This is a genomic window from Cereibacter sp. Soil_C_27, from assembly GCF_057657095.1.
Genome location: NZ_JBDGJD010000007.1, coordinates 1 through 57497 on the forward strand (window position 1 = coordinate 1; position 57497 = coordinate 57497).

Annotated in this window: 49 protein-coding genes and 2 pseudogenes (1 of these 51 running past the window's edge); 23 read left to right on the forward strand and 28 right to left on the reverse strand. The window is 64.6% G+C overall.

Annotated features, from left to right (window positions below):
• From AC3A5Z_RS20790 to AC3A5Z_RS20810, 5 genes and pseudogenes are all read right to left on the reverse strand, one after another.
• The coding region (locus tag AC3A5Z_RS20790; RefSeq protein WP_487521187.1) for a cadherin-like domain-containing protein at positions 1-2057 on the reverse strand (2057 nt) is incomplete at its 3' end.
• A gap of 240 nt (positions 2058-2297) precedes the next feature.
• The gene (locus AC3A5Z_RS20795) at positions 2298-3167 is read right to left on the reverse strand and encodes an alkaline phosphatase family protein (RefSeq protein WP_487521188.1); all 870 of its coding nucleotides are present in this window, start codon (positions 3165-3167) and stop codon (positions 2298-2300) included.
• A gap of 168 nt (positions 3168-3335) precedes the next feature.
• Positions 3336-3644: pseudogene (locus AC3A5Z_RS20800) on the reverse strand (IS3 family transposase); the annotation flags it as partial.
• A gap of 75 nt (positions 3645-3719) precedes the next feature.
• A pseudogene (locus AC3A5Z_RS20805) lies at positions 3720-4921 on the reverse strand (IS256 family transposase).
• A 1347-nt stretch (positions 4922-6268) separates the two neighbouring features.
• On the reverse strand, positions 6269-7522 hold the full coding sequence (locus AC3A5Z_RS20810) for an MgtC/SapB family protein (RefSeq protein ID WP_487521189.1): 1254 nt from the start codon (positions 7520-7522) through the stop codon (positions 6269-6271).
• A gap of 209 nt (positions 7523-7731) precedes the next feature.
• On the opposite strand from AC3A5Z_RS20810, the gene AC3A5Z_RS20815 reads away from it, so the two are divergent.
• Positions 7732-8580 (forward strand): universal stress protein, encoded by an 849-nt coding sequence (locus AC3A5Z_RS20815; RefSeq protein WP_487521190.1) that lies wholly within the window; start codon positions 7732-7734, stop codon positions 8578-8580.
• A gap of 625 nt (positions 8581-9205) precedes the next feature.
• Here the strand turns inward: AC3A5Z_RS20815 and AC3A5Z_RS20820 are convergent.
• The 6 genes from AC3A5Z_RS20820 to AC3A5Z_RS20845 all read right to left on the reverse strand — a co-directional run bounded on the left by AC3A5Z_RS20820 (position 9206) and on the right by AC3A5Z_RS20845 (position 15067).
• Positions 9206-9781 (reverse strand): DUF1349 domain-containing protein, encoded by a 576-nt coding sequence (locus AC3A5Z_RS20820; RefSeq protein WP_487521191.1) that lies wholly within the window; start codon positions 9779-9781, stop codon positions 9206-9208.
• 314 nt (positions 9782-10095) lie between these two features.
• Entirely contained in the window at positions 10096-10908 is an 813-nt protein-coding gene (locus AC3A5Z_RS20825) for an SDR family oxidoreductase (protein WP_487521192.1), read from the reverse strand.
• Positions 10909-10996: 88 nt separating this feature from the next.
• Positions 10997-11404 carry a cyclophilin-like fold protein gene (locus tag AC3A5Z_RS20830; protein WP_487521193.1) on the reverse strand — a complete coding sequence of 136 codons (408 nt, stop codon included), beginning with the start codon at positions 11402-11404 and terminating at the stop codon, positions 10997-10999.
• An 18-nt stretch (positions 11405-11422) separates the two neighbouring features.
• Positions 11423-12628, reverse strand: a complete 1206-nt coding sequence (locus AC3A5Z_RS20835) for a (R)-mandelonitrile lyase (protein ID WP_487521194.1) — start codon at positions 12626-12628, stop codon at positions 11423-11425.
• Positions 12629-12741: 113 nt separating this feature from the next.
• On the reverse strand, positions 12742-13803 hold the full coding sequence (locus AC3A5Z_RS20840) for an alpha/beta hydrolase (RefSeq protein WP_487521195.1): 1062 nt from the start codon (positions 13801-13803) through the stop codon (positions 12742-12744).
• 79 nt (positions 13804-13882) lie between these two features.
• Positions 13883-15067: an MFS transporter gene (locus AC3A5Z_RS20845; RefSeq protein WP_487521196.1), complete on the reverse strand. Its 1185-nt coding sequence runs from the start codon at positions 15065-15067 to the stop codon at positions 13883-13885.
• 130 nt (positions 15068-15197) lie between these two features.
• Here AC3A5Z_RS20845 and AC3A5Z_RS20850 point away from each other — a divergent pair, with 130 nt between their 5' ends.
• The gene (locus AC3A5Z_RS20850) at positions 15198-16091 is read left to right on the forward strand and encodes a LysR family transcriptional regulator (protein WP_487521197.1); all 894 of its coding nucleotides are present in this window, start codon (positions 15198-15200) and stop codon (positions 16089-16091) included.
• On the opposite strand, the gene AC3A5Z_RS20855 is transcribed toward AC3A5Z_RS20850, so the two are convergent.
• Positions 16054-16974 carry a LysR family transcriptional regulator gene (locus AC3A5Z_RS20855; protein ID WP_487521198.1) on the reverse strand — a complete coding sequence of 307 codons (921 nt, stop codon included), beginning with the start codon at positions 16972-16974 and terminating at the stop codon, positions 16054-16056. The genes AC3A5Z_RS20850 and AC3A5Z_RS20855 overlap by 38 nt on opposite strands.
• Before the next feature lie 159 nt (positions 16975-17133).
• On the opposite strand from AC3A5Z_RS20855, the gene AC3A5Z_RS20860 reads away from it, so the two are divergent.
• On the forward strand, positions 17134-18429 hold the full coding sequence (locus tag AC3A5Z_RS20860; RefSeq protein ID WP_487521199.1) for an alkyl sulfatase dimerization domain-containing protein: 1296 nt from the start codon (positions 17134-17136) through the stop codon (positions 18427-18429).
• Between the two features lie 540 nt (positions 18430-18969).
• Entirely contained in the window at positions 18970-19356 is a 387-nt protein-coding gene (locus AC3A5Z_RS20865) for a hypothetical protein (protein ID WP_487521200.1), read from the forward strand.
• A 417-nt stretch (positions 19357-19773) separates the two neighbouring features.
• Here the strand turns inward: AC3A5Z_RS20865 and AC3A5Z_RS20870 are convergent, their stop codons facing one another.
• Both AC3A5Z_RS20870 and AC3A5Z_RS20875 read right to left on the reverse strand, forming a co-directional pair.
• Positions 19774-20373 carry a M10 family metallopeptidase C-terminal domain-containing protein gene (locus AC3A5Z_RS20870; RefSeq protein ID WP_487521201.1) on the reverse strand — a complete coding sequence of 200 codons (600 nt, stop codon included), beginning with the start codon at positions 20371-20373 and terminating at the stop codon, positions 19774-19776.
• Positions 20370-20816, reverse strand: a complete 447-nt coding sequence (locus AC3A5Z_RS20875) for a calcium-binding protein (RefSeq protein ID WP_487521202.1) — start codon at positions 20814-20816, stop codon at positions 20370-20372. The genes AC3A5Z_RS20870 and AC3A5Z_RS20875 overlap by 4 nt, the downstream gene beginning before the upstream one ends.
• 108 nt (positions 20817-20924) lie before the next feature.
• On the opposite strand from AC3A5Z_RS20875, the gene AC3A5Z_RS20880 reads away from it, so the two are divergent.
• The 8 genes from AC3A5Z_RS20880 to AC3A5Z_RS20915 all read left to right on the forward strand — a co-directional run bounded on the left by AC3A5Z_RS20880 (position 20925) and on the right by AC3A5Z_RS20915 (position 30044).
• Positions 20925-21947 (forward strand): LacI family DNA-binding transcriptional regulator, encoded by a 1023-nt coding sequence (locus AC3A5Z_RS20880; RefSeq protein WP_487521203.1) that lies wholly within the window; start codon positions 20925-20927, stop codon positions 21945-21947.
• 64 nt (positions 21948-22011) lie between these two features.
• The gene (locus AC3A5Z_RS20885; RefSeq protein WP_487521204.1) at positions 22012-22884 is read left to right on the forward strand and encodes a carbohydrate ABC transporter permease; all 873 of its coding nucleotides are present in this window, start codon (positions 22012-22014) and stop codon (positions 22882-22884) included.
• The gene (locus tag AC3A5Z_RS20890) at positions 22874-23707 is read left to right on the forward strand and encodes a carbohydrate ABC transporter permease (protein WP_487521205.1); all 834 of its coding nucleotides are present in this window, start codon (positions 22874-22876) and stop codon (positions 23705-23707) included. Before AC3A5Z_RS20885 ends, AC3A5Z_RS20890 begins: the two co-directional genes overlap by 11 nt.
• A 27-nt stretch (positions 23708-23734) precedes the next feature.
• Positions 23735-25009 carry an extracellular solute-binding protein gene (locus AC3A5Z_RS20895; RefSeq protein WP_487521206.1) on the forward strand — a complete coding sequence of 425 codons (1275 nt, stop codon included), beginning with the start codon at positions 23735-23737 and terminating at the stop codon, positions 25007-25009.
• A gap of 67 nt (positions 25010-25076) precedes the next feature.
• Positions 25077-26522, forward strand: a complete 1446-nt coding sequence (locus AC3A5Z_RS20900) for an FAD-dependent oxidoreductase (protein ID WP_487521207.1) — start codon at positions 25077-25079, stop codon at positions 26520-26522.
• Between the two features lie 56 nt (positions 26523-26578).
• Entirely contained in the window at positions 26579-27673 is a 1095-nt protein-coding gene (locus tag AC3A5Z_RS20905; RefSeq protein WP_487521208.1) for an ABC transporter ATP-binding protein, read from the forward strand.
• 15 nt (positions 27674-27688) lie between these two features.
• Complete coding sequence (locus AC3A5Z_RS20910; RefSeq protein WP_487521209.1) at positions 27689-28417, forward strand: SDR family oxidoreductase; 729 nt, start codon at positions 27689-27691, stop codon at positions 28415-28417.
• A 16-nt stretch (positions 28418-28433) separates the two neighbouring features.
• Complete coding sequence (locus AC3A5Z_RS20915) at positions 28434-30044, forward strand: FGGY-family carbohydrate kinase (RefSeq protein ID WP_487521210.1); 1611 nt, start codon at positions 28434-28436, stop codon at positions 30042-30044.
• Between the two features lie 176 nt (positions 30045-30220).
• On the opposite strand, the gene AC3A5Z_RS20920 is transcribed toward AC3A5Z_RS20915, so the two are convergent.
• The 6 genes from AC3A5Z_RS20920 to AC3A5Z_RS20945 form a co-directional block, all read right to left on the reverse strand.
• A complete protein-coding gene (locus AC3A5Z_RS20920; RefSeq protein ID WP_487521308.1) occupies positions 30221-30469 on the reverse strand; it encodes a hypothetical protein in 249 nt (82 codons plus the stop codon).
• A complete protein-coding gene (locus AC3A5Z_RS20925) occupies positions 30370-30687 on the reverse strand; it encodes a transposase (RefSeq protein ID WP_487521211.1) in 318 nt (105 codons plus the stop codon). Before AC3A5Z_RS20925 ends, AC3A5Z_RS20920 begins: the two co-directional genes overlap by 100 nt.
• A 314-nt stretch (positions 30688-31001) precedes the next feature.
• Positions 31002-32840, reverse strand: a complete 1839-nt coding sequence (locus AC3A5Z_RS20930; RefSeq protein ID WP_487521212.1) for a GtrA family protein — start codon at positions 32838-32840, stop codon at positions 31002-31004.
• 7 nt (positions 32841-32847) lie between these two features.
• Positions 32848-33576, reverse strand: coding sequence for a class I SAM-dependent methyltransferase (locus AC3A5Z_RS20935; RefSeq protein ID WP_487521213.1), 729 nt, complete (start codon positions 33574-33576; stop codon positions 32848-32850).
• Positions 33576-34526, reverse strand: coding sequence for a glycosyltransferase family 2 protein (locus AC3A5Z_RS20940; protein ID WP_487521214.1), 951 nt, complete (start codon positions 34524-34526; stop codon positions 33576-33578). Before AC3A5Z_RS20940 ends, AC3A5Z_RS20935 begins: the two co-directional genes overlap by 1 nt.
• 140 nt (positions 34527-34666) lie before the next feature.
• A complete protein-coding gene (locus tag AC3A5Z_RS20945) occupies positions 34667-36190 on the reverse strand; it encodes a hypothetical protein (protein WP_487521215.1) in 1524 nt (507 codons plus the stop codon).
• A 581-nt stretch (positions 36191-36771) separates the two neighbouring features.
• On the opposite strand from AC3A5Z_RS20945, the gene AC3A5Z_RS20950 reads away from it, so the two are divergent.
• From AC3A5Z_RS20950 to AC3A5Z_RS20970, 5 genes are all read left to right on the forward strand, one after another.
• On the forward strand, positions 36772-37782 hold the full coding sequence (locus tag AC3A5Z_RS20950; protein WP_487521216.1) for a TAXI family TRAP transporter solute-binding subunit: 1011 nt from the start codon (positions 36772-36774) through the stop codon (positions 37780-37782).
• A gap of 88 nt (positions 37783-37870) precedes the next feature.
• Complete coding sequence (locus AC3A5Z_RS20955) at positions 37871-39925, forward strand: TRAP transporter permease (RefSeq protein ID WP_487521217.1); 2055 nt, start codon at positions 37871-37873, stop codon at positions 39923-39925.
• 316 nt (positions 39926-40241) lie between these two features.
• Entirely contained in the window at positions 40242-42821 is a 2580-nt protein-coding gene (locus AC3A5Z_RS20960) for a haloacid dehalogenase-like hydrolase (RefSeq protein ID WP_487521218.1), read from the forward strand.
• Complete coding sequence (locus tag AC3A5Z_RS20965; protein ID WP_487521219.1) at positions 42818-43849, forward strand: UbiA family prenyltransferase; 1032 nt, start codon at positions 42818-42820, stop codon at positions 43847-43849. Before AC3A5Z_RS20960 ends, AC3A5Z_RS20965 begins: the two co-directional genes overlap by 4 nt.
• Positions 43850-43852: 3 nt before the next feature.
• Positions 43853-44260, forward strand: coding sequence for a GtrA family protein (locus AC3A5Z_RS20970; RefSeq protein ID WP_487521220.1), 408 nt, complete (start codon positions 43853-43855; stop codon positions 44258-44260).
• Positions 44261-44360: 100 nt separating this feature from the next.
• Here the strand turns inward: AC3A5Z_RS20970 and repC are convergent, their stop codons facing one another.
• The 3 genes from repC to repA form a co-directional block, all read right to left on the reverse strand.
• On the reverse strand, positions 44361-45506 hold the full coding sequence (gene repC, locus AC3A5Z_RS20975) for a plasmid replication protein RepC (protein WP_487521221.1): 1146 nt from the start codon (positions 45504-45506) through the stop codon (positions 44361-44363).
• A 191-nt stretch (positions 45507-45697) separates the two neighbouring features.
• Positions 45698-46642 (reverse strand): plasmid partitioning protein RepB, encoded by a 945-nt coding sequence (gene repB / locus AC3A5Z_RS20980; RefSeq protein ID WP_487521222.1) that lies wholly within the window; start codon positions 46640-46642, stop codon positions 45698-45700.
• Positions 46639-47817, reverse strand: coding sequence for a plasmid partitioning protein RepA (gene repA / locus AC3A5Z_RS20985; protein WP_487521223.1), 1179 nt, complete (start codon positions 47815-47817; stop codon positions 46639-46641). Before repA ends, repB begins: the two co-directional genes overlap by 4 nt.
• Before the next feature lie 203 nt (positions 47818-48020).
• Between repA and AC3A5Z_RS20990 the strand changes: the two genes are divergently transcribed.
• The 5 genes from AC3A5Z_RS20990 to AC3A5Z_RS21010 all read left to right on the forward strand — a co-directional run bounded on the left by AC3A5Z_RS20990 (position 48021) and on the right by AC3A5Z_RS21010 (position 51848).
• The gene (locus AC3A5Z_RS20990) at positions 48021-48254 is read left to right on the forward strand and encodes an AbrB/MazE/SpoVT family DNA-binding domain-containing protein (protein WP_487521224.1); all 234 of its coding nucleotides are present in this window, start codon (positions 48021-48023) and stop codon (positions 48252-48254) included.
• The gene (locus AC3A5Z_RS20995) at positions 48251-48643 is read left to right on the forward strand and encodes a type II toxin-antitoxin system VapC family toxin (RefSeq protein ID WP_487521225.1); all 393 of its coding nucleotides are present in this window, start codon (positions 48251-48253) and stop codon (positions 48641-48643) included. Before AC3A5Z_RS20990 ends, AC3A5Z_RS20995 begins: the two co-directional genes overlap by 4 nt.
• Before the next feature lie 186 nt (positions 48644-48829).
• Positions 48830-50326: a tripartite tricarboxylate transporter permease gene (locus tag AC3A5Z_RS21000; protein WP_487521226.1), complete on the forward strand. Its 1497-nt coding sequence runs from the start codon at positions 48830-48832 to the stop codon at positions 50324-50326.
• A 44-nt stretch (positions 50327-50370) separates the two neighbouring features.
• Positions 50371-51375 (forward strand): tripartite tricarboxylate transporter substrate binding protein, encoded by a 1005-nt coding sequence (locus AC3A5Z_RS21005; RefSeq protein ID WP_487521227.1) that lies wholly within the window; start codon positions 50371-50373, stop codon positions 51373-51375.
• Complete coding sequence (locus AC3A5Z_RS21010) at positions 51372-51848, forward strand: tripartite tricarboxylate transporter TctB family protein (RefSeq protein WP_487521228.1); 477 nt, start codon at positions 51372-51374, stop codon at positions 51846-51848. Before AC3A5Z_RS21005 ends, AC3A5Z_RS21010 begins: the two co-directional genes overlap by 4 nt.
• A 54-nt stretch (positions 51849-51902) precedes the next feature.
• Here the strand turns inward: AC3A5Z_RS21010 and AC3A5Z_RS21015 are convergent, their stop codons facing one another.
• From AC3A5Z_RS21015 to AC3A5Z_RS21025, 3 genes are read right to left on the reverse strand one after another with little or no spacing between them, the layout of a single operon-like run.
• Positions 51903-52958, reverse strand: coding sequence for a 4-oxalomesaconate tautomerase (locus AC3A5Z_RS21015; RefSeq protein ID WP_487521229.1), 1056 nt, complete (start codon positions 52956-52958; stop codon positions 51903-51905).
• Positions 52951-53622 carry a 4-carboxy-4-hydroxy-2-oxoadipate aldolase/oxaloacetate decarboxylase gene (locus tag AC3A5Z_RS21020; protein WP_487521230.1) on the reverse strand — a complete coding sequence of 224 codons (672 nt, stop codon included), beginning with the start codon at positions 53620-53622 and terminating at the stop codon, positions 52951-52953. Before AC3A5Z_RS21020 ends, AC3A5Z_RS21015 begins: the two co-directional genes overlap by 8 nt.
• A 59-nt stretch (positions 53623-53681) precedes the next feature.
• Positions 53682-54416 (reverse strand): PIG-L deacetylase family protein, encoded by a 735-nt coding sequence (locus AC3A5Z_RS21025; RefSeq protein WP_487521231.1) that lies wholly within the window; start codon positions 54414-54416, stop codon positions 53682-53684.
• Positions 54417-54682: 266 nt separating this feature from the next.
• On the opposite strand from AC3A5Z_RS21025, the gene AC3A5Z_RS21030 reads away from it, so the two are divergent.
• Positions 54683-55570 (forward strand): NAD(P)-dependent oxidoreductase, encoded by an 888-nt coding sequence (locus tag AC3A5Z_RS21030; RefSeq protein WP_487521232.1) that lies wholly within the window; start codon positions 54683-54685, stop codon positions 55568-55570.
• Between the two features lie 3 nt (positions 55571-55573).
• On the opposite strand, the gene AC3A5Z_RS21035 is transcribed toward AC3A5Z_RS21030, so the two are convergent.
• Together AC3A5Z_RS21035 and AC3A5Z_RS21040 are read right to left on the reverse strand one after the other, a co-directional pair.
• On the reverse strand, positions 55574-56734 hold the full coding sequence (locus tag AC3A5Z_RS21035) for a LysR family transcriptional regulator (RefSeq protein ID WP_487521233.1): 1161 nt from the start codon (positions 56732-56734) through the stop codon (positions 55574-55576).
• A gap of 67 nt (positions 56735-56801) precedes the next feature.
• Positions 56802-57497: the final stretch of an FAD-binding and (Fe-S)-binding domain-containing protein gene (locus AC3A5Z_RS21040; protein ID WP_487521234.1), read on the reverse strand. 2142 nt of this gene lie beyond the right edge of the window; only the last 696 of its 2838 coding nucleotides appear in the window; its start codon lies off the right edge, out of view; it ends in the stop codon at positions 56802-56804.

Below are 57497 nucleotides of genomic sequence, written 5' to 3' on the forward strand. Positions count from 1 at the left end.
TCGACGTCAGAGAAGCTGATACCGGTGATTGCCGTGGCGCTGTCCTCGGTCACGGCAAGGCTGACAGGAGCGCTGACTTCGGGCGCGTCATTCACGGCCGTAACTTCAAGCGTCACGGTGGTGCTGTCAGTCGACGCACCTCCGCTGCCGCTGTGGCCACCATCGTTGATGCTGGCGGTGAGGGTGACATCGCCGGTGGCATTCGCTGCGGTGGTGAAGCTGACGCCGCTGGCGGCAATGAAGGCGTTGATCGCCGAGAGCGTGCCGGTGAGGGTCAGGGCGCTCGCGCTGCCGCCAACGGTGACGCCGCTGCCGGTGGTTGCGGCAAGGCTGCCCGAGGGCACAGAGAGCGTGACGGTGACGGGGGAACTGCCCGCATCGACGTCAGAGAAGCTGATACCGGTGATTGCCGTGGCGCTGTCCTCGGTCACGGCAAGGCTGACAGGAGCGGTGACTTCGGGCGCGTCATTCACGGCCGTAACTTCAAGCGTCACGGTGGTGCTGTCAGTCAACGCACCTCCGCTGCCGGAGTGGCCACCATCATTAATGCTGGCGGTGAGGGTGACATCGCCGGTGGCATTCGCCGCGGTGGTGAAGCTGACGCCGCTGGCGGCAATGAAGGCGTTGATCGCCGAGAGCGTGCCGGTGAGGGTCAGGGCGCTCGCGCTGCCGCCGACGGTGACGCCGCTGCCGGTGGTTGCGGCAAGGCTGCCCGAGGGCACCGAGAGCGTGACGGTGACGGAGGAACTGCCCGCATCGACGTCAGAGAAGCTGATACCGGTGATTGCCGTGGCGCTGTCCTCGGTCACGGCAAGGCTGGCCGGAGCGGTGACTTCCGGCGCATCATTCACGGCCGTAACTTCAAGCGTCACGGTGGTGCTGTCAGTCAACGCACCTCCGCTGCCGGAGTGGCCACCATCATTAATGCTGGCGGTGAGGGTGACATCGCCGGTGGCATTCGCCGCGGTGGTGAAGCTGACGCCGCTGGCGGCAATGAAGGCGTTGATCGCGGCCACCGTGCCTGTGAGGGTCAGCGCGCTTGCGCTGCCGCCGACGGTGACGCCGCTGCCGGTGGTTGCGGCAAGGCTGCCCGAGGGGACAGAGAGCGTGACGGTGACGGGTGAGCTCCCGGCATCGACATCGGAGAAGCTGATACCCGTGATGCCCGTGGCGCTGTCCTCGGTCACGGCCAGGCTGGCCGGAGCGGTGACTTCGGGCGCGTCATTCACCGCGGTGACACCGATAGAAAAAGTCTTGTTCGTAACGCTCGCCGTGCCATCGGTCACACGGAAGACAAATGTGTCGGAACTCGTCTCACTGCCAGAGTGCATGTATTTAATGCGACCCGCGTCGATATCGGCTTGCGTGAATGTGCCGTTGACGGCGCGGGCCTCGCCAGCGTCCACCACCCCATCAGAGTCAGCATCCACGAAGAGCGTGCCATTGGCGGTGGCGGTCGTCACGGTATAGACGCGGCTGGCTGCAACTGTGTCGCTGTCGGCGGTAAAAAGCTCTGCCGCGGTGATTGTGTCGAGCCCACCCTCCGCGACGGTGGATCCGGTGTTGACCTGCACGACAGGCGGGCTGGAGCCGTCGGCAAGGGTAAAACCTACTGTCTGGCTGAGAGAGACCCCTGGCTGATACCCGAGCAGGAAGAAGCCGCCGGAAACGAACCCTCCGTTTGCGCTGCCTGAAGCGGGATCGAGCGTCATGTTGACGCCGTCCATCATGCCGCTCGTCCCGGTCTGTGAGATCGAGGTGATCGAGCCTGCAGATTCATCCGCCACGCTCTTGATGGTGTACTTCAGCGCGCCAGCCTGCTGCGTTCCGGTGAAACTGACGACGAAACCCGAAGCCGTCACGTCGACCGAGATCGTCCCGGTCAATGTTTGCGGGTAGCCTCCGCTGGTAAAAGTATAGGTGATCGGCTGAGAAACGACTTCGGCGCCAGGCGCTACAGTGAACGTGGTTGTGAGAAGATCTACATCATTCAAAGTGTCGGCGTAGTTGGAAAAATTGACTACCAGCGTTACCTGTTCACCGAGAAGAGACGCCATTTCCGAGCTCCAGAAGTTATTATTTTGGTGGGTTATGAAGCTCAGCTTTCAGCTTGGTGAGGCGGAAGTGTGGCAGGATGCGAAAAATATGCACGACGAGCGAACGCCTCGGGCTGATCCGGCGGCGTCAGTGCGTTCGGACTGTCACACCGTCGTTTGGATACCCAACCGTTTATCTGAATAATCCCATAGACAGGCGTCCCGCTCAGAGACCATGTTTTGTGGGCATGGCATTCCAGGCTATCGTGAGAAAGCCTTGCTCAGCCGCGAACGCCAGCTTGGGACGGGCGCGACCTCGGCTTGCGCTGTGTGCGCACTGATGGGTTCACCGCGATGACGGATGAGAAGTGGGACAGTGGTCGTCATCTCGTGCATCATGCCGTGCGCCCAGAGACCGTCTTCCCCCCAACAATCGCCATGATCCGCACAGATCAATATGGTGCCTTCAAGATGCTGCTCAAGCAGCCCTGCCAGGCGTTGGTCTACAAACTCCGCGCAGGCGATCTGACGGCTGCGGCACTCAGATGATCGATCGATGGTTTGGAAAGGCTTGCAAGGATTGTCTTTCGCGGACCACGAAGCGCCGTGGTGCCAGTACGGCACATGGGTCTCCCCAACATTCAGAAACGTGAATGTCGGACCCTCCGCCGCTGCCAGTTGAGCGTCCAGAAATGCTAGTTGACGGTCGAGGTTATGCGGCCCTGCATACAGGTAGTGCTCAAAGCTTTCCGTCAGATGCAGACCACCAGGGGTCATCCGATCAAACCATGGCATGGCGCCTGAGCCAATGGTGGTGTACCCGAGGTTTTTGAAGCCCTCTATTATGTCACGGCCAGAAAGTTCGTAGCCCTCAAAGCCCTTACTCGAGAATTCCTTGCCGCGCAGCCGAAACAGCTTTCCGAACTTAGGATTGAGGAAGGGCTGTGCGAGTTCCGCGATGCCCGGGGTAAAGCCGACAAACATGGCAGAATGGGAAGCGTAGGTAAAATAGCCCGGCGACCGCGCTCTGTGAAGCGGACCGATCGCCTTCATGTTCGGAAGATCGGCGTCGCGAAAACTATCGAAGCGACATGAGTCCAATGTGATGAACAAAACTCGATCGGTTGTCATGAATGGATCCAAGTAAGGCTTTGCAACGGCTTCATAATTTCCTCAGGGTTTCTCTAAGTGAGAGACAATGGCCTCGGTTTGACGTCGACCTTATTGCCTGCGGCAGTTGGTGAAGTCCAGAGCCGGGACTTGGATGTGTGAGCTGCTGCCGGCTTCGTGGACACCGGATTAGGTTTGCATAGCTCGGTCCTCAAATGCCATGGGGCTGAGATACCCCAGCTTCGAATGTCGTCGCCACGGATTGTAGAAGCGCTCGATGTAGTCGAACACGTCGGCGCGGGCGGCATCACGGCTGCGATAAACCTTGCGGGCGGTGCGCTCGGTTTTCAGCGACGAGAAGAAGCTTTCCATCGCCGACTTGTTCCATACGTTCCCGGCTCGGCTCATCGAACAGCTGATGCCGTTGTCGGCCAATAGACGCTGAAACTGCTCACTGGTATATTGCGACCCTTGGTGCGAGTGATGCAGCAGCGCGTCGGCCTCGGCCTGATGACGTCCCATCTGATGGTGTAGCTGACCGCGGGCTTCGTGCTCGGAAGCTGGTCGAGCTGGTCAGTCGCGCTGCGCGGCAGGCAGGCTGACGGTGAGATCATCGCAGACCGGAGCGACGGTTTCCGCGTCAGGTATCGGTAGCGCTGGACGGTCCATTCCTCGGTCTGCTCCATCAGGATCGCGCCGACCAGGCGACGGATCGAGGCCTCGTTTGGAAAGATCCCGACGACGTCGGTGCGCCGCTTGATTTCACCGTTGAGACGCTCGATCGGATTCGTGGAATGTAACTTGGCGCGGTGCTGGGCGGGAAAGGTCATGTAGGCCAGCACATCCTCCTCAGCCGTGTCCATGAGCGTGGCGAGTTTCGGCAGCTTGGGCCGCATCTGGTCGGCCACGAGCCGCCACTGCGCCTTGGCCGCCGCGTGATCCGGCTGGGCGAAGGCTGTGGCGATGAAGGCGGAAACCACCCTGCGGCTGTTCTTGCCGGCATGCGCCAGCGCATTGCGCTGGAAATGGACCCGGCAGCGCTGCCATGTGGTGGACAGCACCCGGGCTGTGGCAGCCTTGATGCCCTCGTGCGCGTCGCTGATCACCAGCTTCACGCCGGAGAGCCCGCGGCGCACGAGGTCGCGCAGGAACTCGGTCCAGAACGGCTCGGCTTCCGAGGCTCCAATGGCCATGCCCAGGACTTCACGTCGGCCATCCGTGTTCACGCCGACGGCGATAGTGACGGCGACGGACACGATGCGCCCGCCCTGGCGGACCTTGAGGTAGGTGGCGTCGATCCAGAGATAGGGCCATTCGCCCTCGATCGGCCGCGTTAGGAAGGCGTCGACCCGCTCGTCGATCTTTTCGCAGAGCCGGCTGACATGGCTCTTGGAGATCCCGGTCCCGCCCATGGCCTGCACGAGATCATCCATCGCGCGGGTCGAGACGCCCTGGACATAGGCTTCCTGGATCACGGCCGTCAGCGCCTTCTCGACCGAGCGCCGCGGCTCGAGGAAGGACGGGAAATAGGAGCCGGTGCGCAGCCGGGGGATACGCAGTTCCACGCTTCCGGCACGCGTCTGCCAGTCCCGGTCGCGATAGCCGTTGCGCTGTGCCAGGCGCTCGCTGCTCTTCTCGCCGTAATCAGCGCCAGTCTTGGCGCCCACCTCGAGCTCCATCAGCCGCTCGGCCGCGAAGCCGATCATCTCGCGCAGCAGGTCCGCATCAGCGCTCTTCTCCACCAGCGCACGGAGGTCCATCATGGGTTTGGTCATCGGGGGCATTCCTCGGTTCAGGTTGGCTCAGCAACCCGACCCTACCGAAAACCCGATGACCACCGCACCGCCGCCCGCCCGCTACGACGCTTAATGTGAGCGGGCGGCGGTGCTACCGGCGAGCTACACCATTCGAAGGGACGTCACCCCCTGCCCTGCATGGTCCAAGCCGTGAAGGAGCACTGCCTCAGCCCTGCAGTTTGCCAGTAATGCCTGGCCGGGTCGTGGATTACGGCATGCGATATTTGTCTAAACATGCTGACAAGGACGGACCCGCGCTCCTCTTCCCAGTCGTGGATGAGACCCGCGGCCACCGCCGTAGCTGCAGCCCGCGGCAGAGGAGCACCTCAGGCCGACGAGGAGCCGGTGCATTCGGCCGGCAGCCTCCGCAATCGGCCAATCGGCCGAAGACAGGACGGCCGCTTATAAACCTTCCAGGGCTCGATCGAGGCAGAACGGTGCCCAAAATCCGCGGATTTGTAACGGGACGTAACAGCCCAGGAAGCTCCAGGTTACAAGCAAACAATTGATATCATATGAAAAAACCGATTTGTAACGATGTAACCGGTGTAACCTCCCAGTATGTATATCTATGGATGTGCATGTGGATGGGGGGAGGGAAGGGAAATGACACAAATACACAGAATATACCTATCTATAGGTTACATTGGTTACATATCTATAAATAGCTTTAGAATCATATGGATGCATGTAACCGAGATTTTGTAACGTCGTGTAACCGGGCCAAATCGGTTACACGATCTGCTCGCCACGGTCCTTCAACATCATGCGAGGCCCTTCTCCAGCCATACACTGATCGCGCGCGGCTGCTTTCAATCCTGATCGGCGCCACATCTTTCGACCGGGCGCTCGCGATCGGGCTGTTGCAGTCCATGCCCGAGGGGCTGACGCTGGACGAAGTTGACACCATCATCCGGTTTCGGAGCGATCATATCGGGCAGGAAGCAGTGCGCGAAATCGTTGAACGCCGGGGGCTGCCCGTTGCCCTGTCCGTCTCTTCTGAGGGGCTGCCGAAGAACGGGACATAGCTTGCACTCGAAGACACCTTTGACTTGCCTCCATCAAGACATGTCTCAGATTTATCTTGACCGACGGTGAAAGGCGCTGTAATGTCATCTCATCCTCGACGAACACGAAAGAGGATGCAGACACGGCAACCGTGGATGCTAGGTGCGTTCGCCGCCGGGTAGGCGGCTTAGAAAAGACGGACTGATAGATTGAGTATGCCGCCGGACAGGCGGCGAGCGCGGGGAGGATGATCTCCTGGATCTCTCCCCGCGCTCACCCAACCTAACCACTCTCAGACCTGGACCAGCCGCGCCCAAGTTACCCAGACCAACTGTAGCCTGCCGTTGCCGCTGCGATTGCCGAGGCGCTGCCCAATCCGACCCGAAATCCAACCGCTGCACCGCCAGCCCAACTTGCCATGCAGGCCTTCGCGGCTGTGTTCACGGCCACTGCGAGCAGAATGGCATCGCTAGCAAGCGCCGATCCGGCATCCATCCGCGCCATCGAAAGTGTAATCGCGTCGACGTCGCCAATGCCTGCCATTGCCGCAACCGCAAGGACACCAGCATCTCCCCATGCCGCCTGCAGCATTTGAGCACATGCCATTATCAGGACGATGAACCCGGAGAGTCTGAGGGATGTGGCGACTACCAGAGGGTTTGCGATCGTCAAGCCGCCGCGGCGGTCGTTTGTCTTGAGCTTCGTTCTGAATATGAAAAAGGCGGCGCTGGCTGCCAAGGTTAGGGTTGCGGCACCGAGCGCCGGAGCGAGCGGCGCGAGCAGGGAGGAATTAAGGGCGGAGGCGACGATTGCGACGCGCAGTGTCATCACTGAACCGCTGATGAGAATACCCCCTGCAAGAAGGTCGACGGCGCCAGATTGCTCACGGCTTAAGCGGGCGAGTGCAAGCGTCGTTGCGGTGGAGGAAGCCAAGCCGCCGGCAACGGCAGTGAGGAGGATCCCCATCGTCCCTCCAAACATCCGAACTGCGATGTATCCCGTGAACGATATCAGTGCCATCAGGATGGCAAGAAGCCAGACTTCTCGCAGATTGACGGTTCCCCATGGATCTATGGGTCGGTTCGGCAAAAGTGGAAGCAGCAGGAAGGTCATTACAAGAAGAACCAGCCCGGCTCTAAGTTCGGACCAGGTAAGCGCTTCAAGCCAGCTATGCAATTGGGTGCGCAGTGCCAGAACCACCGTCATGGCGACGGCTGCGGCGATGGCCACGCTGACAGTCCCGACGATAGCCATGCTCCCCAGAAGAAAAGTTAGTAGCCCCGCCACAAGTGTGGTGGCGCTGAGAGTGCCCTTCGTCCGTGCCTCCAGCCAGGCGAACGCCCCGAGCGCTAGCCCGAAGCTGAGAAAAACGATGCCAACAATCGGCGGGCCCAGATCCAGGCTCAGCACGCCGGCGACCCCTCCCATTAGCCCAGAGAGTCCAAACGTGCGAAGCCCGGCTGCACGGTCGTTGTCTTCCTCATCCCGGGTTTTCCAGCCGCGCTCGATCCCCACCATCAAGCCGATAGCCAACGCCACTGCGAGCCTGAAGAAAATGTCCAAATCTTGCATGAACGGGTCTCCGGATTTTCACTATTTCCCAGTTCCACATTAGGACGGCACCGCTCAGCCACCCCTACTCATTCTAACGCGCCGCCACCGCCCCTATGGGGCATCCACAGTGAGGTTCGTATCCGGCGCCAGGGTAGTTCTCGACTCTTCGAAATTGGTGTAGGGTCGTTACAGACCGGCCAAGCATCTTCTCAAGAGAGTGTGCTGCCATGCGTTACAAATCCATTTTGACGGTAGCAACGGGTGCAGACAAGCTTGAGCCTGCGCTCACGGGGGCCTCGCGCTTGGCGTTGTCGGAGGACGCTCACCTTGAACTACTGGCAGTCGGGGTCGATTATACGTCGATGGCGTATTACGACATGGGGATCGCTGCAGCAGCCCTTCAAATGGCGCACGATCAGGCCCAAACAAAGGCTGTGCAGATCAAGGACGCTGCGCGAACGGCTCTCGAAGGTCAATCATCGGGCTTGCGGTTTTCTATCGAGCCCGTCGTTGCTCAGCTCGGCGGATTGGCAAGTTTGGTCGCAAGTCATGCGCGTTTCTCGGATTTGGTGGTGCAGGCACTGCCATATGCCCCAGGCAGGCCCGGCGAAGACGAAACTGTCGTCGAGGCCTCGCTGTTTGATGGACAGGCGCCGGTCCTTGCCCTTCCTGCCGGCGCGTCAATATCCCACGATATTGCCACACACATCGTCGTCGCTTGGAAAGAGTCCCGCGAGGCCTTGAACGCCGTGCGTCGAGCCATGCCCTTTCTGTTGAGAGCCCAGAACGTCAATATCGCGATCATTGATCCGGGCGTTGGCAGCACTGACGGAATAGAACCCGGGGCAATGCTGGCCCAGATGCTGGCCCGACATGGCATTTCCACGGATGTCACGCTGCTTGCGCGGACGCAGCCACGGACTTCCGATATCCTTGCCAATCACATCCGGGACATAGACGCCAGCCTGGTGGTCATGGGCGCCTATAGCCACTCGCGTTTGCGCCAAGCCATCTTGGGCGGCACCACGCGGAATATGCTAAAAATGGCGGAAGTCCCGGTCTTTCTAGCGCATTAATATGTGTTGAATCCAAAGTTGGCCCCTTCTGCTATTCCCTTTTCGAGTGCGGGATGCGTCGCAACACGAAATCGGATGCAGGAGATCCCGACGATGGTTAGGTCTATGGTATCGGCTACGACTATACGGTGAACCAACGCTGGTCGGTGGGTGCCGAACTGCTGCGCCACACTTGGGAAGCGTTCGACGACACCAGCACCGACGCAGATGCGGCCACGCTGCAGGCGAAGGTCGAATTTCGGTTCTGACTGCTGCCAAATCGACGATCCGGAGGGGCGCCGAGCGGCCCACGCCCCTTCTTCATGTCCAAGGCGGCACCTGCCGAAGGCGGGGCGATTTTACCGCAATACGAACGATGCGGCATCGGAGGCCCTCGCGGTCAGTTCTCTCCTGTGCGTTCGGACGCATCGCGCTCCCATTTGGCCGCAATAGGCATAGCAAGAGGTTCAGACACCGACGGCGCGTCGTGGCTGAACTCTTGGGTCCGGGCCGCTCGCGCCATTCCCTTTCGATGACTTAATCGGCTGCGCCGCGATGGACCGTGGCGTGTCTGGTGAGACAGGCGGCGGCGCTGCGTTACGGGCGCGCGTCCAAAGCAATTTCCTTCACCGCGTTGCGGGCTGCGTCAGGTCAGATCATGCAGCGCCTTGCCGAGCGGCGCCCGTATCTGAAACTCCGAGAACCGCACCTTCAGGCCATCCCCCTCGGGGCTGCAGCACATAGGGCCAACAAGATAGCTCGATGCCTGTGGGAACGGGCAAAGACGCAACAGCGGCCACCGCGCCCCGTCCTGTGACCACTGCAAACGCAGGACTCCGTTTGCGACGGTGACCCGCAGATGGAGCTTGGAAGCACGCCCATGGTGGACAGAAGTTGCCCAGTCCGATTGACCGACCGTCAACACGCTTCCGAGACAAGCCTCGCCGTCGGACAGCTCGATCCCCGCCTTGATCCACGTGGTCTCGTCCACGCGCACCATGATTCCGGCTTGGTCGTAAAGATCAGTATAGTCACCCTCGATGCACAGAGACGCCGTAAAATCCCCCTCCCTGCGAGACCCGAAGAAATGCCCGGAGTCGCGGGTGAAGGCATAATGGGTGTTCCGCCAAAAATCCGATCCCGTGTCGGTTGTCATGGCCAGAATATCGTCGGTGATCGCCCAGTTGCGCGGCTCATTCAGCCAAGTGCATGTCTCGAACAAGGATGTCTCCTGTAGGGATGCCTGTCGGGCAGTCGCGTGTCGAGCTGCCGCGCCTCATGCTGCAGCTGCTCCGCCTGACGAACCTTGCCTGCGCCATCTCGCTGCGGCAAGTCCGAGCGTCCGGTTTCAAGCCGCGTCACGGCGTTATCACTTACCTGAACGGCCGGTTTGAGCCAATTGCGGCATACGCCACCTTATCGGATGCCTAATGTGCCGACTTGGTTCGGCGGGCCTCAGCATCTAGCGCGAGCGGCCTTGGTTCTAGCTGTAGCGGTTAATAAAAAGCGCGGAGGCCGGAGCCGCCGCGCGTAGGATCACATCTGCTGAGCGGTAGGACGGAAGATGATCTCGTTCACGTCCACATCCCCGGGCTGGCTGATCGCGAAGGCCGCCATGCGCGCGAAGCTGTCGGCCGAGATGCCGACCTGCGCCACGTAATCGCTGTTTGCCGTCTTCACCGCCTCGTCGGAGATCTGCTCCAGCAGTTCGGTCCTGACCGCACCGGGGCACAGGATGGTGCTGCGAATGTTGTAAGGCTTCGCCTCTTGGCGCAGACCTTCGCAAATCGCGCGGACTGCGAACTTGGTGCCGGAATAGACCGCTGAGGCCGGGAAGACGAGGTGGCCCGCCACCGAGGACGTGGTGATGAACTGCCCCGATTTCTGCATCTTCATGTGCGGCAGCGCGGCGGCAATGCCATGCAGCACGCCCTTGATGTTGACGTCGATCATCCGGCTCCACTCTTCGACCTTCAGGCTTTCGATCGCCGAGAGCGGCATGATGCCTGCATTGTTGATCATCACGTCGATGCGGCCGAACCGGCTGACGGCGGCCTCGACCAGCGCCTGAACATCCTCCAGCTTGGTGACGTCCGTAGCCTTCGCGAGCGCCTCGCCGCCGGCTGCCGAGATGTCCGACACCACCGCGTCGAGCCGGTCCACTCGGCGAGCGCCGAGGACCACCTTGGCCCCTTGCTGTGCAAGGTGCCGGGCCGCCGCCTCACCCATGCCGCTGGAAGCGCCGGTGATGACGATGATCTTGTCCTGGATGTTGTTACTCATGATTGTCTTCCGATGTTTGGGTTTAACGGCGAGATCGAACCGCCAGTTGAGATGCGGCTGATCCACGGCGATCGGGCTCCGACGGACCCGCGCCTTGTGCCGAATGGCTTAGAAATGGGGTCAGGGCAGGCACACGTGGTGCCTGAATTAGAGATTACTCCGCCGGTTCGATCCGCACGAAAACGGGGTCGGCATTGTCGAAGATCGACACGTCGTCCAGCACTTGGCCCAGGATCACGATGCCCGGAGGGGGCACACGTCCGTCGCGGTAGTAGATGACGAAATCGCCCGTGCTCCACAGCCCCAAGGTTCCAACTGTAAAGTCGCGCTGGCGCTCGCCGGATGGCAGGCTTCGCGGCAGATCCCCGGTCTTTTCCTGTCGCAAGTGGTCGCTCATTGGCAGGTCCAGCGGCAGCATCGCCAGCAACGCCTGCGCGGCAGCGGTGTCGTTCAGCTCGGCCGTGACGGAGCCAAGCGGGCTGGTGATGCGAATGCGGTCTTGGGCCATGGCTGGTAATCCGGTGCTGAGGGTAAGGAGCAGGGTAAGCGTCGTGCCGCGCATCCTTTGCGTTCCTTTCCGTTACCGTGACCCGCAGCCTACCGAAGGCGGGATCTGATCGTCTGCAACGAGATCCATCCAGGTCGTCCCAACACCGTCCAGGCTTTCCAGGATCGCGACATGGGCCATGCCCTGATCCGACGTGGCACCGTGCCAGTGACGGACCTCGGGCGGGATCTGGACGATGTCGCCTGGCCCGGCGGTGAGGATATCTTGGCCGTCGGATTGGATCAACGCGCAGCCTTGCGTGATATAGAGCGTCTGGCCAAGAGGGTGGCTGTGCCAGGCGGTGCGGGCGCCGGGCTGGAAGGTCACAAGCGCGCCGCTGAGCCTGGCGTCGCCCGGCGCCTCGAACGATGGGCCAACGGTGACAGTGCCGGTGAAATTCTCGGCTGCCGCCTGGAAGGTCTCACCCTCGGCCGGCACGACGGTGATGGTGGCTGGCGCTTCCTGTTCGGCCTCGTCGGTTGCGATATGGCCGCGCGCCTCGAAGACCTGCCGCATTGGCGTCAGCGCCGAGAAGCTGCGAGGCCAGCCCGCGTAATAGGCCAGTTGGTGGGGGATCTCGGCGGCCTCTTCGAAGGTCAAACCGCTGTCCATCGCGCGGATCAGGTGGAAGGGCAGCTGTTCGGCCTGTCCGTTGGCAATCAATGCCGCCACCGTCACCAGCGAGCGGTCTCGGGGCGCAAGCCCCGGCCTGCGCCACAGATCGGCAAACAGCACCTCGTCCGTCGCGTCCGCAAGGCCCGGAGACACCGGACGCGCGGTTTGATCGACGCTTGCCAGACGCGCAGCCTCGGCCTCGTCGTCATAGGGCAGCAGGTCGGGATCAAGCGTCACATCTGCAGTCATCCCGCGATCGGCCAACACGGCCGCGATGCGGTCGATCGCCGACAAGGCTACGGGCCAGCCGGCATAGAAGGCCAGATGGGTAACAACTTCGGACAGCTCCTCCGGCGTCACACCGCTGTCGAGTGCCGTGCCGACATGCCGGTCCAGCTGGTCTGTCCGCCCTGTTGCGACAAGAGACGAGACGGTCAACAGCGCCCGGTCGCGCGTTGATAGGCGGTTCTGGTCAGCCCAGAGCCGATCGGACAAGACCTCTTCAGTGTAGCGGCCAAGTTGTGGGGCGATCTGTGCGACCGCGTCTGGGATGGCGGCTTCTTGCGCATGCAGGGGCAGCGCATAGAGCGTGGCAAGGGTGATGGCGTGAGGCAGACGTGTCATGTCGATGCTTCCATTGATGCAGGGCGTTCAGGCCCTGTCGGCAGTTTCAGGCCTTGCTTCCGAACCTCTTGCGGTTCGGAGCAAGGCCGACGGTTTGCCAGTGCAGTGGGGCTTTAGGTCAGATGGCTCGCGAAGAACGCTGCCAGCCGGTCGAATGGAATGACGTCGGTCTGATCATAGAGATCGACGTGATCCGCTCCGGGGATGATCATCAGTTCCTTCGGCTCGGCGGCGGCAGCATAGGCGTCCTCGCTGAAATACCGCGAGTGCGCATTCTCCCCCACGATGAGCAGCATCGGGCGAGGCGCGATCTCGGCGATATAGGTCAGGATCGGCATGTTCATGAACGACAGCGGGTTCGTGACGGTCCAGCCCGTGGTCGAGTTCACCGAGCGTTTGTGAAAGCCGCGGGGCGTCTTGTAGTAGTCGAAATACATCTGCGTGACGGGATCGTCGATGCCGTCGAGGCTATCAGGAAGGCCTCCGGCCAGCGCAGGTGTGCCCGTCTCGGCGTCCGCCCATCGCTGACGGCTCATCTGCTCCAGCCCCTTGGCGCGCTGCTCAGGAGTCATGGCGTCATAATAGCCCCGCGCCATCACCCGGGTCATGTCATACATGCTGGTCGTGGCCACGGCCTTCACACGCTTGTCGACGGCCACTGCGTTCAGGGCCATGCCAGCAAAGCCGCAGACTCCGATGATCCCGATGCGCTCACGATCGACCTTGGGGTGCAGTCCGAGATAGTCGACCGCAGCACTGAAATCCTCGGTATTGATATCGGGCGATGCCACCTGCCGGGGCGAGCCGCCGCTTTCACCTACAAAGGACGGATCAAGGGCGATGGTTGCATAGCCGCGCTCTGCCATCGTCTGGGCGTAGAGGCCTGCCGACTGCTCCTTCACCGCGCCAAAGGGTCCGGCGATGGCGAGCGCAGGCAGGCTACCGCCCGTGCGGTCCTTCGGGAGATACAGGTCGCCCGAGAGGGTGATGCCATAGCGGTTGGTGAAGCTGACCTTCTGATGGTCAACGCTGTCGCTCTGGGGAAAGGTCTTGTCCCAATCATTCGTGGCTTGTGCGGAGGCCTGCCCCGGCACCACAGATGCGGTGGTCAGTGCGGCAAGGCCGACCCCGGTCAGTTGCATGAGGGAGCGGCGATCGATTGTAGGGTTGGTCATTGTGATACCTTTCAGGGAAGTTTGGCGTGATCCCGAGACGCCCCGGGGCGGGATTGACCTTGCTCAGCGCGAAGCTTGCTCAAATGGGCTTCAGAAGGCGCCGACCGTTGCCGGTCACAGCCAGGGCAGCCACGGCCAGTGCGACACTGCCCGCGAGGGTCGCATGGATGGACAACCCGTCCAGCAACAGACCACCCAGCACCGCCCCCAGCATGATCGAGGCCTGAACTGCGGCGACCATCAGGCTGCCGGCAGCCTCGGGTGCGTCATCGACGTTGCGCGACATCCATGTCATCCAGATCACCGACATGGCCGTGTTCATCGCGCCCCAGATCGCCAGCACGATGCCAGTGCCCACCACCGAGCCGCCCAGCAGAAGCAGCATGAGCGTGCAGCCACCCATCACCAACGCGGGCAGCTTCAGGAGCGGGGCGACCTCGGGTCCGATCAGCCGGGCTGCTCCCCATGTGCCCAGAAAGCCAGCCCCACCCAGAACCAGCAGCAGGGCCGACAGGGTGGTCACGTCCGCCTGTGTTACCTGCTCCAGAAACGGGCGCAGATAGGTGAACATCGTGAAGGCCGATCCCCAGGACAGCGTGGCCGCCAGCAAGCCGCGCGCAAAATAGCGGCGGCGGAGCACCGCCAGCAGCGCGCCGAAATCTCCGCGCCGAGCCGCGGGAAGCGAGGGCAGCGATGCCGCCAGCCACATCAGGTTCAGTGCGACGATCGGCACCAGCGCCCAGAAGACCTCGCGCCATCCGAACAAGCCACCAAGATAGCTGCCGAGAGGGGCGGCGAAGGCTGCGGCGATGGCTTGACCGCCATACATCAACGCCAGCGCGCGGGGGACATCCTCCTTAGGCACCAGCCGCATGATGACGGCTGTCGCCAAAGCCCAGAAGCCGCCGATGCACAGCCCCAACAGGGCGCGGCCGATGATCAGCACCGTAAAGTTCGGCGCCAGTGCGACCAGGACGAGTGAAACCAACATCAATCCAGTGATGCCGAGCAGCACGCCCTTGCGGTTCAGCGTTCCAGCAACCGTGGTAATGAGTAGGCTGGCGACAACAGCAAACAGCCCGCTGATCGAGATCGCCTGCCCGGTCTGCCCGGTGCTGGCCCCCAGCCCCTCGGCCATAGGGGTCAGCAGGCTGACCGGCATGAACTCCGAGGCGATCAGCATGGCGACGCAGAGCGACATGGCCAGCACCGCGCCCCATGCGGCACTGCCACGGGTTCGTGCTTCTGTAAATGTCGTGTCCATGTGGGCCTCACGAGTGTTCGGGTTGGCCTCAAGTTAGATCAATGCGACCAGCGCAATTAGTGGGCTAGTTCCGCATGGACTTATCGACCTGATCGAATAGTCTGCGTGCGGACTGCCCTGAGAGGACGCGATGCGTAAACCTGACTTCAACGATCTGGTCTGGTTCCAGGCCGTGGCCGAGCTCCGGAGCTTCACCAAGGCCGCCGCAAAGATCGGCGTGGCGCAATCCACGCTTAGTCACACGATCCGGCAGCTGGAGGCGCGCATGGGCTTCCCCCTCCTGACGCGCAACACGCGCAATGTGGCCCTGACCACAGCGGGAGAGCGGCTGCTGAACACGATCGCGCCGCGACTTGCCGAGATCGAGGACGAGATCGCCGAGGTGACGGCCCTGCGCGAGACGCCCTCCGGATCGATCCGCCTCACGCTGTCGGACCATGCATTCGAAAGCGTCGTCTGGCCGAAGCTGAAGCCAGCCCTCGCCGCCTATCCTGAGATTAGTGTCGAATTCAGCCTCGACAGCAGCTTCCGCAACATCGTCGAGGACGGCTTCGATGCCGGCGTCCGGCTGGGCGAGAGCCTCGAGAAGGATATGATCGCCGTGCGGATCGGTCCTGACTGGCGGCTGGTCGCTGTTGCCTCACCGGACTACTTCGTCCGGCGTGGCCTGCCGAACCATCCACAGGAGCTTCTGAGCCACAACTGCATCAACATGCGCCACATCACCTCCGGAGGGCTCTATGCGTGGGAGTTTGAGAAGGACGGCCAGCCCCTGCGGGTGAGGGTGGAGGGCCAGCTGACCTTCAACAACTCCTACGCGATGATTGACGCCGCCGTGGCTGGCTTGGGGATCGCTTATATGCCCGATAACATCGTGCGGACACAGCTGGAGGCTGGAACCCTTGTGCTGGCGCTGGACGAATGGGCGCCCTTCTTTGAAGGCTATTACCTCTATTATCCGAGCCGACGTCAGAGCATGCCGGTGTTCAAGGTCCTGACGGACGCGCTGAGGCATAGGGAATAAGGGAGGCCGCGGATTCCAGCTCCGACACCCGCGCCAGACAGAAGTCCAGATAGGTCCGCATGATCGTCGACGGATGCCGATGACGCGGATAAACCAGATGATTGTCTTCGTCCGGCATGGGATGATCGGGCAGCAGGATCGTCAGGCGTCCCGTGCGGATGTGATCGGCCGCGATGAAGGGCGGCAGTTCCGTGATCACATCGCCCTCGACTGCCCTCCGGCACAAATGTTCGTAATCGTTCGTGGCAAGTATAGGGGCCAGATCGACCGGAGCGCCGCCCAGTGTCCAGCGCGCCGGAGCGGCCGGGTTCGCCCCCCAGATGGCGCAAGGCAGATCGCGCACGTCCTGCGGCATCTGGGGCGCGGGATACCGTTTCAGCAACCCAGGCGCGGCAACGAGCACATGCCGCCATGTAAGAAGACGACGGGCCACCATCCCCTCATGCACGACCGGTCCCACCCTCAACGCCACGTCGATCCCGTCCTCGATCAGATCGAGGCGGCGTTCTGTCGAATGGATATGAACCGTCACATTTGGATAGGCTTGCTGGAAGGCCCGCAGGATGCGCCACCACGGCTCGAACGTCTGCGGTAGCGAGAGGCGCAGCTTGCCGCGCAACTTGGCCTGATCCTCCTTGAGCGCCTGTTCGGCCTCCATCAGTGCCTCGACACCGCGCACCGCATGTTCGTAAAGACGGGTGCCGGCTTCCGTGAGCTTAGACCCGCGCGTTGTCCTTTCGAGCAGCTGCACATTCAGCACCCTTTCCAAGTCTCGTATCCGGCGGCTGAGCGTGGGGAGCGGCACGCCGAGGCGGGCCGCCGCCGCCGACAGGCTTCCGCTCTGGACGGTGAGAACGAACATCTGGAGAGCGTTGAGGTCCATGTCTCAGCCTATCATATCCGGAAGGCCGACAGCCAGATACGGGGTGAGCTATCTAATGGTGATAGCTTTCCGCAGCGCCTACACTCGATATGCCTCACCGAGCTTATCCGGGCCCGACAGCATTTCATTCGAACCTCTCTCACGACGGGAGCACTCTTCATGGCCACTGCCCTTACCTCGCCGGTTCTTGCCCATGGCTTTTCAGGGCGCGACGCGCTTCGGGCGCATTCTGCCGATTTCGAGAAGACCGTGTTCAAGGTGGCCGAGGGCGTCTACGTCGCGGTCGGCTATTCGGCCAGCAACGTCACCCTGATCCGGGCTGAGACCGGCTCGATCATCGTGGACACTTCCGCGAACCCCACCGATGCTGAAGCGATCATTGAGGCGTTTGCGGACCGGTTCGTGCGCCCCGTCTGTGCCATCGTCTACACCCACAACCATCCAGATCATTCGGGTGGGGCGACGGTCTTCGCGGGTGAGGACAATCCTGCAATCTGGAGCAACATACGGATGGTTACGGCGAAGCCGGAACTTGGGCGGGGGATGAGAGACGGGGGAGATGCCTTCGGCACGGCGCTTCCGGACGAGGACTTCATCAACGCAGGCATTCAGTTGCAATACGGGCGCGAGACGCCCCACACGCGCGAAGGCTTCCTGCCGCCGACCCGGACCTTTGAAGGCGCAGAGCAAGAGCTGACCGTCGAGGGCGTGACGCTGCACCTGCTGCATACCCCCGGCGAGTCCGAGGAGAATACCGCCGTCTGGCTGCCGGAGAAGAAGGTGCTACTGGCGGGGGACGATTTCCTGAAGTCCTTTCCTAACCTGTCCCCCATTCGCGGCGTTCGCCTACGCTCTCCCGAGGCATGGATTTCCAGTCTCGAGACGATGATCGCACTGCGTCCCGATCACCTGATCCCCGGTCACATGCAGCCGATCAACGGTCTCGAGCATGTGCGGGCGGCCCTGACTGCCTACCGCGATGCGATCCGTTACGTGACCGATGCGACGGTGTCAGGCATCAAGGCGGGCAGGACGCCGGATGAGCTGGTGCAGGAGGTGAAGCTACCGGAGGATCTGGCTGCTAACCCCTATCTTCAGGAATACTACGGCAGTGTCGCATGGGTGGTGCGCGGGATCTACGCCGACTATGTCGGCTGGTTTGACGGGAACCCGACCAACATGTTCCCGCTCTCGCCCGGAGACCGGGCAGAGCGCATGATCACGCTGAGCGGTGGAGCCGAAGCCGTTCTGAAGAAGTCCCGTGCGGCGCTTGAGACCGGTGACGTCCAATGGGCAATGGAGCTTGCGGACCATCTGATCACTGCGCATGAACACGAGGTCGAAGCCATTCAGATCAAGATTGGAGCTCTGCGCAGCCTCGCGGAACGCCAGATCAACGCGACGGCTCGGAACTACTACCTAACGGTCTCGCAATCGCTGGGTAATAGCCTCTGATTGTTCCTACCAACGATAGGTAAGGTCCGGAAAGCTCGCAGAAAAAACGCTGTAGAATTGGTCTCGCTGCACCGAGCGGCAACGTGCAGAATGGGGAAGCTGCAATGCCGCGGCTGACGGAGGCCGACCGGCGGCTTTGGGCCGGAATTTGCTGCGCGACGAAAACGTCGTACCCGAAAGCAGGTGATCTCGATGAGACGTGGCAGCACCACGCGAAGGGTCTAAAGCCGTCATTCGGCGCAGCATGGCTGGAAGGGTTTTCCAGATCAACATCTGCTTTGGCGCGGAGGGCAGCACCCGCCCTGCCGATCTGGCGCACGAGGCGGCGGCGCTGGCCGGGCTGCGCCGCTGGGCCGGCGCTATGCGTCGATGGTGGCCAGCGACGGCGCGGACGGGCTGATGGCCAATATCTCCAGCGTGCCGCATCTCTTCTGCGGCGAGGAGGATCTGCGCTATGCTTCAACGCATAGGACCATCAGCAACATGTGCATCGCTCGGCTAAGCGAGGTAGGATAGGCGCACCACCATCAAGGAGATGACATGCCTCAAGAACCGCAGCGGCAGAAGGAAGTATGGAAGCAATACTCGCGAGAGCGGCGTGAGGCACTACAGTCCGTCGAGGTCATCCAGATTTCGGTGTCCATCCCCAAGGATTCGAAAGAGAAGGTCCTGGCCCTTCTCCAGCCATACACTGATCGCGCGCGGCTGCTTTCGATCCTGATCGGTGCCACATCTTTCGACCGGGCGCTTGCGATCGGGCTGTTGCAGTCCATGCCCGATGGGCTGACGCTGGACGAAGTTGACACCATCATCCGGTTTCGGAGCGATCATATCGGGCAGGAAGCAGTGCGCGAAATCGTTGAACGCCGGGGGCTGCCCATTGCCCTGTCTGTCTCTCCTGAGGAGCTGCCGAAGAACGGGACATAGATCGCTCGAGAACACCTTTGACTTGCCTCACTCAAGACATGTCTCAGATTCATCTTGACTGACGGTGAAAGGCGCTGTAATGTCATCTCATCCTCGACGAACACGAAAGAGGATGCAGACACGGCAACCGTGGATGCTAGGTGCGTTCGCCGCCGGGTAGACGGCTTAGAAAAGACGGACTGATAGATTGAGTATGCCGCCGGACAGGCGGCGAGCGCGGGGAGGATGATCTCCTGGATCTCTCCCCGCGCTATGCTAGCTTAACCCGCTGTCCACGAAACCGGCAGCAGCTCATCTGAAAGATCTGGACCTCAGAGCCTCATCGATTCATCCTTGACCCGATCCATCAGATGCCGGGCTGAACACCCAGACTGCGGGCGACCCGGGTTGGGCCGCCGCCCACGCGCTCTTACCCGGTCAGAGGAAGAAGTCCTGCGGCGTGAAGTTGATCTGCCCTGCCACTTCGATGGTGAAGTCGGCCATCCTGTCGCCATTCAGGTCACCGGACACGATAGTGAACTTCTTCATCTGATCGAAGTGAATCTCGCCGGCCTTCCCCGAGAAATCATCGGCTCCGATGAAAGTGAACTTCTGATTGCCGCCGGCCTTCACATTGGCATCTATCGCCTTCAGGTCGATATGATCGCCCTGGCCGCGCTTGAAGTCGGAGATGACGTCGCGGGTGCTTGCAGTGTTCCCCATGTCCTTCTTGCTCGTGAAGACGAAGGTGTCGGCTCCGCCGCCACCCGAGAGCCAGTCCTTGCCTTGTCCGCCTTCGAACAGATCCTTGCCATTGACTCCCGACAGCCGGTCGTTGCCCGCCCGGCCGAACAGACTGTCGTTTCCGTTGCCGCCCGCGATGGTGTCATTGCTCTTGCCGCCATCCAGCCGGTTGCTGCCCGAGTTGCCCGTCAGCTGATTGCTCGAGTTGTTGCCAGTGCCGTTGATGCCGGAAGAGCCGGTCAGCACGAGCTTTCCGACCTCGGCGGAGATCTTGAAGGAAACGGAGGACTTCACGGTGTCGATGCCGCCATTCGCGCCTCGATCACCTTGTCGCCAGTGTCGTCAACGAGGTAGGTGACGTTTCCGCTGCCGCCCGTCATGCGGTCAGCACCGGCGCGCCCATCGAGAAGGTTATTCCCTGCATTACCGGTCAGGGCATTTGCAAGCTCATTACCCGTGGCGTTGATCGTCGAACTGCCCGTCAGAACCAGATTTTCAAGTTCCGCTCCCAAGGAATATGAGAGAGAGGTCTCAACCGTATCGGCTCCAGCACCCGCGGCCTCAATGATGCGGTCGGAGACAGAATCGATCACGTAGGTGTCGTTACCCGCATCGCCTTCCATCGTGTCTGCCGCGGCACCGCCGTTGAGGACGTTGCTCAGCATGTTTGACTGAAAGTTTCCAGTGCCGCTGATGCCGGAGTTACCCGCGCCGTCAGGAGGGGCTACCCACTCCATCATCATCGCCTAACCAATGCACAATCAGCGATACTGGCTTGACAGAGCATCGCGCATTGAGATAAACGTTTTTCGCAGTGGTTAAACGTTTATCTAGGCGGATTGGCTGTGGCAGGAGCTACGATCAAAGATGTTGCTGCACGTGCGGGGGTTTCTATCGCCACCGTGTCAAATGCGTTCAGCGGGAGAAAGCTAGTCAGCCCGGAGATAATCCTGCGGGTTGAGGAAGCGGGCCGAGCCCTCGGATATCAGAAGAACGTCGCTGCATCGCAGTTGCGGTCGGGGCGCGTCAAGGTTGTTGGGGTCCTGATTCCTAGTCTGGCGGACACGTTCTTCGCCTCCTTGGTGTCCCACCTCGAAGAACTGGCCGAGGCCAGCGGCTATCAGGTGCTTGTCGCCACCTCACGCGACGACCCACATCACGAAAAGGCTCAGCTCGACGCGCTTCTTGGGTGGAAGCCGTCAGGGCTGATCGCGGTGCCCTGCACCAACATAATTCCCGAGGGCTTGCGACGCGAGATCGCCACCCTGCCGATGGTCCTCATCGACCGGATCGGCGAGGACGACCTTCCGGTGGATATGGTAGTCGTGGATAATTACGCTGCCGGTCGGGATGCCGCGGAGCATGTGCTCGATCTCGGCCATACTGATGTGCTGATCGCGTCCTCGGTCGCGGCCTTGCGCCCGATTGCCGACCGGATCCGCGGCATTACGGATGCCTGCATGGCCCGTACGGGACGCGCACCCCGCGTCGTCGATCTCGGGACCGATATCGAGGCGGGGGCCGCAAGGCTGGAGCATTGGCTTGCAGGTCATCCGTCGCCCACGGCGGTGATCGCCATGACTAACGTCACCACGCTCGCCACTTTGACGGCCTTCGCTCAGGCCAAGGTCGATGTGCCGGGCGCCGTCTCGCTGGTGGGGTTTGACGATTATAGTTGGATGACCGCACGCCGCACACCGCTTTCGGCGGTGCGCCAGCCGATCCCCGGCATCGCCCAAGCCGCCTGGAACTGCCTCGAGAAGCGGATCGGCGGGTCGAGGGAGGAACCGTCGCGAATCGTGCTGGAGGCGCCGTTGCAGCGCAGGGACTCAGTAGGCGCACCGGCACCGGGCGCGTCCGCGCCTTAGAGGCCCGCTCTATTGCGGGCGAAGAAGAGTGGAGGCCGGCGTCGCCGGTTCGGGGAGAGAGATCGTGAGGAAGACCACGTTTCTGGGGGTCGTGCCCCTGTTGGCGCCGGTGCAGCTTCTGCTGCTTTGCGTCGTAATTCTGCCGTCGATCTATGTCGTCTGGCTGAGTTTCCACACGTCCAGCTTCGGTCAGGCCCCGGAGTTCACCGGTTGGTCGAACTACATGCAAGTCCTGTCTGACCCGGCCTTTCGCAGTGCGATGTGGAACACGGTGCTCATTGTCGTGATTGCGGTGCATCTGGAGATGCTCGTCGCGCTGGGGATGGCGCTGCTCTTCAACAGCGGCCTGAGATTCCGGCGGTTCTTGCTGGTGGCGGTGCTGGCGCCCTATGCGGTGTCGGAGGTTGTCGCCGTCGCCATGTGGCGCTTCCTGTTCGACCTCGATGTTGGACCCCTTACTCAACTGTTCCAAGCGCTGCATCTGCCGATCCTCGAATGGTCATATGAGCCCGCCCACGCGACCGTCATGATAATTCTACTGACAATCTGGATGCATCTGCCGTTCAGCTTCGTGATCCTCTATGCTGCCCGACTAGCCCTACCGCAGGATCTCTACGAGGCGGCCCGCATCGACGGCGCCACGAAGATGCAGTGCTTCTGGCGGGTGACGCTACCGCTCATCGGGCCGGCCCTCGTCGTGGCGCTGCTGTTTCGTTACATCTTCGCCTTCCGGATGTTCTCGGAGGTCTGGCTTCTAACCGGCGGCGGGCCGGCCCGCACCACCGAGGTGGTGGCCGTTTATCTCTATCAGGAAGCCTTCAGCTACAACGCCTTCGGTCCCGCCTCCGCCACGGCGCTGCTCATGGTGTTCGCCTCCCTGGTCTTGGCTTCCGGTTACATCTTGTTACTGCGTCGGCAGGTGAAAAATGCGCGCTGAAAAACTCCTCGTCAACGCCGGCAAGACGCTCGCGGTGGTCGCAATCCTGTTCTGGTCGCTGTTCCCGATCGTCTTCATTGTCCTCTCCTCGGTGAAACCGGGGCAGGACATCTTTGCGGTGCCGCCGCAATGGCTGTTCGAGCCGACCCTGCAGCATTACGCGACCCTTTGGTCCGAGTGGCGCGTGTTCTTCCGCGGGCTGTGGAACTCGACCATCGTCACGATTGGCGCCACCACGCTAGCGGTCGCATCCTCAACCTGCGCAGGCTATGCTTTCTCGCGTCACACTGCCCGCTGGCTGGATCTTTCAGTGGTCGGCCTGATCGCGGTGCGGCTGATTCCGCCGATAGTAGTGACGCTGCCACTGTTCCCCATCGTGAACCGCCTCAGTTTGGCAGACACGCATCTGGTGCTCATTGTGCTTTACGCGACTTTCTTCGTCTCGCTCGGCACGGTGCTGATGCGCACCTTTATCGACCAGATCCCCCGCGATTTGGACGAGGCCGCGGCAATAGATGGGGCAGGTCGGCTGACGATCCTGTGGCGCGTGATCGTCCCACTGGCGGCGCCGGGCATCCTCGCTGTTGCGGTCTTCGTGATCGTTTTCGCCTGGAACGAGTTCCTATTCGCTTTCATCTTCACCGGCACCAATGCCAAGACCGCGCCGCTGGTCATCTCGGAAATGATAGGCTCGATCGACGGAGTGGACTGGGGCGTGCTGTTCGCCGCCTCGACAGTCCAGCTGGCTCCAGTCCTGGCCTTCGTGATCCTCATGAACCGCTACCTTGTCGCAGGCCTGACAGCCGGCGCGACGAAGGGATGACACACCTGTTTTTTGGGAGGAGAAACCATGACAGACCTGACGAAACCCACCCGCCGCGGCTTCCTGGCCAGCACCGCTGGCACGCTGGCGCTGATGCGCGCGCCAGCCGCCTTCGCCGCCAGCAAGACGCTGAATATCCTCAGCCATCGCGTGCACCAGACGGTCCTTGGCGAGACCGAGGGTGATCTGATGGCTCCGTGGAAGACGGCCAATGACGCTGAACTGGCCTTCACTACCTTCGACTCGAACCCGCTGATGGACCGGCTGTTCCGCGAGGCGAGCCTGCCGGAGACTGAGTTCAGCGTCGGCTACTTGGTTGACAACCGGCCGACGTCGGAGATCGCCCAGCTGTTCGAACCACTCGACGCCTGGCTGGAAAAGGATGCGATTGCGGACTTCTCCGATATCGCGCCTGGGCTGGTAAAGGGCATGAGCGTCGATGGCAAGCTGATCGGCATTCCGGTCCGCACGGCAACCCAGGCGCTGTTCTACAACGAGGACCTGCTGCAACAGGCCGGTTTCAGCGCTCCGCCCGCCACGCTGGAGGAACTGGTCGCGCAGGCACAGAAGGTGTCCGACGACAAGATCGCGACCGGCATGATCCTCGCGTCTGATCTGGCGGTCTTCCCGGTGATGTTTGCCCGCGCCTATGGCGGCGATTTCCTAACCGGGGATTTCGCTTTGCTGCCCGATCCCGCGGCAATGGAACAGGCGCTGACGGTTCTGGCGGGGATGTTCGCCGACGGTGCGCTGCCGCGCAGCTACGCCACGACGAAAAACGACGATCAGGTCACCTGGATGCAGCAGGGGCGGGCGGCCTTCACCGTCCTGCCCTTTGCCCGCGCTGCTCAATTGAACAATCCCGAGCAGTCGAAATTCTCCGGCAAGATCAAGGCTGTCGGTTTCCCCGTCGCTCAGGCGCTGCAGGGCAAGACTCCGATGGCCGCCGTGGTCGAGGCTTGGGCGCTGGTGATCCCGGCCAACGCCAAGGACAAGGATCTTGCCTGGAGCTACATCAAGCAGGTCTCTTCGCCGGAGACGACGCTGGGCATGGCGCTGAACGGTAATGGACCCGCGCGGGTCTCGACCTTCTCGGACCCCAGCCTGATCGAGAAGAACCCCTTCGCCGCCGTGGAGGCCGAAGCGCTCGCCAACGCCCGCGGTGCCTTCCCGCCCTTCCCAGAGGCGGCCCGCGCCCAGGCCCTGTTCCTCGAAGAGGTGCAGCTTGCCGTCATGGGCCGCAAGACCCCCGCCGAGGCCGTTGCCGCCATCACTGAACGCGTGACACCGCTCCTGCCCTGACCATTCGGCGGGGGCGTCGCAGCCCCCGCTCCCTTCTCTTCCATCTTCTTTCAGGACCTGCATAACTATGGCACAGATCGCCACCATCTACGAACCCGCCCGCGACATCCCTGTCAGTGCGGAGTATGACGTGCTCGTTGTCGGCGGCGGACCCGCCGGATTGATTTCGGCCCTCGCTGCTGCCGAAGGCGGCCTTCGCGTCGGCGTTCTGGAGAGCCGCAGCTTTGTCGGCGGCAACATGACCATCGGTCTGCCCGTGCTCGGCTTCCTCGGCCAGAAGGGCAACCAGATCATTGAAGGTCTGCCGCAGAAGTTCATCGATCGGCTCAAGGCCCGCAACGCCGCCTCGGAACACCGGGCCTGCCCGCTCCATATGGGGATCACGCTGGTCGAACCCGAGGCGGTGAAGACAGTCGGTCTCGAGATGCTGACCGAGGCCGGGGTCGACGTCGTGTTCTATACCTTCGTCGCTGGCGCGGTGATGAACGATGATGGCACTGCCATTCGCGGCGTCGTCACCGAGAGCAAGAGCGGCCGCAGCGCCGTGCTGGCCAAGGTGGTGATCGACTGCACCGGCGACGCCGATGTCGCGCACCGGGCTGGTGTCGAGACCGAGAAGGGCGACGCGCATGGCGGGATGCAGCCTCCGACATTGATGTTCTGCCTGTCGGACGTCGACACCGACAAGCTGCGCATGGCAATCGCCAATTCGCCCAAGGAGGCGCGCACCTACCTGACCGATTTCATCCCGGCAGAGTATTTCGGCCAGAACCAGCAGTTCATCGTGGTCGGCCTGCGCGAATTGATGGCCAAGGCGCGGGAAGAGCGTGATCTGGACATTCCGAACCAGCGCACGATCATCATCACCGGCCTGAAGAAAGGTGAGGCCTGGATCAACATGACCCGCGTCACCGGCACGGATGGAACGGACGCCCGCTCGCTCTCGACCGGCGAGATCGTGGCCCGCGGGCAGATCGACGACATTGTGGAATACCTGGTGAACTACGTTCCGGGTTTCGAGAATGCCCATTTTTCCAAAACGGCGCCCTTCCTCGGCATCCGCGAGACCCGGCGTATCGTCGGTCGCTACATGATGAACGAACAGGATGTGCTCGGTTGCCGTCATTTCGAGGATTCCATCGCCGTGGCCTCCTATCCGATCGACATCCACCGTCCGGGAGACGAAGGCTGCACGCTGATCTGGTGCGGCGATTGTTACGACATCCCCTATCGGTCGCTACTGCCAAAGGTGGTCGAGAACCTGATCGTCGCCGGTCGGGCCATCTCCGCCACGCATGAGGCGATGGGGGCAATCCGCGTCATGGCGACTTGCATGGCGATGGGCGAGGCCGCCGGGCGCGCTGCGGCGCTCGCGGTGAAGCAGGACATCAAGCCCCACGAAGTGGATATCCACGCCCTGCGCCGGGAGCTTCTGCTGAAAGGCGCGTATTTGCGCGGCATGATGGGCGAGAAGCTAACTCCTGAGACCGAGCCAGTCGCGATCTCCGCATGACCCACGGGGGTTCCTGGTTCGGGAGCCCCCTCATCTGCCAGCAAACGGAGGACATAATGGCCGATCTGCGGCTTTCTGGTGTAAAGAAGGATTACGGCGGCCATCCCGTCATCAAGGGCGTCGATCTGGAGATCCGCCACGGCGAGTTCATCGTCTTCGTCGGGCCGTCCGGCTGCGGCAAGTCAACTTTGCTGCGGATGATCGCGGGGCTGGAAGAAATTTCCGACGGCACGCTGGAGATCGGTGGCCAGCGCGCCAATGACATCTCGCCCCGCGACCGGGGCATCGCGATGGTCTTCCAGTCCTATGCACTTTACCCGCATCTGACCGTGGGGGAAAATATGGGCTTCGGGCTGTCTTTGCGAAAGACGCCGAAGGCCGAGGCAGCATCGCGCGTGGCTCGCGCGGCGGAAGTCCTGCAGATCACTCATTTGCTGGATCGGAAGCCCAGTCATCTCTCGGGTGGTCAGCGCCAGCGGGTCGCCATCGGGCGGGCCATCGTGCGCGATCCATCGGTCTTCCTGTTTGACGAACCGCTGTCGAACCTCGACGCATCGTTGCGCATGGACATGCGGATGGAGATCTCCAAGCTTCACCGCGATCTCGGGGCCACGATGATCTACGTCACGCATGACCAAGTCGAGGCGATGACGCTGGCTGACAGGATCGTGGTGCTGAACGGCGGTGTCGTCCAGCAGGTCGGTCGTCCGATCGATCTATACCGAAACCCCTGCAACGCCTTCGTCGCGGGGTTCATCGGCAGCCCCCGCATGAACTTCCTGCCTGTCACCGTTGATCGGGTGGAGCGTGGAACGGCCATGGTTTCTGGATCCGGCGTCGGACCTCTCGTCGTCGGCGCGGGCCCGGACGCACATCCGGGCCCCGCGCTTCTCGGCATCCGGCCGCAGGCACTGCGCCCCGGCCGGGCCGAGGGCTGCAGCCCTTTGAAAGGGCAGGTCGTGCTGCTGGAGCGGATGGGGACCGAGACGGTTGTTAACCTGCGGATCGAGAGCGGACAGAGCCTACTGGCCGTCGTGCCGGGCGATCTGGAGTTGGAACTGGACCAAAGGATGGATTTTTTCTTCGCTCCGGCAGAAGCAAGGCTTTTCCCGCCTGCCGATCCTTCAAGCGCGCCCCCCACCCCACATTGAGGCCCGAGGACTGATATGGCACAGAATCTGAACGGAAAGACGGCCGCCATCACGGGGGCGGCCTCGGGGATTGGCCTTGAATGCGCCCGCCACCTAGTGGCGGCAGGCGTGACTACATTTCTCGTGGACCGCGATGCCGCGGCGCTTGACCGCGTCGTCAGCGGGATCGGGCCCGGAGCGATCCCGCTGGTGGTGGATCTGCTGGATGCCGAAAGCCTGCGCGGAATGCTGCCTGCGATCCTCGAACTGAGCGATGGGCTTGACATCTTTCACGCTAATGCCGGCGCCTATGTCGGCGGTGCGGTTGCGGAGGGCGATCCGGATGTCTGGGACCGGGTGCTGAACCTGAACATCAACGCGGCCTTCCGATCGGTTCATGCGGTGCTCGGCCATATGATCGACCGGGGCAGAGGCGACATTCTCGTGACCTCGTCGGTGGCGGGCGTGGTGCCGGTAACTTGGGAGCCCATCTATACGGCGTCGAAATTTGCGGTGCAGGCCTTCGTCCACACCCTGCGCCGACAGGTGATGGCGCAGGGGCTGCGGGTGGGGGCGGTGCTGCCGGGCCCAGTGGTCACGCCGCTGATCGACGACTGGCCGAAGGCGAAGCTCGACGAGGCGCTGGCAAGCGGCAGCCTGATGCAGCCGGTGGAGGTGGCGGAAGCGGTCATGTTCATGCTGAGCCGCGATCCGGGCGTGACGATCCGGGATCTGGTGATCCTTCCCCGAAATCTGGATCTGTGAGGTGCCGGACATGGCCATGAGCTATTACGTGGGCGTTGATGTCGGCACCGGCAGCGCGCGTGCCGGCATCTTCGACCGCCGCGGGCAACTTGTTGCTGTAGCCAGCCATCCGCTGCAGACTTGGCGCCCCGCGCCGCATCATGTCGAGCAATCCAGCGATGACATCTGGGCCGCGGTCTGCAGGTCCGTTCGCAAAGCCGTGGCCGAGTCGGGGATCGCCGCGGAAGACGTGCGCGGGATTGGCTTCGACGCGACCTGCTCCCTGGTTCTGATCGACGCCGAGGGCGCGCCGCTTGCGGTCAACGCCGAGGGCGTGCATGTGCGCAATGTCATCGTCTGGATGGACCACCGCGCGACGCCGCAAGCGGAGCGCATCAACGCCACAGCACACCCGGTGCTTGACTATGTCGGCGGCCGCATCTCCCCGGAGATGGAGACGCCCAAGATCCTGTGGCTGAAGGAGGTCTTGCCCGAAACCTATCACGCCGCAGGACATTTCTTCGACCTGACCGATTTCCTTACCTGGAAGGCAACCGGCAGTCTCTGGCGATCCACCTGCACGGTAAGCTGCAAATGGACCTATCTGGCGCATGGGAGGGGCTGGGATGCCTCCTATTTCCGAACCGTGGGCCTAGGAGATCTCGCGGATCAGGGCTTTTCCCGGATCGGAACGACGGTCCGCCCGCCCGGCACGGTCATTCCCGGCGGCTTGCAGCGGGCAGCGGCGGCCGATTTGGGACTTCCGCCCGGCGCCACGGTCGCAATGGGGCTCATTGATGCCCATGCCGGGGCCCTGGGCACCTTGGGTGCTGAGGGGCTGCAGGGAGACCTTACCCAGCGTCTGTCCTACGTGTTCGGAACCTCTGCCTGCACGCTGAACATCACCACCGAGCCGAGCTTTGTCCCCGGGGTCTGGGGGCCCTATTTTTCCGCCTTGGCACCGGAGTTCTGGTTGAACGAAGGCGGTCAATCGGCGGCAGGGGCGGCCATCGATCACCTTGTGCAGCTGCACCCCCGCGCTGGCCAGGCGGGCGCTGCGGCCAAGGCCGAAGGTCTCACCCTGACTGCCTGGCTAAACGGCCGGGCGGAGGCGGCGCTGGCGGATCAGCCTCTTTCGGCACTGCTGAAGACCCTGCATGTAGTCCCAGAGTTCCTCGGCAATCGTGCGCCCTTCGCCGATCCTGAGTCGAGAGCCGTCATCGCCGGGCTGGGTCTTGAGGAAGACGAGGCCAGTCTCATCAGATTATACTTAGCGGGTCTCTGCGCCATTGGCTATGGGCTGCGGCAGATCATCGATGCGCTGGCAGTAGGGGGGGCGGACCTGAAGACGGTCGTGATTAGCGGCGGAGCGGGGCGCAGCAGACTGGTGCGAAAACTGCTGGCCGATGCGGCCGACAAACCCGTCGGAGTTTGCGTCACGCACGAGCCAGTTCTGCTTGGAGCCGCGATGACGGCAGCCGTGGCAGTAGGGGACTGCACGGATCTAGCTGCCGCCATGTCGTCTATGTCTTGCGCCGAGGAGACAGCCGAGCCAGACCCCACCACCCGCAGCCTGCACAGTTCCCGCTTTGATGCATTCCAGAAGCTGCAGGCCGTTGCCCGCGAAGTCCGCTGCCTCTCCGGCTGAGGGGCACCGTCCATGTGTGATAGCCCCGGTTTTAGCGGGCTGTCGCCTCAGCCAAATTCATAACGCACCCGGGCCTCGCCTTTCGAGATGCAGTCGACCTCGGGTTCGTGCAGGGCGTAGATCTTGCCGCTGCCCTTCGGCTGCTGGTGCAGGAAAACCAATGGTATGGGAGTCGTTCAGGGCGAGCTCATCACCCTCGCGGAAGTCGACAGGTTTCGTCGCCACCATGTTCCGAACTCGGTTAGAGGGAAGATCACCCGCTTGCCCCCAAAGGCGCGCAAGACCGACGCGATCCGCTCCGCCGAGGCCCCGGCTTCCAGACGGATCACCAACGCGCCTGTGACGATCTCCGGTCGGGCCAGGCCACCAACATCGGCGCGCGCCGCATCCTCAGTGGGGCCGAGCAACAGCGCCGCAAACTCCATCGGATCCTCCGGCGCCGGCAGCACCAGCCGCCCTTTGCGCGCCAGTGTCCGCAAGAGGAGATATGGTTCGCAGGCACACCGTGCTGCCGCGCAACCGCGTTCACCCACACGCCCGGCGTCAGCGTCTCCGCTACAATCCGCGCCTTCTCCTCATTCGGCCACTTCCGGTTCCGACGGCCGCGGCCGCCACCCGGGAGAAGCTTTAATGCAGGCTCCATGGAGAAACTCCGTCCCAACAATCATCACAGTCCAAGTGAACCGATCAGAATGTCGCGCGGAAGGTGGGAGACAAAGAACGCTTACATGATCGCCTGGCATCGCAACACGGGTCGCTGGTGAGCAGCCGCACCGTGCAGCGGCTGGTTAGTTCTTCAGATCAATAGGCTTAAACATAGGTATGCGTGTATAATGTGCGTGTTAATTCCATTATGAGCACCACTGGAGCTGCTTCGCTCGGCCTCTATCAGGTCCGATAAGTAGCGCTTATCGCGGATGATGCATCGTGTGCGAAGCGGCCTGCGCGGCGGCGGCTTCAGCGGGTGATTGGTTCACGCTGCCGACGCCAGAGTTCGAAGCGCCCGGCTTCTCCGGCGGGGAGATAGCGAGATAGAATCTGCTGCCAGCGCGGATCGCCCCCCATGTAACGATACCATGAGAAATCCGGGCTGCGGAAATACCCGGGCCGCCGGTCGATCACCAGGAGATCGGGCCTGGCCTGCGCGATGTCGTCGAGCAGCGCCTCGCGAGTGTGATCGGCAATGGTGTGGAGGCGGCTGCAGAGGTCCGGCAGGGCAGAACAGTCCGTCGTGGCCAGACCGTCGAAGGCGCCGGGAAGGGGCCAGACAGCGGGGAAGCGGCTGATCCATTCGGCTCCTAGGGCTATCGCAACCGGCGGTCCCGCATGGACATAGGTCGAGAGCACCGCGAGACGCTCAACCTTCCCGCCGGAGGCAGCGGAGCCGACAATGCCGGTCACAGCCCCGTTGGCATAAAATCCACGCGGCAGGTTGTTGATAGAGATCATGGCCAGCAGCACCAGGACGGTCAGCCGGGTAGCGAGCGGCATCCCCCTGGCGCTCAGGGCCCAGAAGCAGGCAACTAGGATGAAACTCAGGAAGGGGATGAGGTGATAGCCAAAGCCGGTGCCCTGCCACAGGAAGCAGCCGAGCCCGGCCAGCGCCAGCATACAGAAGAGGGCGGGACCGGGTTCGCTCCGACGGGGCAGAACGGTCAGGGCGACAAGACCGAGGAACAGAGCAGGCAGCGCCGCCTGAGCCCAAATGATGCTCAGGCCCGCGCCATAGGCACTGTAGGTAAGGCGCGCCATGGGCACGATCTCGGCAAAATAGGCGGGGTGAACCACGGTGACGAAGCCGACATAGCTGATGCCCACAATCAGCATCGTCAGGTTGGAGATCGACAGGACCGGCCGGAGCGAGCGCGTTGTGGCGACCTCGCGCAGGGTGACAGCCAGTGGAAACAGCACGAAGAAGGGTTTGAGGCAGATCGCCATGCCCGCGACCAGCGCCTGCATCAGCTCGGCCTGACGCGATTGCGGCACGAGCCGCCCCAGAAGCCAAGGCATCAACAGGATGACAAGGATATGTTCGCGCTGCGCCAGATTGTTGAGGGCGGGCAGCACGAGAGCGGCCATCAGACCAGCCAGCAGCACAAGGCGGCGCAGCGCAGACAACCCGAGCCGCAGCAGCAGGGTGCCGCACCAGCTCACACTGACGAACAGGCTCAGCGCCAGAACGACATATTGCGCATTGGTGTCGCTCAGCCCGGTCGCATCCGCCAGCCCGATCACCGGGAGGGTGAAGTAGAAATTTAGCGGTGGATTGACCTCGATGATGTCGCGGTAGAGCGTGGCCCCTGAGAGCCACTCGCGGGTGGCGATCAGATACCAGGCCGTGTCGTGATTGATCATCCGGCCCCAGCTTGCAGCTAGGAAGATGGCCGACAGCCCGGCAGAGAGCAGAAGGCCGCTCCAGTCTGCCCCCCGGCGCCCATCGAAGACCCAGAAGCGCAAGAGCAGATAAGATACGACGGGCACCGTCACCGCAACCAGCGCCATGGCGACAGGAAAGCCCCAGCCAAGGCCTATGTCCACCAGCCAGACCACGCCGCTGCTCGTCACCAGCCCAATCAGAGCCGCCGCCACAAAGTGCGGGACCTGTGCGGCCCGCATGTCGACGCCGAAGGTGAAGCGGGCGTGGCCGACATAAGAGATGGCCAACGCCGCGCAAAACCCCGCGAGATTGGCCAAAAGGTCGGACAACTGTAGTGTGCTGCGAAAAATCAGCGCGATACCGACATGTGCAAAGGTGGCGGACCCGCCTACGACGGCGAAGCGGAGGATGCGCGCCATGTCTGGATCAAGTCCGCTCGAGCACAGCGGCAAGCGAGAGTCCGATCGGAAGTCGGATCCGACCCAGAAGATGCCGCTCTGTCCGAAAGATGCGCTTGAGAGCTGCATTCATGGTGTGCGAAGGCAACGTGTCATCGGGTGCGGCACTACCTGTCAGCATCTTGAGACCCCGCAGCGCAAGGGCTAGGGGAAAGAGGAAGAAGTTGAAATAGCTTGCGTAGCACACCCGCAAACCCGCCGCTTGCGCCGCGGACCCCAGAGAGGCGCGCGTGTAACGGCGGAAGTGATGGTGGGTTTCGTCATGCCGTGACCACAGAAGCGGAAACGCCGGGACCGTAACGAGGATGCGCCCGCCGGGAGCGAGGCGCCGGGACAGCGCTGCGAGAGAGGCGACATCCGCTTCGACATGTTCCAGCACGTCGAACAGAGCAATAAGATCATAAAGATGGCCCTCCAGAGGAACTTCTCCGGGCAAGGAGCCGGGATGGACAATCAGCCCGGATCGACTGGAGGCTGCCCTACGCGCGTCATCGTCATACTCGAAGGCATCAACCTGTCCGAACCGGCTTAGCATTCCCAGATTTCCACCGCTGCCGCAGCCGGCTTCAAGGATGCGCGCAGCCTGTCCGGCGGGCAGGAGGCGGCTGACAAGAGAAGCGAGGATGTCGCGGCGTCCGACAAACCACCAATGCTGCATCTCGAGGTCCGACATCCGGTCGTAGACGGCGCGATCCATCAGAGAGGCCCTGCGGGGCGGTGGGATCTTACTACATAGTGGGGCCGCTGGCGCACCTCGGTATAGATGCGGCCGATATACTCGCCGATGATTCCGAGCGCGAACATGTTCAGTCCACCAAAGGTCAGGATTAGGATCACGGTCGAGGCATAGCCGGGAAGATCGACGCCGAAGAGCGAGGTCCGGGCGAAGATATAGGCCGAATAGGCGAGCGAGAGCACCGCCATCAGCAGCCCGACCCATGTCCATATCCGCAGGGGCGCGGTGGAGGAGGCGAAGATGCCGTCGAGTGCCAGCTTGAGCAGCTTCCAGTAGGACCAGCGGCTTTCTCCGGCCTCGCGCGCCGGACGGTCGTAGCTGATTTCCTCCGTCTCGAAGCCCACCCAGCTGAAGAGCGCCTTGTTGAATCGCGAGCGCTCGCCAAGCTGGCAGACGGTTTCCACCACTTCGCGATCGAGCAGGCGGAAGTCGCCTACCCCGCGCGGGATCGGATACTCCGCCATCATGTTGAAGACGCGGTAAAAGGCGGTGGCGCTGGTGCGTTTCATCCAGCTGTCCGCGTGCCGCGCCGCGCGGCGCGCATTGACCACGCGCGCGCCCGCCATCCAGCAGGCGATCATCCGGGGGATCACCTCGGGAGGGTCCTGCAGATCGACGTCAAGCGGGATAACGGCGTCACCCCGGGCGTGCCGCAGCCCGGCAAGCAGGGCCGCCTCCTTGCCGAAATTGCGCGAGAGGCTGACCAGCGCGATGTCGTGCCGGGCTGCCGCGGCCTGCTCGATGACGCGCCGCGTCGCATCACGGCTGCCGTCATCGACGAACAGGATTTCGAAGCCGATGTTGGGGCTGATGGCGCCGAGGGCCAGATCGACCCGCTCGAGGAAGGCCGCGATGCAGTCCTGCTCATTATAGACCGGAACGACGAGGCTGACGAGGCGAGGCCTGTTCACCGGCCTGCCGTCTTCGATACGGACGATACTCGCCAATTTGTTCACAACCACGCCTCCCTCGGACCTATCTTTGCCTGAGTGGGCAGGACTGACGTGGCAACTTTAAGGAAAGACTGCGGCATGGCTCGAAAACCCCGCCGCTATGGGCAGTTGGAGCACTCCGCCGCGCTGTCTATGCGGTAAAGGGTGAAGCGGCCCTCGCGCGCGAGCGGATCGAGATTTCCGAGTCTGTCCAGATGCTGCGGTGCCTCGTCGAGCAACAGGACATGGGTGAACTTTGCGGGCCAATCCTCGAGGTAGCGGAAGAACCCGTTGCGCAGGTCCGGACGGTCAAGCAGCAGCCGGCGCTCGTCCACTGCAAAGCCGGAAGGCTCGCTTGACGCGAGCCAAGGGCGTTTCACCTCGAAGGAATGGGTGCCTTGAAACAGCGTCGGCACGAAGGCATCGCGCTGCATGACGGCATGGGCCTCCACATGCCACAATCTCCGATCCTGCTCTTCGCCTTCTCGGCGAACCGGCAACAGCCGACTGCCGCGCGGAAGCTGCGTCAGGAGGGTCGACAGCTGGGCAACCTCGCCACTGTAATCCCGGGCGAACCGCTCGAAGGCCGCACCGCGCAGGGCCAGCAGGCAGGCCGCGATCAGGCAAAGCCGTATGGCGCCGCCGCGGCTCAGGCCCTGCCAGGCGGTGCCGGCCAGAAGCGCTGCCACCAGAAGTGGCGCCAGACGGATATGGACCAGCGCCACCCCGCTCAGCCAGGTCGGGGCAAGAAGCGTCGCCACCGCCAGTGCGATGACCGGCCCGCGCATCGCCGGAGCCAGAGTCAGGCGCGGCCCCGTGCGGCGCGCCAGCGTCAGGAAGCAGCCGAAAAGAAAGACGATCACGAGGAACCCGCTCAGCCTCAAAGCGAGATCATTGGGGACACCCCACCCCTGGACGACAGCCATCAACGCTTCGAGGCGCCGGATGGGGTGGCCGAGTTCGGTCCGGGTGCCGAGAGCCGAAGGGGGGCCCGTGATGATAGCGTGCAGCAACCAGATCAGTGGCAGGAGAAAGGGGACGGCGAGGAGACCGGCGCGGCCAAAGGCTCGGGCGCGCGCGTCTGAGGCTGACAGCACATTCTGCACCTCGCGTCCGAAGGCGGCGACGGCCAGCGCGGTGAAGGCGAAGAAATGCATCAGATAAAGCGCGGCCGCGACGGGAACCAGCACCGCGCAGCGCCAGAGCACGGGCCACCGCTCGGTCCCGAGGTAGAGCGCCAGCCCGGCGACCGCAAAGGGCATGGCCAGGACGTAGTTCTCGAAACCCCAGAAGAAGGAGGCGTTGAACACTGCAAACCCCGCCGCCGCAGGCCAGATGCTCCAGCGCCCCTGCACCACACGGCCTAGAAGCAGCGTGGTCCCGATCATTGCGGCAGCCTGAAACGCGAGGAGGATCTGCGAAAATCGTGCGGCCTCGCCGGAGTGGCCTAGCAACTGCCAGAGCAGATCGACCGAGGCATTCGGGACCAGCGCGGTGGTGGCGCGGTAGTAGAAGGAGAGCGGCCCGTCCGGATCCGCGGCGATAACATGGCGCGCGAGGTGGTTCGGCAGGTCGATGAGCGGCAGATGCTGTGGCATCAGGATCGGCAAGACGGTGCAGGCGACCGCCACCAGAAACGCCACCAGCGGATAGGCCCATGACGCGCGGTCAGGTCTGTCGGCCGCATCGAGCGCAGACGTCCGTTCGCCGGGTCGTATTGCTTGCATCTTGCCCCCAGCTCAGTATCCCGGATGCCTTGTGCGTCAGGAGTAGGTGTTGAGTCAAAGCTTGCAAGCCCCTTGTTGTGGACCTGATCCAACAGGGCGTCTCCTCGGGGTGCGCAAGCCGTGAAGGGCCACGCTGTCAGCCCCCTCCGCAAACAGGTCGCGCTGCAAGAGCTTTCGTTCCGACCGTGTGGGCTTCGCCCAGTGTGTCAGGATAGAGCAGGGATACTACAAGCTAATTGGGCCCTGGCACGGCCTGACACTACGACCGAAAGATTTGTGACGTTCAGAACGCTTCCCGCCATCGCACCCGATAACGCTCAGGCCCTTATCATGTATCGAACGAAAGCAGTCCCGCTCTCGCCTCTACTGTTCACTAACAATCCAAACCGCTCCCCCGCCCAGAAATTGTTCATTTGAGAATGGACCAGCGGCGGGGGGTTTCGTAACAGTGGGGCGGGCCGTTGCGGGCCGGAATGCATCCAACTCGGGAGACAGAAATGAAAATGATATCCGTCAAGAGCCTCATGGGGGCGGCGCTGGCCGTCGGCCTGTGTGCCCAGGCCTCTGTCGCGCAGGACATGCAGTTCTTCCGCATCGGCACCGGCGGCACGGCGGGCACCTACTATCCGATCGGCGGGCTGATCGCCAACGCCATCTCCAACCCGCCGGGCTCGCGCGCCTGCGAGGAAGGCGGCTCCTGCGGCGTGCCCGGGCTCGTGGCCACCGCCGTCGCCTCGAACGGCTCGGTCGGCAACGTCAACGCCATCAACGGCGGCGCGATGGAAGCGGGCTTCAGCCAGTCCGACGTCGCCTTCTGGGCGCAGTCGGGCACCGGCCTCTGGGAAGGCCAGCCCGCGGTCGACAAGCTGCGGCTGATCGCCAACCTCTATCCCGAGAGCATCCACCTCGTCGCCCGCAAGGACGCCGGCATCGCCTCGGTCGCCGATCTCAAGGGCAAGCGCGTCTCGCTCGACGAGCCGGGCTCGGGCACGCTGGTCGATGCGCGCATCATCCTCGAGGCCTTCGGCATGAGCGAGAGCGACATCACCCCCGAATACCTCAAGCCCGACCAGGCCGCCGACCGCATGCGCGACAACGCCATGGACGCCTTCTTCTTCGTCGGCGGCTTCCCGGCCGGCGCCATCGCCGAGCTGGCCAGCCAGCAGGATGTGGTCCTCGTGCCGATCTCGGGCGCCGAGGTCGACAAGCTGCGCGATACCTACACCTTCTTTGCCACCGACACGGTTCCCGCCGGCACCTACACCGGGCAGGAGGGCGATGTCTCGACGATCTCCGTCGGGGCGCAGCTCGTGACCAGCGCCGACCAGCCCGACGAGCTGATCTACGGCATCGTCAAGGCGCTCTACAACGACACCACGCAGAAGCTGTTCGCCGCGGGCCATGCCAAGGGCAAGGCGATCACGCTCGACAGCGCGACGCAGGGCGCGGGCATCCCGTTCCACCCGGGCGCCGAGAAGTTCTACAAGGAAGCCGGCAAGCTCCAGTGAGCTGACCCTTCCCCGATCCTGCAGGACGCGGCCGGTTTTCCGGTCGCGTCCTTGCCTTTGACATGACACCTCTCTGTGGGAACGCCCGATGGCCGATACCGAACGACAGCTATCCGAAGAAGACCTGCGCAGGCTCGAGGAGGAATTCGACCCCGAGGCCCGCTTCCGCACGGTGACACGGCCGGTGGCGCTGCTCTGCGGCGCGGTGCTGTTCCTGCTGTCGGCCTATCACTTCTACACCGCCGGCTTCGGCATCCCGCGCGCCACCACCCATCGCGGGCTGCACATGGGCGCCTCGCTCTTCCTGATCTTCCTCAGCTTCGCGGCCTTCGCGCGCGACCGGCACAAGACCACGGGGTTTGCGATCCTCGGCATTCCGGTGCTCGACTGGGCCTTCGCCATCGCCGGGGCCACAGCCGCCTTCTACGTTCCCTGGATCTACGACCAGCTCGCCTTCCGCGTCGGCAATCCGCTGACCATCGACATCGTCATGGGCACGCTGCTGCTCGTCGTCCTGCTCGAGGCGGTGCGCCGCTCGATGGGCTGGCCGCTGCCGGTGATCGCGCTGATCTTCGTGGCCTATGCCTATTTCGGCCGCTCCATGCCCGGCATCCTCGTGCATCCGGGCGCCGACTGGCCCAACATCATCAACCACCTCTACCTGACCTCGCAGGGCATCTACGGCACCGCGCTGGGGGTGATCGCGACCTATGTCTTCCACTTCGTGCTCTTCGGCGTCATGGCGCAGAAGATCGGTCTCGGCCAGCTGTTCATCGACCTCGCGACCGCGCTCACCGGGCGCTTCTCGGGCGGTCCGGCCAAGGTCTCGGTGCTCTCCTCGGCCATGCTGGGCACGATCTCGGGTTCGTCGATCGCCAATGCGGTGACCACGGGCGCGCTGACCATCCCCGCGATGATCCGCATCGGCTTCCAGCGGCATTTCGCGGCCGCGGTCGAGGCGGCCTCCTCCACCGGCGGCCAGATCACCCCGCCCGTCATGGGGGCCGTGGCCTTCCTGATGGTCGAATATCTGGGCATCCCGCTGCGCACCATCCTGATCGCCGCCATCGTCCCCGCCTTCATGCATTTCTTCGGCGTGCTGGTGCAGGTGCATCTCGAGGCCAAGCGTCTCGGCATCCGCGGCCTGCGCAAGGAGGAACTGCCGAATGCCGTGAAGGTGCTGCGCGAGGGCTGGCTCTCGGTCATCCCGCTGATCCTGCTGGTCTGGATGCTGATGTCGGGCCGCACGCCCTTCCTTTCGGCCTTCTGGGCGATCTCGGCCTGCATGGTGGTCTATCTGATCCAGCGCATCATGGCCTCGGGCATGGTCGACGGGCTGAAGGAGACCCTCACCGGCATCGTCGAGGGCTTCATCGCCGGGGCGCGGCAGTCCCTGTCGGTGACAGTGGCGGCGGCTCTGGTGGGCGTGGTCATCGGCATCGTCACCCTGACCGGCGTCGGCTTCAAGATCGCGTTCATGGTGACCTCGGTCGCGCAGGATTGGGCCACCGGCACCTATGCCGTCCTCGGCGTGCTGCCGTTCGAGCTCTTCACCGTGCAGACGCTGACCCTGCTCTTCACCCTCATCATGACCGCCGTCGTCTGCGTGCTGATGGGCTGCGGCGTGCCGACGACGGCGAATTACATCATCATGGTCGCCGTCGCCGCCCCGGTTCTGGGGATGCTGAACGTCGAACCGCTGGTGGCGCATTTCTTCGTCTTCTACTTCGGGGTTCTGGCCGATGTGACACCGCCGGTGGCGCTCGCCGCCTATGCGGCGGCGGGCATCGCCGGGGCGAACGGCTTCAAGGCCGGGAACACCGCGTTCCGCCTGTCGATGGGCAAGGCGCTGGTGCCCTTCGTCTTCGTCTTCTCGCCCTCGCTGCTGATCGTGACCGAGGCCTTCACGCTGCCCGATTTCCTTCTGGCCTTCACCGGGGCCGTGCTCGGGATCGTGGCGCTGTCGGTGGCGATCACCAACTGGATGATCGGCCCGCTGCACTGGCTGGAGCGCACGCTGCTGCCGATCGCCGCCCTCATGTTGATCGCGCCCGAGCTGGTCTCGACCCTGATCGGCATGTCGATCCTCGCCGGGGTGACCGTCCGGCAGGTGATGGCGAACCGCGCCCCTGTGGCCACATAAGCCCCCTGCCCTGCCAAGGACCCGCGCGCGGGCCCTTGGCAACCGCCCCCCGGCGCTTTACGAGGCCGCGCGGGGCCCAGGCCCTTCCCTCACCGGGCAGACCCTCGGCGCCCTGCCGCGAAAATGCTCATTTTTTAGGCATCTCCCGGCGACGGGCCTCTTCCTCGCGACCCCCTTTCCCGGCAAAGACGCGGGGAAGGGCAAATTTCTTCATAGACTCATTAACAAATCGTGCGACCCTGTCGGCGTATTTTTCAAGCAGTCGGCTGCCGCGCCGGACCATTGGCGGGTGGCACAGGTTATTTAAGGTGATTGAATGGGACCAGCTTCTGCCCCGCCCCTTGCGCGCAGCCATGGCGCCGCGCCCTCCGGCGGTCTCCGTTACAGCCCCGCGGCCGCCCTCGACGGGCTCTCCACCGACATCATGCTGGTCGTCGACCTCGACGGCACGCTGCTGCGCTCGGACATGCTTTACGAAAGCTTCTGGTCGGCCTTCCGCCACGATGCCGCGACCCCCTTCCGCGCCGCCCGCGCCCTGACCGGCGGACGCGCCGCGCTGAAGCGGGTGCTGGCCGCCCGGGCGCAGATCGACGTGACCACCCTGCCCTACAACGAGGCCGTGGTGCAGGCCATCTCCGACTGGCGCGCCCGCGGCGGCCGCGCGGCCCTCGTCACCGCCAGCGACAGCGACCTGGCCCATTCCATCGCCGCCCATCTCGGCATCTTCGACGAGGTCTTCGGCTCCGACGGCGTCCGCAACCTGAAGGCGAGCGAGAAATCCGCCTTCCTGAACCAGCGTTTCGGTGCCGGGCGCTACGCCTACATGGGCGATTCCGCCGCCGACCTGAAGGTCTGGCCGCACACCGCCCGCGCCATCACCGTCAACGCGAGCCCCGCCACCCGCCGCAAGCTGCGCGATCTCGGCCTGCCGGTCTCCGACCTCAGCGACAGCGCCCCGGGCCCCCTGCCCTACCTCGCAACCCTGCGCCCCGCCCATTGGCTGCCGAGCCTCGCGGCCCTCCTGCCCCTGCTCGCCGCCGCCGCCGTCACCGGCCCGCTCCTCCTCCAGACGCTGCTCCTCACCCTCTGCCTCGCGCTCATCGCGACCGGCGCCGGCATCACCGGCGACCTCCTCGCCCTCGACCGCCAGCGCGCCGACCCGGCCCTCAGCCACCGCCCCTTCGCCTCGGGCCGCGTGCCGCTCCTGCACGGCGGCGGCCTCGCCCTTGCCCTCATCGCGGCTGGTCTCGTCCTGGCCACCACCCAAGGCGCCGCCCTGCCCGCGCTGGCCCTCCTCGGCCTCGCCGCCCTGCGCCTTCTCGCCCGGCCCGGCCCGCGCCCCACCGCCCTCCTCCGCGCGGCGGAATGGACGCTGCCCCTCGCCGCCGCGGCCCTTCTCCCCGGTGCCGCCCTCGGCCCCTGGCACCTCGCCTTCGGCTTCGCCCTCGCCCTCACCGCGGCCCTCTTCCCCCCCTCGCTCCTTCGCCTCAGCCTCCTCTGCGGCGGCATCCTCATGCTGCCCACCGTGCTCAACGGTGCGCCCTTCCTCTACTTCGACAGCGCCGCCTACATCTGGTATCCGCATCAGATCGCCCACGCCGCCCTGCGCCTCGTGACCGGCGGCAGCGGCGAGGTGATGGAGATCAGCGCCGGCCGCTCGCTTTACTACGGTCTCCCCACCTATCTCGCGACGAAGCTCACCCTCGGCTGGGCCCTGGTCTGGGCGCAGGCCACCACGCTCGGCTGGCTGATCGCGCTCAGCTGCCGCAGCTTCCTGCCCGCAGGCTGGCCCCGCGCCGCGATCCTCTCGTCCATCGTCCTCGCCGCCCTCACCCCCGCAGGCTTCTTCGTCGGCCTCCTCATGCCCGATATCTGGGCCGCGGCGCTGATCGTCGCGCTTGCGCTGCTCTTCGCCGCCCGCCCAGGCCTCTCCCGGGCCGAGCGGCGGGGCCTCTGGGCCGTCATCGCCTTCGCCGCCCTCGCCCATTCCAGCCACCTCGCCCTGCTCCTCTCGCTCACCGCCCTCCTCGCGGTGGTCCGCCTGCTGCCGCGCCTGCGCCCGCATCTGCCGGGCACCAGCCTCGCGGCGCTGGCCGGGGCGATCCTGCTCGCCATCGCCGGGCAGATCGTCGCCACCGGCCTCACCACCCGCGCCACCGGCACGGCGCCGCAGCCCCTGCCCCACTTCACCGCCCATCTCGTCGATCTCGGCCCCGGCAGCCGCCTCATCGCCGAAAGCTGCCCCGCCAGCGGCTACGCGCTCTGCGCCTATGCCGATCGGCTGCCGCTCGACTGGATCAGCTTCATGTTCCGCGACGATCCTGCGACCGGCGTCTTCCGCCCCGCGCCGCCCGAGGTGAAACGCGCGCTGGTGGCCGAACAGGGCCGCTTTCTAGGCGATGTGGTCGCGGCCTATCCGCTGGCCACGCTCGGCGGCCTCGCGCTCGACGGTCTGGCCCAGCTCGTCACCCTCTCGATCGAGGATGTTCCGAAGCGCCCCGAGCGCGCCGTCTTCCTCGCCGACAACTTCCCCCCGGATCTCGTTGCCCTCACCCAATCCTCGCTGCTCTACACCCATCCCGGGCTGCGGCATCTGGTGACGGCGCTGACCTATGCCGGCAGCACGGTGGCGCTCCTGGCTCTTCTGGCCTTCCTGCCGCAAAGCCCGCTGCCTGCGGCTCTGCGGCCTGCGTTGCCCCCTGCCCTTCTCACCTTCGCCGCGCTTCTCCTTCTGGGCATCGTGCTCAATGCGCTGATCTGCGGCATCCTCGCTTCACCCTATGGCCGTTTTCAGGCGCGCGTCGTCTGGCTTCTGCCCTTCGCGGCCCTGCTTTTCTGGTCGCTGCCCCGCCCCGTTTTTTCACAGAGATTTTCCCAGTGGAGACCCATTGCATGACCCAAGCCACCCTCGACGCCCCGACCGGAGCAGAGACCCGCAGCATTGCAGGCCTCGCCGATTACATCCGCATCGCCCGGCTCGACCATATGACGAAACATGTGTTCATCCTGCCCGGCATCGCCCTGGCCTTCCTGCTGCGCGGCAGCGCCGTCAGCGAGGGCGCGCTGGCCATTGCCTTCAACATTCTGGTGGGCTTTGTCGCCGCCGTTGCGGTGGCCGCGGCGAATTACGTTATAAATGAATGGCTTGACCGGGCTTTCGACCGTTTCCACCCGGAAAAGTCGCAGCGTGCCGCAGTGCAGCGTCAGATGTTCGGCAGCTATATCCTCCTGGAATATGTGCTGCTGCTGACGGTCGGCATGCTGCTCGCCTATTGGGTCAATGACACTGTCTTTGTCGCCTGCGGTCTGCTGGCGCTCTCCGGCATCACCTACAACGTCAACCCGATCCGCACCAAGGATCGCCCCTATCTCGACGTGCTGTCCGAATCGCTCAACAACCCGATCCGTCTCCTGATCGGCTGGGCGATGGTCGATGCCACCAGCCTACCGCCGATCTCGCTGATCTTCGCCTTCTGGTTCGGCGGGGCCTTCCTGATGAACTCCAAGCGTCTGGCCGAATACCGCGACATCGTCGCCAGCAACGGGCGCGAGACGCTGGGCCTCTACCGCCGCTCCTTCCGGCATTACACCGAGCCGCATCTCTCGGTCGCCAATCTGGTCTACGCCCTGCTCTGCTCGTTCTTCCTTGCGATCTTCCTCATCAAGTATCGCATCGAATACATCGTGCTCTTCCCCTGCGTGGTGCTGCTGTTCGCGGTCTATTACGCGCTGGCCCTGACGCCGGATTCGGTCGCACGCAAACCGGAAAAGCTTTACCGCGCCAAGCCGGTCATCCTCTCCGCCGTGCTCACCTCGGTGCTTTTCGTCATCGCCACCTTCGTCGATATCCCCTCGCTCGAGACGCTGGCCAGCCAGCATTTCATCGAGACCGGCGGGCGGCATTTCCTGCTCTGGCTGCCGTAAGCCTTGGCCCTCCTGACCCGAGCCCGCCCGCTGCTGCGCAAGCTCGGGCAATACGGCCTGACCGCCGGTGTCGCCGCGGTGGTGGACATCGGCGGGTTCGCCGCCCTGCTCCGCCTCGGCCTGCCGCTGGTGCCCGCAGCGATGCTGTCCTTCCTCGCGGCCAACGTGGTGAACTACCTGCTGAGCGCGCGCTACGTCTTCGGCGTGGCGCCCAGCCTCAGGCGCTATCCGGTGTTCCTGGCGGCGGCCGGTCTCGGCTTCATCGTCAACGTCTCGGTCACGGCGCTGGCGGCGCAGTCGCTGGGTCTGGTCCCCGTGGCGGCGAAGACCGCCGGAGTCGGAATCGCCTTCTTCGCCAACTTCGCGCTGAACGCGCTTTTCGTGTTCCGCGAAAGGCCTGACAAAGGCTGAACGCGGCGCGCGGTGGCTTAAGGATATCCTCAGGGATCGGCGCGAGACTGAAAGTTGACAGCTGTCAACTTTTCCCCCGCAGCCCAAAAGTTGACAGCTGTCAACAAACCCGCCGCCGCTCCTCGCCATTCAGCAAGGCCATCACCATCGACCCGGCCGAGAACCGCCCCTCCGCCGCCCGCTGGCTCAAACTCCTGAGATACCCGCCCGGATTCCGCACGATCCCGAACCGTTGCAAGATCCCCGCAACAGCCACTGCCGCCACCTCCGGCCCCATGATCCGCTGCGCTTCCGCCCAGGCCGAAGCGGTGATCCCCATCATCGGCGCCACTTTCCCCGCCACGCCCCAAAGGTCGCGCCAACTGCGGATCTCGCCGTAACTGCCGATCTCCGGACAGGCTTTCGTCACCAGCCCCAGCGGGATCGCGGGTGGCGTCTTGCCAGCTTCCTTGCCCGGTTCAAGATCTTCAGAGTCTTTCTTTGGCTTCGTATGGTGCCGGTCATTCTGGCTGTCACAGCCGCCCAATTCCGCCGTTTCCGGTACCGTCAGTCGCTGGATATCCTCAAGGATCTCCGCCAGCTCCTCGCGCAGCACCGCCAGCTCACCCCCGGCCAAGCGCCGCCGCAGCGCCTTGCGAAATGGCGTCAGCCGCTCCTCCAGCGCCTCGCAGCGCTCCGCCTGCGTCTGCCGCGCCCAGGCCAGCAGCTTCGCCGCGTCGCGCAGCATCAGGACCAGCGCCGCACGGGTCTGGTGCAGGGCCTGGGCTGCGGTCTCGGCTTCCTCTGCCTCGGCGGCGATCCGCGGGGCACGGACGAGGAGGGGGCGGAGGTCGAAGCCATAGGCGTGGTTCACCTGTCCCGCGCGATCGCGGGCGGCGTAACGCTTGCCGTTCGGGCTGTCGCGGCGGGCGATGATGCCGGCGGCGACCAGATTGGCCAGATGGCGGCGCAGCGTGCTTTCCGACATGCCATGCGCCCGTTCGGCCAGCGCCCCGTTGGAGGGGAAGACCACCAGCTGCGCGCCGTCGATGAGCTCGCGCCCGGGCAGGAAGCTGAGGAGGGCGTGGAGCACGGCGAGGTCACGGTCCTTCAACCCATAGGCGGCGCGGGCGCCGCGCAGGTCGTCGAAGACCGTCCATTTGTCGACCGAGGGCAGGGCGGCACGGGCCCGGGCCAGCGCCTGACCGGCGATCAGCCCAGCCGTCACCGGCTGCCGCCCGAAGGGCGTCAGGGAAATGTGATGCATTTTACGTTTCACGGGGCAAAACGGCATCGTCCACCGGGACACGGTGTTGACAGCGGTCAGTGCGAGGCGGTATCCTCAATTTGCGAGATCAAGAATGGGCCTCTCGGGATGTCATGTCCTGGGGGGCTTTTTCGTTCTGTCGGGTCGTGCCTTTCCTGTTGTTGCTGCTCTGCTCTCGGCCCCTTGCGGGGTCACTCGCCGCGCCGGGTTTCCCAGTCGCGGTGAATCTCGGCGATATGCTCCACCAGCCAGTCGGCGAAGCCCGGGCTGCGGCTGCGGCGCAGCTTCAGCGTGACGGCGGCCTTGCCGCGGCTGACCTGACCCAGATGCAGGCCCTGGGCGCTGCGCAGCGGCTCGGGCGGGGCGGAGGCGGTCTGGCGCTTGCGCTGGCCGGAGAGATAGCCGACCAGCGCCTCGAACCGCGCGTCGGAACTGTCGTCGCCCGCCGTCAGCCGCATGGTGGAAATCAGCGTGTCGGCATCGTCGAGCGTGGTGGTCAGCAGATCGGCCAGCGTCAGCCAGCGGTCGCGGCCGACCGAAGGGGCGGCGCCGATCGCCTCGATCAACTGCACCGGCACGCTTTCCGCCACCGTCAGCATGCGCGAGATCACCGTCTTGTCGATGGAGAGCGCATCGCAGATCACCTTGCGCTCATAGCCCGCATCGACCATCTGCCGGGCAAAATTCACCTTCTCGATGAAGGAGAGGTCGCGCCGGGCGGTGTTTTCCTGCCCCTGCGCCATGACCAGCTCGCGGTCGTCGAGATCGCGCACCAGCGCCTTGACCGGCTGGCCCAGATCGCGCAGCGCCAGCACGCGGCGGCGGCCATAGACGATCTGAAAACGATTTTCATCTGTCGGATGCGGCCGCACCAGCACCGGCACCTGCTGGCCATAGGTGGCGATGGAGCGCGCCAGTTCGGCATCCTCGTTGCTGTCGCTTTCCAGCCGGTCCTGCAGGCCGCCCGCCTCGATCTGGAACGGGTCGATCTCGATCACGGCGCGGGCCTTGAGATCGGCGATGGAGCGCGAGACGGCGCCGATGGCGCCCTTGGTCGAGCGCGGCCGTTCGGCCTGCGGCGGGGCAGGGGTGGCGGGCTGGTCGAGCAGACCCTGAAGGATGTTCTTGCGGCTCATGCGCGGCCCCATGCTGACTGAATGAGTTTTTCAATCTCGCCGTTCACGGCGTTCAGGCTTTCCATCGCCCGCTCGTAGGTGCTGCGGGTGAATTCGCCCTTCTCCACCTCGTAAAGCGTCTGCTTGGTGAGGCCCGCATCGGAAATCGCCGTGGATTTCAACACGGTATGGTTCAGCACATGGTCGCCGAACAGCGAGCGCATGAAGCTGACCATCTGGTTCTGCGGCCCGTCGCCGGGCTCGTAGCGGGTGACGAGATAGCGCATCCAGTCATAGCTCATGTCGCCGCCGGCATCGGCCACCACGCCCAGAAGGTTCGAGGTCATCAGCAGGAACTGGCACATCGACATGACGTCGAGCATCTGCGGATGCACGGTGACCAGAACGGCGGTGGCGGCGGAGAGCGCGGACATCGTCAGGAACCCCAGCTGCGGCGGGCAGTCGATCACGACGACGTCGTAATCGGCTTCGACCTCGGCCAAGGCATCGGCAATCCTGGTAAAGAAAAGATTACCGCCCCGCGCGGCCAGCGCACGGGGGGTTTCATGTTCGAATTCCATCAGCTCGAGATTGCCGGGAACGAGATCGAGGTTGGTGAAATAGGTTTTCTGAATCACCTCGCGCAGCGGCACCGGGTCTTCGTAGCGGATCGCGTCATAGAGCGTGCCGCCGTCGGTCAGGTCGAATTCGGGCTGGAAGCCGTGCAGCGCCGAGAGCGAGGCCTGCGGGTCGAGGTCGATCGCCAGCACCCGATAGCCGTCGAGCGCGCATTTCTGCGCCAGATGCGCCGAGGTGGTGGTCTTGCCCGAGCCACCCTTGAAGTTGATGACGGTGATCACCTGCAGATGATCGCCCGCGCGCCGTCCCGGCAGATAGCTGCCCGGGGTTTTCGCGCGCTTTTCCAGCAGGTTGCGCAGCTCCATGATGTCCTGCGAGGAATAGAGCCTGCGCCCGCCCGACCCGGTTTCGGGCTGCGGCCCCTTGCCGTCGAGGCTGAGCTTGCGCAGATAGGCATCCTTGACGCCGAGCAGCGCCGCCACCTCGCCGCTGGTGAACCGGCGCAGCTCCTTGCGGGCATTGGGCGGGAAAAGCTGGGCGCGATGCGCCATCAGCCGCTCGGACAAGCGTTCTGCGTGATCGCCGACGAGGCGATCGATCCGTTCCTTTTGCTGCATCCCGCTCTCGCCTTCAGCCGTTGGTTACGGCTTTTGCCATGTTATACACTTCTTGCCGTAATAGATGCGGGAAGATCGGGATTCGGGCAAGTGGATTCGCACAGCATGTAGTGGCGATGCCCGAGCGTGGCACCAGAGCCCGCCCGTTGCAAGGCGGGTGGCGATAAAGTAAGGTGAAACGGCAAAACGCTTTGGAGGCTCGGATGCCGGAATCCACGCTGTCGATCAAGGGCCAGACCACGCTGCCGGCCGAGGTGCGCCGGGCGCTGGGGCTCAATCCGGGCGACCGGCTGCGCTATGTCATCCTTGATGGTGGCGAGGTGCGGCTGGTCAAGACCCGCGCGGCGCTGGGGCTGGCGGGGATGCTGAAGCGCGAGGGCCCGGCGGTGAGCCTCGAGGCGATGGAGGAGGCGGCGGGGCAGGGGGCGCAGGAGTGATCGCGCTCGACACCAATGTGCTGGTGCGGTTTCTGGTGCAGGACGATGCGGCGCAGGGGGCCGCGGCGACGGCGCTGATCGCCGGGCTCAGCGCCGAGGCGCCGGGCTGGATCTGCCGCGAGGTGGCGGTGGAACTGGTGTGGGTGCTGGAACGCGCCTACCGCATGACGCGCGCCGAGATCGCCGGGGCGGTGGAGGCGCTGCTGGAAGCGCGCGAGTTGCGCTTCGAGGCCGAGGACCGCGTCGGGCTGGCGATCAGCCGCTACCGTCAAGGCGGGCCGGGGTTCTCGGACCAGATGATCCTGATCGCCGCCGGGCAGGGCGGCTGCGACGCGCTGGTGAGTTTCGACCGCAAGCTGGTGGAAGCGGGGGCGCTGGCGGTGGGGTGAGGCCAGCCTGCCCTGGCGCGAGGGACGGGAGGTGCCGTGCGGAGCGCGCCGAGCTATAGCCTCAAGTTATTTTCCTCCGGACAGTTGTGATTTGTGACTGGCGAGCCCGCGTCCCACAAAGGCAGCATCGGGACGCCGGACTTCCGGGAGGAGAGCGGCCCCGCAGCAAGCGAGCGGAGGGGCTTCATGGACGGTATCATCCAATCTCTGGGGGTGATCTTCAGCTTGTCGGGGCTCGCCGTCCTGTTGATCGGCGCGCTGCTCGGCATGGTCATCGGCGCGTTGCCGGGGCTCGGGCCGTCGATCGGGCTGAGCCTGCTCATCCCCTTCACCTATACCATGTCCCCCGAACTCAGCATGCTGCTGATGATCTCGCTCTATACCTCGGCGGAATATGGCGGGTCGATCAGCGCGATCCTTCTGTCGACGCCGGGAACGGCGGCGGCTGCGGCGACGGCGATCGACGGCTATGCCATGGCGCAGAAGGGGCAGGCAAACGAGGCGATCTCGATCTCGCTGACCGCCTCGACCGTGGGCGGCGTGCTGGGCGGGCTGGCGCTGCTGCTGCTGGCGATGCCGCTGGCGAGCCTTGCGCTGCAGTTCGGACCTGCGGGCTATTTCGCGGTCGGCCTCTTCGGTCTCACCTCGGTCGCAGCACTTGCGGGCGGGTCGCTGGTGAAGGGGCTTCTGGGCGCCGGGCTCGGTCTGGCGCTGGCGACGGTGGGCATCGACCCGATCGCCGGCACGCCGCGCTTCACCTTCGGCCAGTTCGAGCTCTACGAGGGCGTGCCCTTCCTTGCCGCGCTGATCGGGCTTTTTGCCGTGTCGGAGGCGATCTCGCTGGCCGAGAAGCAGGCGCGCAAGAAGCCGCTGGGCAAGACGCGGGTCGGGCATGTGTTCCTGTCGATGGCGCTGTGGAAGGAAACCTGGCGGTCCATGCTGTCGGGATCGGTGATCGGCACGCTGCTGGGCATCCTGCCGGGCGTCGGTGGCAACATCGCCTGCTGGGTGGCGCGCGACTATGCCCGCGCCCGCGACAAGAACCCCGAGGAGTATGGCAAGGGCGCGGCCAATGGCATCGCGGCGCCGGAAGCCTCGAACAATGCCACCGTGGGCGGGGCGCTGGTGCCGCTCCTGGCGCTCGGCGTGCCCGGCTCGCCCACCACGGCGATCATGATGGGCGCGCTGATCATGCACGGGCTGCACCCCGGGCCGCAGCTCTTCACCGAGGAGCCGACGCTGGTCTATGCCATCCTCTTCGGCGTCATCATCGCGTCATTGGTGCAATATCTGGTCGGGTCGCTGTTCCTGCCGATCATGGCGCGCACCGTGCTGCTGCCCGAAGGGGTGATCGCCGCCGGGATCATGGCCTTCGCCGTGCTGGGCGCCTTCGCCATCCGCAACCTGATGTTCGACGTCTGGCTGACGCTGGGCTTCGGTCTGCTCGGCTACGTGATGAAGAAGCTGAGCTTCCCCGTTGCGCCGGTCATCCTGGCCATGGTGCTGGGCTACCTGATCGAGTCGAACTACCGCACCGCGCTGGTGTCGTCGCGGGGGGATTACATGATCTTCCTGACCGACCCGATCAGCGTGCTGTTCCTGATCCTCAGCCTGATCAGCATCATGGTGCCGATCCGTCGTGCCTGGCGCGCCCGCAGGGCCGCCAGCCACAGCGCCGCCTGAGGAGGTCAGGCGCTATGTCCATCCATTCAAGGGAGAGAGAAACCATGAACGCGAGACCCTCTGAGACCACTGGCCCGCGCCGGATCGCAGCCTTCGTGCGCAATGCCGTCGCCGCGGTCTGTCTGGCCGCGGGAGCCATGACGCTGCCGCAGACCGCCGCCGCCGAATTTCCGGAAAAGCCGGTAACGCTGGTGGTGTGGTCCGGTGCGGGCGGCACGCTCGACACCTATGGCCGCAAGCTCGCCGAGCTGCTGGAGCGCGAGAGCGGCTGGACCGTGAAGGTCGACAACCGTCCGGGCGGCAGCGGCGCCGTGGGCCTGTCGCAGATCGTGACCCAGCCGGCGGATGGCTACAGCATCCTCGTGCTGACCGGCACGCTGACCTTCGGCATCGCGCAGGGGCTCATTCCCTTCAAGCTGGAGGATCTGCGGCTGCTGCGCGCCATGCAGTCCGAGCCCTCGTCGCTGGCGGTTGCCAAGGACAGCCCGTTGCAGTCCGTCGACGACTTCGTGGCCTACGTGAAGGAAAACCCCAACGGGCTGAAGGTCGGCGGCCATTCCTCGGGCGGGTTCCACCAGTACATGCTCTACCAGATGATGCAGCAGGGCGGCTTCGAGAGCGGCTGGATCCCGCATGACGCCTCTGGCAAGGTGACGCTGGCGCTGCTGGGCGATCATATCGACGCGGCGATGATGACGCCTTCCACCGGCCTGTCGCAGGTGCAGAGCGGCGACTTCCGCCTGCTGGGCGTGACCACGGCCGAGCGGTCGCCCTTCTTGCCCGACGCGCCGACCTTCAAGGAGCAGGGCTATGACATCGAGGGCGCCATCTGGCGCGGGATCGCGGTGAAGGCCGGGACCCCCGATGACGTGGTGGCCTCGATCCAGACCGCCATCGACAAGGTGACGGCCTCGGAAGAGTGGAAGACCTTCCAGCAGGAGCAGTTCCAGGACAGCCCGAACTGGGGTGAGGCGGAATTCACCGAGCGTACCCAGAAGGATCTCGAGGCGCAGGCCGAGTTCCTGAAATCCGCAGGTTTCCTGCAGTGAGCGGCAACGCTCCTTCCCCGAGCCAAGCTGACCGGACCCGTCCGGTCAGCGAGCTTGTGGCCGGTGCGGTCTGCCTTGCGGCCAGCGTCGCCTTCCTCGTGGCGGCGCGGGCGCTGCCCGAGGGCCATTCGAGCGGCGATGTCGGCCCCGGCGCGCTGCCGCTGCAGATCGGCATCTTCGCGCTCGTCTGCTCGCTGGCCTATCTGGGGCTGACCCTGCGCGGCAGCTTCGCCGCCGTGCCGGGCCAGTTCGCGCAGAGCCACCGGGCGGGGCTGGCGCTCGGCATCTTCGTGCTGGCGCTGGTGGCGGTGCCCTGGCTCGGGCTGGCGCTGGCGATCGCGCTGGCCTCGGCGCTGACGACGCTGCTCTTCGACGGGCCGCACCGGCTGCTGCGCGCGGTGGCGACCGGCGTCGGGATCTGGCTGATCGCGGTGCTGCTGTTCCAGATGCTGCTCGGGCTGCCGATGCCCTGATGCGCGAAGGGGCGGGAGATCTCCCGCCCCTGTCGTCCTGTTCCGGCTCCGTGGTCAGTCGCGCGGAAACACCCGGCCGTCGAAGAGCTTGCGCGCCGTGCGCAGCGTGCCCGCGCCGATCAGCGCGCCGTTTTCGTCGCGCTCGATCAGCACCTCCGCCGCACCGCTCGGGTGTTCGATCAGGAAGCGTCCGTCCGTGGGCAGCACCGCCAGCTCTGCCGCAGGCGCGCCGGGCAGGGTGCAGGCGGTGGCCACGGTGACGGCGGCGAAGACGCCGATCGAGGCGTGGCAGCGGTGCGGGATGAAGCTGCGCGTGCTGATCGCGCCGCCCGATGCGGGGGCGGAGACCAGCGTCATCTTCGGCACCGGCTTTTCCGTCACATCTCCCAAGGCCATCAGCGGCCCGGCTTTCAGCCGGATCGCCTCGAGCCGGGCCTTCAGCGCGGTGTCGGCCTCAAGCTGTTCGCGCGGCTCCTGTCCGGTCAGACCGAGATCGGAGGCGCGCAGGATGACACAGGGCATGCCGTTGTCGATCAGCGTGCAGTCGATGCCGTCGATCCGGTCCACGGCATTGCCGCTGGGCAGGAGCGCGCCGCACATCGAGCCCGCGATGTCCTGGAACATCAGCGCGACCGGGGCGGCGGTGCCGGGCACGCCGTCGATGCGGGCCTCGCCGCCGTAGCTGACCCGCCCGCCGGGAGTGCGGACGCGGGCGAGGGCAATTTCGCCGGTATTGCGCATGTGAATACGCACAGGCGTCTCGTCACCCGTCACCGCCACCAGCCCGCGCTCGATGGCGGCGGGGCCGACACCCGCGAGGATGTTGCCGCAGCCCTGCGCGTCGGAGACCAGCGCCTGATCGACGAAGACCTGCAGGAACAGGTAATCCACATCGGCATCGGGGCGCGAGGCGGGCGATAGGATCGCGACCTTCGAGGTCAGCGGATCGGCCCCGCCGATGCCGTCGATCTGGCGCGGATCGGGCGAGCCCATGATGCCGAGCAGCAGGGCATCGCGGATCGCCTCGTCTTCGGGCAGGTCGGACGCGAGGAAATAGGCGCCCTTGGAGGTGCCGCCGCGCATCCAGAGGCAGGGGATGCCCTCAGACATATTTGAGCCCTTTGGCCGCGAGCCGCGCCCGCATGTCGTAGATGTCGAGCCCGAGTTCGCCCGTGGCGAGCCGCTGGCGCTTGGCCTCTTCCGCCGCGACCCGCTGGCGCGCGGCGGCGAGCACGGTTTCGGCATCGGCGCGGCGCACCACGCAGACGCCGTCGTCATCGGCCACGATCACGTCGCCCGCCTCGACCAGCTGCCCGGCGCAGACCACCGGCACGTTGACCGAGCCGGGGGTCTCCTTCACCGTGCCCTGGGCGCTGATCGCCTTGGACCAGACCGGGAAGCCCATCTCTGTGAGGTCGCGGATGTCGCGCACCCCCGCGTCGATCACCAATCCACGACAGCCGCGGGCCATGGCCGAGGTGGCCAGCAGATCGCCGAAATAGCCGTTGTCGCAGGGCGAGGTCGGGGCGAGCACGAGGATATCGCCCTCCGTCAGCTGCTCGATGGCGACATGCAGCATCCAGTTGTCACCGGGCGGCGCGCTGATCGTCACCGCGGAACCTGCGATGCGGGCGCCGGCGTAGATCGGGCGCATGTAGCTGGCGAGGCAGCCGATGCGCCCCTGAGCCTCGTGAACGGTGGAGGTGCCTGCCTCGGCCAGACCGGCGATCGTCGCCGGGTCCGCGCGTTGGATGGACTGGATGACCTTGGCCATGGTTCAGCCTTTCTTCTGGGGGAATGGAAAGCCCGGCGGGGGGACCGCCGGGTGACAGGTCAGAGCTCGTCGACCGTGCGCGGGAAGATGGACTGGAAGCCCTCGGCGTGGGTGGCCTTGCGACCGCCCGCCTGACCGCCCGAATTGCGCATGAAGTGGTTGGCGCGGTTCTGGGCGACGCGGGTGTAATACTCCCACAGATGCTCCTGCCCCTCCATGCATTCGATGGCGGCGCGCTTCTTGTCCCAGACCGGGGTGATGTCGAGGAAGGTGTCGGGCTTCCAGCCCATCTGCTCGGTCTGGTGCGGCTCGAAGAGATAGAGCTGCGGCGCGCCCAGCACCTTCTGCCCCGGCTCGTGGCCCCAGGCCTGCGCGATCATCCGGCATTCCAGCGCGATCTGCGTCGCATACATGTGGTCGGTGTTGTAGGGATCCCATTGCGAGTGGCTGAGCATGAAGCGCGGCTGCACCCTGCGGATCACCTCGACCAGACGGAACTTGTCGTCCTGCGTCAGGTGCAGCGGGTAGTCGCCCAGATCGAACTCGATCAGGTCATGCACGCCGAGCGCCTGTGCCGCCTTTTCGGATTCGGCGCGGCGGGCGGATTTCACCTTTTCCAGCGTCATGCCGGGGTCTTTCCAGAGCTTCGCGCTTTCGCCGCGCTCGCCAAAGGACAGGCAGACCACGGTGACCTCGTAGCCCTGTTCGGCATGCAGGGCGATGGCGCCGCCACAGCGCCAGACGAAATCCGCGGCATGGGCGCTGATGACCAGGGCCGTCTTGGGATTGGCCATTGTTTTCCTCCGATTATCTGGGGGCAAGGTGGCGCATCGGGTTCCGGGGGGCAATTTGGAAGCACGCGGCGCGGGATAAGTTTTTGCTATGCGGTTATGGAGGGAGATCCTGCGTCGCTGATTTGGCCGGGCGTCGGGGGAGAGCGTCGGGGGAGATCTGGCGGCAGAGTTCCGAAACGCGCGTCTCGCCATAAGCCGGAGCTATCGGTGCTTGCGCCACTGCCGTGTCCGCCTATTGCTGGACGGCAAAAATGGAGAGCTTCGAAATGAGCACGCAAGAGCGCAACACACCGGCGGTGGCCTTCATCGGGTTCGGCGAGGCCGCCGAGGCCTTTGCGACCGGCTGGGGCGTGCAGATCGCCGGGGGCGTCACCGCCTATGACCTGAAATGCGACGACGAGGCTGCCGCGGTTCAGCCGCGGGCCCGGGCGGAGCGCAGCGGCGTGCGCCTCGTGACCGACCGCGCCTCGGCGCTGGCGGCGGCCGATGCGGTCTTCTGCCTCGTCACGGCCGACCGGGCGGTGGCGGCGGCCGAGCAGGCGGCGGGTTTTCTCAAGCCCGGCGCGCTCTGGTTCGACGGCAACAGCTGCTCGCCGGGGGCGAAACGCCGGTCGGCGGAGATCATCGAGGCGGCGGGCGGGCGCTATGTCGACGTGGCGATCATGGCCCCGGTCTATCCCAAGATGCACCGCACCCCGCTGCTGATCGCCGGGCCGCATCTGGCCGAGGCGGGCGCCGTTCTGTCGTCACTGGGGATGGAGGCCAAGCCCGTAGGCGACACGGTGGGCGAGGCTTCGGCCAACAAGATGATCCGCTCGGTGATGATCAAGGGCATGGAGGCGCTGACGGCGGAATGCCTGCTGGCAGCGCGCCGGGCGGGGATCGAGGATCGCGTGCTGGGCTCGCTGCAGGCATCGAACCCCGGGATCGACTGGCCGAAGCAGGCGGCCTACAACCTCGAGCGGATGATGGTGCATGGCAAGCGTCGCGCCGCCGAGATGCGCGAGGTGGCCGAGACGCTGCGCGAGCTGGGCCTGCCCGACGGGCTGGCGAGCGCCACGGCGGATTGGCAGCAGCGGATCGGCGATCTGGCGCTGGAGGCGGGCGAGGACAGCTTTGCCCCGCGCGCCGATGCGATCCTGAAGGGGCTCTGAGCCTCAGGCAAGCTGGCCCGAGGTGCGGCGCAGCATGTTGAGAAAATCGCGCTGTGCCCGCGTCGGCTCCCATCCTGCTCGGGTGGTGATGCCGATCGGGCGCAGCGCATTGGGCAGCGTGATCGGCAGGATCGACAGCACCCCGGCCTCGACCTCGGCCTGCATCCGCGACAGCCCGCCGAGATAGTCGCTGGCCCGCAGCATCTCGCGCAGCACGATCACCGAAGAGGTCTCCACCACGTCGAGGCGGGGGGCTTCGGCGAGGAAGGCATCGAGGATGCCGCGGATCGGCGTGGTGCGGCGCGGCATGACCCAGGGGTAGCGGAAGGTCTCGGCCGGATCGACTGACGTGCGCAGGGTCAGCGGATGGCCGGCCCGGGCCACCGCCACCACCTCGTCGTCGAAGAGCCGCTCCTGCGTGATGTCCTCGATCGGGCTCGGCAGGCGCAGCGCGCCCAGCACCATGTCGATCTCGCCGCGCCGCAGGCCCAGCAGAAGTTCGTCATAGCGCCCGTCGATCACCTCGAAGGCGAAACCCGGGCGCTGCTTGCAGAAGGACAGGATCGCCGAGGGCAGCCAGCCCGAACGCGAAAGGGGCAGCGCGCCGATGACGATGCGCCCGACCTCGCGCCCGGCCAGCATCGCCAGATCGGATTCCGCCTGATCGAGCTCTGCCAGCGCCAGACGCGCAGCCTGCGCCAGCTGCTCGCCCGCGCGGGTGGTGATGAGGCCATGCGCTGTGCGCTGGAAGAAGATCGTGCCCGCCGCATGTTCCAGCATGGTCGTCGCGCGATGCACCGTCGGCTGCGACAGCCCGAGCTTCCGGGCGGCGAGGGTGAAATTCTCCACCTCGGTGACGGCGATCAGCGCGGTGAGTTGCGGCCAGGTCGCCTGAATGCGGATCTCGCGCGACATCTCGGCCATGGCGGCATCGAGCCGTTTCAGCGCGCGGCTGGCGCGGTGGTGCAGCACCTCGCCGGCCTCGGTCAGGAACAGGCCCTGCGGGCTGCGCTGGAACAGGAGCTGCCTGGTTTCGGTGGACAGCTTGCCGATCGCCTGCGTCACCGCGGGCTGCGAGACATGGCAGAGCTCGGCCGTGCGCGTCACCGAATTGGTGCGGCCCAGGGCGAGGAACATCCTGAGATGGCGAAGGCTAGCCTGCATATGTGTCCTGTTCGGGCTCCGGCGAGTTTAGCGGAGCCCGCGCGGCGGGGGCAAGGATCTCGCGGCCTCACCCCTCCGCCAGCAGCTGCGCAATCACGGCCATCGGGTGTGGCGGGGTGACCTCGGCGAGGCGTTCGCTCTGGCAGCGGCAGGAGAAGCCGGTGGCCATGACGGTGCCGGGCTGCTCGACTTCGCTGCGCCAGGAGAGGTCGAAGAGGCGGCGGGACATCTTCTGGTGGCGGGTCTGGTGGCCGAAGAGCCCGGCCATGCCGCAGCAGCCGGTGGCGGGGGTGGCGAGGGGGACGCCGATGGCGGCGAAGACCTCGGTCCAGAGCCGGGCGCTTTCGGGATGGGCGGTGATTTCGGTGCAATGCGACAGGAGCCGCGCGGGGGCGGGGTTGCGCGCCTGCGGGAAGCTGCGGGTGCGTGCCTCGGCGGCGAGGAAGTCCTGCAGCATGCGGACCGGGGGCAGGGCGATGCCGGCCTTGGGGTAATCCTGCCGCAGCATCATGCCGAGGGCGGGTTCGAAGACCAGAAGCGGGGCGCCGGTGGCGGTGGCGCGGTGGAGCTGGGCCGCCAGCGCCTCGGCCATGCGCCGGAAGCCCTCGAGATCGCCCGAGCCCTGCGCCGCCTTGCCCGCAGGGCGCATCGGCAGGAGCCGGGGAGTGTAGCCAAGGGCCGTCAGCCCCGCCACCACGCCGGAGAGCGCCGCACCGTCGAAGAGCGCGGTGAACCAGTCCTGCACCAGCACCACGCTGCCGGG

Bases quoted from the DNA above. Each gene is read 5' to 3' on its own strand.
- AC3A5Z_RS20795 (WP_487521188.1), bottom strand. From the start codon at position 3,167: ATGACAACCGATCGAGTTTTGTTCATCACATTGGACTCATGTCGCTTC.
- AC3A5Z_RS20910 (WP_487521209.1), top strand. From the start codon at position 27,689: ATGGCACAGAATCTGAACGGAAAGACGGCCGCCATCACGGGGGCGGCC.
- AC3A5Z_RS20965 (WP_487521219.1), top strand. From the start codon at position 42,818: ATGACCCAAGCCACCCTCGACGCCCCGACCGGAGCAGAGACCCGCAGC.
- AC3A5Z_RS20895 (WP_487521206.1), top strand. From the start codon at position 23,735: ATGACAGACCTGACGAAACCCACCCGCCGCGGCTTCCTGGCCAGCACC.
- AC3A5Z_RS20845 (WP_487521196.1), bottom strand. From the start codon at position 15,067: ATGGACACGACATTTACAGAAGCACGAACCCGTGGCAGTGCCGCATGG.
- AC3A5Z_RS20865 (WP_487521200.1), top strand. From the start codon at position 18,970: ATGCCTCAAGAACCGCAGCGGCAGAAGGAAGTATGGAAGCAATACTCG.
- AC3A5Z_RS20835 (WP_487521194.1), bottom strand. From the start codon at position 12,628: ATGACACGTCTGCCTCACGCCATCACCCTTGCCACGCTCTATGCGCTG.
- AC3A5Z_RS20900 (WP_487521207.1), top strand. From the start codon at position 25,077: ATGGCACAGATCGCCACCATCTACGAACCCGCCCGCGACATCCCTGTC.
- AC3A5Z_RS20840 (WP_487521195.1), bottom strand. From the start codon at position 13,803: ATGACCAACCCTACAATCGATCGCCGCTCCCTCATGCAACTGACCGGG.
- AC3A5Z_RS20855 (WP_487521198.1), bottom strand. From the start codon at position 16,974: ATGGACCTCAACGCTCTCCAGATGTTCGTTCTCACCGTCCAGAGCGGA.
- AC3A5Z_RS20830 (WP_487521193.1), bottom strand. From the start codon at position 11,404: ATGCGCGGCACGACGCTTACCCTGCTCCTTACCCTCAGCACCGGATTA.
- AC3A5Z_RS20990 (WP_487521224.1), top strand. From the start codon at position 48,021: ATGCCGGAATCCACGCTGTCGATCAAGGGCCAGACCACGCTGCCGGCC.
- AC3A5Z_RS20935 (WP_487521213.1), bottom strand. From the start codon at position 33,576: ATGGATCGCGCCGTCTACGACCGGATGTCGGACCTCGAGATGCAGCAT.
- AC3A5Z_RS21030 (WP_487521232.1), top strand. From the start codon at position 54,683: ATGAGCACGCAAGAGCGCAACACACCGGCGGTGGCCTTCATCGGGTTC.
- AC3A5Z_RS20815 (WP_487521190.1), top strand. From the start codon at position 7,732: ATGCGTTACAAATCCATTTTGACGGTAGCAACGGGTGCAGACAAGCTT.
- AC3A5Z_RS21035 (WP_487521233.1), bottom strand. From the start codon at position 56,734: ATGCAGGCTAGCCTTCGCCATCTCAGGATGTTCCTCGCCCTGGGCCGC.
- AC3A5Z_RS20920 (WP_487521308.1), bottom strand. From the start codon at position 30,469: ATGGAGTTTGCGGCGCTGTTGCTCGGCCCCACTGAGGATGCGGCGCGC.
- AC3A5Z_RS21025 (WP_487521231.1), bottom strand. From the start codon at position 54,416: ATGGCCAATCCCAAGACGGCCCTGGTCATCAGCGCCCATGCCGCGGAT.
- AC3A5Z_RS20850 (WP_487521197.1), top strand. From the start codon at position 15,198: ATGCGTAAACCTGACTTCAACGATCTGGTCTGGTTCCAGGCCGTGGCC.
- AC3A5Z_RS21005 (WP_487521227.1), top strand. From the start codon at position 50,371: ATGAACGCGAGACCCTCTGAGACCACTGGCCCGCGCCGGATCGCAGCC.
- AC3A5Z_RS20860 (WP_487521199.1), top strand. From the start codon at position 17,134: ATGGCCACTGCCCTTACCTCGCCGGTTCTTGCCCATGGCTTTTCAGGG.
- AC3A5Z_RS20930 (WP_487521212.1), bottom strand. From the start codon at position 32,840: ATGGCGCGCATCCTCCGCTTCGCCGTCGTAGGCGGGTCCGCCACCTTT.
- AC3A5Z_RS20960 (WP_487521218.1), top strand. From the start codon at position 40,242: ATGGGACCAGCTTCTGCCCCGCCCCTTGCGCGCAGCCATGGCGCCGCG.
- AC3A5Z_RS20925 (WP_487521211.1), bottom strand. From the start codon at position 30,687: ATGGAGCCTGCATTAAAGCTTCTCCCGGGTGGCGGCCGCGGCCGTCGG.
- AC3A5Z_RS21015 (WP_487521229.1), bottom strand. From the start codon at position 52,958: ATGTCTGAGGGCATCCCCTGCCTCTGGATGCGCGGCGGCACCTCCAAG.
- AC3A5Z_RS21000 (WP_487521226.1), top strand. From the start codon at position 48,830: ATGGACGGTATCATCCAATCTCTGGGGGTGATCTTCAGCTTGTCGGGG.
- AC3A5Z_RS21020 (WP_487521230.1), bottom strand. From the start codon at position 53,622: ATGGCCAAGGTCATCCAGTCCATCCAACGCGCGGACCCGGCGACGATC.
- AC3A5Z_RS20915 (WP_487521210.1), top strand. From the start codon at position 28,434: ATGAGCTATTACGTGGGCGTTGATGTCGGCACCGGCAGCGCGCGTGCC.
- AC3A5Z_RS20890 (WP_487521205.1), top strand. From the start codon at position 22,874: ATGCGCGCTGAAAAACTCCTCGTCAACGCCGGCAAGACGCTCGCGGTG.
- repC (WP_487521221.1), bottom strand. From the start codon at position 45,506: ATGCATCACATTTCCCTGACGCCCTTCGGGCGGCAGCCGGTGACGGCT.
- AC3A5Z_RS20950 (WP_487521216.1), top strand. From the start codon at position 36,772: ATGAAAATGATATCCGTCAAGAGCCTCATGGGGGCGGCGCTGGCCGTC.
- AC3A5Z_RS20810 (WP_487521189.1), bottom strand. From the start codon at position 7,522: ATGCAAGATTTGGACATTTTCTTCAGGCTCGCAGTGGCGTTGGCTATC.
- AC3A5Z_RS20875 (WP_487521202.1), bottom strand. From the start codon at position 20,816: ATGGAGTGGGTAGCCCCTCCTGACGGCGCGGGTAACTCCGGCATCAGC.
- repA (WP_487521223.1), bottom strand. From the start codon at position 47,817: ATGCAGCAAAAGGAACGGATCGATCGCCTCGTCGGCGATCACGCAGAA.
- AC3A5Z_RS20905 (WP_487521208.1), top strand. From the start codon at position 26,579: ATGGCCGATCTGCGGCTTTCTGGTGTAAAGAAGGATTACGGCGGCCAT.
- repB (WP_487521222.1), bottom strand. From the start codon at position 46,642: ATGAGCCGCAAGAACATCCTTCAGGGTCTGCTCGACCAGCCCGCCACC.
- AC3A5Z_RS20955 (WP_487521217.1), top strand. From the start codon at position 37,871: ATGGCCGATACCGAACGACAGCTATCCGAAGAAGACCTGCGCAGGCTC.